This is a genomic window from Oceanisphaera marina (assembly GCF_014643915.1).
Classification (GTDB): Bacteria; Pseudomonadota; Gammaproteobacteria; order Enterobacterales; family Aeromonadaceae; genus Oceanimonas; species Oceanimonas marina.
Genome location: NZ_BMKE01000002.1, coordinates 1 through 57,671 on the forward strand (window position 1 = coordinate 1; position 57,671 = coordinate 57,671).

The 57,671-nt window shown below is 54.0% G+C and carries 42 protein-coding genes and 2 pseudogenes (1 of these 44 running past the window's edge); 12 read left to right on the forward strand and 32 right to left on the reverse strand.

Features of this window, described 5'->3' with window-relative positions; translation table 11 throughout:
• The 11 genes from IEW52_RS01365 to IEW52_RS01415 all read right to left on the reverse strand — a co-directional run.
• Nucleotides 1–2,215, reverse strand: a 2,215-nt coding sequence (locus tag IEW52_RS01365; RefSeq protein ID WP_188628281.1) for a retention module-containing protein, incomplete at its 3' end; no start/stop codon positions are given.
• 219 nt (nucleotides 2,216–2,434) lie between these two features.
• Entirely contained in the window at nucleotides 2,435–3,514 is a 1,080-nt protein-coding gene (fbaA, locus tag IEW52_RS01370) for a class II fructose-bisphosphate aldolase (RefSeq protein ID WP_188628282.1), read from the reverse strand.
• 68 nt (nucleotides 3,515–3,582) lie between these two features.
• Nucleotides 3,583–4,746, reverse strand: a complete 1,164-nt coding sequence (locus IEW52_RS01375; protein WP_188628283.1) for a phosphoglycerate kinase — start codon at nucleotides 4,744–4,746, stop codon at nucleotides 3,583–3,585.
• A gap of 35 nt (nucleotides 4,747–4,781) precedes the next feature.
• Entirely contained in the window at nucleotides 4,782–5,801 is a 1,020-nt protein-coding gene (gene epd / locus IEW52_RS01380) for an erythrose-4-phosphate dehydrogenase (RefSeq protein ID WP_188628284.1), read from the reverse strand.
• Between the two features lie 173 nt (nucleotides 5,802–5,974).
• Entirely contained in the window at nucleotides 5,975–6,136 is a 162-nt protein-coding gene (locus tag IEW52_RS01385; RefSeq protein ID WP_188628285.1) for a hypothetical protein, read from the reverse strand.
• A 118-nt stretch (nucleotides 6,137–6,254) separates the two neighbouring features.
• Nucleotides 6,255–7,628 (reverse strand): MFS transporter, encoded by a 1,374-nt coding sequence (locus IEW52_RS01390; protein WP_188628286.1) that lies wholly within the window; start codon nucleotides 7,626–7,628, stop codon nucleotides 6,255–6,257.
• A gap of 211 nt (nucleotides 7,629–7,839) precedes the next feature.
• Nucleotides 7,840–10,017 carry a malate synthase G gene (locus tag IEW52_RS01395; protein ID WP_188628287.1) on the reverse strand — a complete coding sequence of 726 codons (2,178 nt, stop codon included), beginning with the start codon at nucleotides 10,015–10,017 and terminating at the stop codon, nucleotides 7,840–7,842.
• A 346-nt stretch (nucleotides 10,018–10,363) separates the two neighbouring features.
• Nucleotides 10,364–11,071: a phosphate signaling complex protein PhoU gene (phoU, locus tag IEW52_RS01400; protein WP_188628288.1), complete on the reverse strand. Its 708-nt coding sequence runs from the start codon at nucleotides 11,069–11,071 to the stop codon at nucleotides 10,364–10,366.
• A gap of 10 nt (nucleotides 11,072–11,081) precedes the next feature.
• A complete protein-coding gene (pstB, locus tag IEW52_RS01405; RefSeq protein ID WP_188628289.1) occupies nucleotides 11,082–11,915 on the reverse strand; it encodes a phosphate ABC transporter ATP-binding protein PstB in 834 nt (277 codons plus the stop codon).
• A 115-nt stretch (nucleotides 11,916–12,030) separates the two neighbouring features.
• Entirely contained in the window at nucleotides 12,031–13,680 is a 1,650-nt protein-coding gene (gene pstA / locus IEW52_RS01410; RefSeq protein ID WP_188628290.1) for a phosphate ABC transporter permease PstA, read from the reverse strand.
• Nucleotides 13,681–13,694: 14 nt separating this feature from the next.
• On the reverse strand, nucleotides 13,695–15,944 hold the full coding sequence (locus tag IEW52_RS01415) for an ABC transporter permease subunit (protein WP_188628291.1): 2,250 nt from the start codon (nucleotides 15,942–15,944) through the stop codon (nucleotides 13,695–13,697).
• Nucleotides 15,945–16,167: 223 nt separating this feature from the next.
• Here IEW52_RS01415 and IEW52_RS01420 point away from each other — a divergent pair, with 223 nt between their 5' ends.
• Entirely contained in the window at nucleotides 16,168–16,422 is a 255-nt protein-coding gene (locus IEW52_RS01420) for a YfhL family 4Fe-4S dicluster ferredoxin (RefSeq protein ID WP_188628292.1), read from the forward strand.
• Nucleotides 16,423–16,435: 13 nt separating this feature from the next.
• Here the strand turns inward: IEW52_RS01420 and IEW52_RS01425 are convergent, their stop codons facing one another.
• Together IEW52_RS01425 and IEW52_RS01430 are read right to left on the reverse strand one after the other, a co-directional pair.
• Nucleotides 16,436–17,614 (reverse strand): MFS transporter, encoded by a 1,179-nt coding sequence (locus IEW52_RS01425; RefSeq protein WP_188628293.1) that lies wholly within the window; start codon nucleotides 17,612–17,614, stop codon nucleotides 16,436–16,438.
• 127 nt (nucleotides 17,615–17,741) lie between these two features.
• Nucleotides 17,742–18,236, reverse strand: coding sequence for an acyloxyacyl hydrolase (locus IEW52_RS01430; protein ID WP_188628294.1), 495 nt, complete (start codon nucleotides 18,234–18,236; stop codon nucleotides 17,742–17,744).
• Nucleotides 18,237–18,459: 223 nt separating this feature from the next.
• Here IEW52_RS01430 and suhB point away from each other — a divergent pair, with 223 nt between their 5' ends.
• Nucleotides 18,460–19,263, forward strand: a complete 804-nt coding sequence (suhB, locus tag IEW52_RS01435) for an inositol-1-monophosphatase (RefSeq protein WP_188628295.1) — start codon at nucleotides 18,460–18,462, stop codon at nucleotides 19,261–19,263.
• Between the two features lie 747 nt (nucleotides 19,264–20,010).
• On the opposite strand, the gene IEW52_RS01440 is transcribed toward suhB, so the two are convergent.
• The 5 genes and pseudogenes from IEW52_RS01440 to IEW52_RS01455 all read right to left on the reverse strand — a co-directional run bounded on the left by IEW52_RS01440 (nucleotide 20,011) and on the right by IEW52_RS01455 (nucleotide 26,854).
• Nucleotides 20,011–21,783 carry a DEAD/DEAH box helicase gene (locus tag IEW52_RS01440; protein ID WP_188628296.1) on the reverse strand — a complete coding sequence of 591 codons (1,773 nt, stop codon included), beginning with the start codon at nucleotides 21,781–21,783 and terminating at the stop codon, nucleotides 20,011–20,013.
• A 123-nt stretch (nucleotides 21,784–21,906) separates the two neighbouring features.
• A pseudogene (locus tag IEW52_RS15900) lies at nucleotides 21,907–22,027 on the reverse strand (esterase); the annotation flags it as partial.
• 435 nt (nucleotides 22,028–22,462) lie between these two features.
• A complete protein-coding gene (locus tag IEW52_RS01445; RefSeq protein WP_188628297.1) occupies nucleotides 22,463–22,702 on the reverse strand; it encodes a GlsB/YeaQ/YmgE family stress response membrane protein in 240 nt (79 codons plus the stop codon).
• Nucleotides 22,703–22,810: 108 nt separating this feature from the next.
• Nucleotides 22,811–25,873 (reverse strand): D-2-hydroxyglutarate dehydrogenase YdiJ, encoded by a 3,063-nt coding sequence (ydiJ, locus tag IEW52_RS01450; RefSeq protein WP_188628298.1) that lies wholly within the window; start codon nucleotides 25,871–25,873, stop codon nucleotides 22,811–22,813.
• Between the two features lie 141 nt (nucleotides 25,874–26,014).
• Nucleotides 26,015–26,854, reverse strand: a complete 840-nt coding sequence (locus IEW52_RS01455) for a helix-turn-helix transcriptional regulator (RefSeq protein WP_188628299.1) — start codon at nucleotides 26,852–26,854, stop codon at nucleotides 26,015–26,017.
• A 323-nt stretch (nucleotides 26,855–27,177) separates the two neighbouring features.
• Between IEW52_RS01455 and tyrS the strand changes: the two genes are divergently transcribed.
• A complete protein-coding gene (gene tyrS / locus IEW52_RS01460) occupies nucleotides 27,178–28,509 on the forward strand; it encodes a tyrosine--tRNA ligase (RefSeq protein WP_188628300.1) in 1,332 nt (443 codons plus the stop codon).
• On the opposite strand, the gene rluF is transcribed toward tyrS, so the two are convergent.
• The 3 genes and pseudogenes from rluF to IEW52_RS01475 form a co-directional block, all read right to left on the reverse strand.
• The gene (rluF, locus tag IEW52_RS01465; RefSeq protein ID WP_188628301.1) at nucleotides 28,506–29,516 is read right to left on the reverse strand and encodes a 23S rRNA pseudouridine(2604) synthase RluF; all 1,011 of its coding nucleotides are present in this window, start codon (nucleotides 29,514–29,516) and stop codon (nucleotides 28,506–28,508) included. The genes tyrS and rluF overlap by 4 nt on opposite strands.
• A gap of 132 nt (nucleotides 29,517–29,648) precedes the next feature.
• Entirely contained in the window at nucleotides 29,649–30,113 is a 465-nt protein-coding gene (locus IEW52_RS01470) for a methyltransferase family protein (RefSeq protein WP_188628302.1), read from the reverse strand.
• Nucleotides 30,114–30,343: 230 nt separating this feature from the next.
• Nucleotides 30,344–32,017, reverse strand: a pseudogene (locus IEW52_RS01475) (SulP family inorganic anion transporter); the annotation flags it as partial.
• A 283-nt stretch (nucleotides 32,018–32,300) separates the two neighbouring features.
• Here IEW52_RS01475 and IEW52_RS01480 point away from each other — a divergent pair.
• Together IEW52_RS01480 and IEW52_RS01485 are read left to right on the forward strand one after the other, a co-directional pair.
• Entirely contained in the window at nucleotides 32,301–33,302 is a 1,002-nt protein-coding gene (locus tag IEW52_RS01480) for a response regulator (RefSeq protein ID WP_188628303.1), read from the forward strand.
• Between the two features lie 3 nt (nucleotides 33,303–33,305).
• Nucleotides 33,306–34,289, forward strand: a complete 984-nt coding sequence (locus IEW52_RS01485; RefSeq protein ID WP_188628304.1) for a GGDEF domain-containing protein — start codon at nucleotides 33,306–33,308, stop codon at nucleotides 34,287–34,289.
• A 50-nt stretch (nucleotides 34,290–34,339) separates the two neighbouring features.
• Here IEW52_RS01485 and fabV read toward each other — a convergent pair whose 3' ends face one another.
• On the reverse strand, nucleotides 34,340–35,539 hold the full coding sequence (gene fabV, locus IEW52_RS01490) for an enoyl-ACP reductase FabV (protein WP_188628305.1): 1,200 nt from the start codon (nucleotides 35,537–35,539) through the stop codon (nucleotides 34,340–34,342).
• Nucleotides 35,540–35,727: 188 nt separating this feature from the next.
• Between fabV and radD the strand changes: the two genes are divergently transcribed.
• The 4 genes from radD (at nucleotide 35,728) to IEW52_RS01510 (ending at nucleotide 40,929) form a co-directional block, all read left to right on the forward strand.
• Nucleotides 35,728–37,476, forward strand: coding sequence for a DNA repair helicase RadD (gene radD / locus IEW52_RS01495; protein ID WP_188628306.1), 1,749 nt, complete (start codon nucleotides 35,728–35,730; stop codon nucleotides 37,474–37,476).
• 12 nt (nucleotides 37,477–37,488) lie between these two features.
• Nucleotides 37,489–38,928: a D-alanyl-D-alanine carboxypeptidase/D-alanyl-D-alanine endopeptidase gene (gene dacB / locus IEW52_RS01500; RefSeq protein ID WP_188628307.1), complete on the forward strand. Its 1,440-nt coding sequence runs from the start codon at nucleotides 37,489–37,491 to the stop codon at nucleotides 38,926–38,928.
• A gap of 78 nt (nucleotides 38,929–39,006) precedes the next feature.
• A complete protein-coding gene (locus tag IEW52_RS01505; RefSeq protein ID WP_188628308.1) occupies nucleotides 39,007–39,270 on the forward strand; it encodes a GrxA family glutaredoxin in 264 nt (87 codons plus the stop codon).
• Between the two features lie 444 nt (nucleotides 39,271–39,714).
• Nucleotides 39,715–40,929: a pyridoxal phosphate-dependent aminotransferase gene (locus tag IEW52_RS01510; protein WP_188628309.1), complete on the forward strand. Its 1,215-nt coding sequence runs from the start codon at nucleotides 39,715–39,717 to the stop codon at nucleotides 40,927–40,929.
• An 81-nt stretch (nucleotides 40,930–41,010) separates the two neighbouring features.
• On the opposite strand, the gene cls is transcribed toward IEW52_RS01510, so the two are convergent.
• Nucleotides 41,011–42,468 carry a cardiolipin synthase gene (gene cls, locus IEW52_RS01515; RefSeq protein ID WP_188628310.1) on the reverse strand — a complete coding sequence of 486 codons (1,458 nt, stop codon included), beginning with the start codon at nucleotides 42,466–42,468 and terminating at the stop codon, nucleotides 41,011–41,013.
• Nucleotides 42,469–42,550: 82 nt separating this feature from the next.
• On the opposite strand from cls, the gene IEW52_RS01520 reads away from it, so the two are divergent.
• On the forward strand, nucleotides 42,551–43,096 hold the full coding sequence (locus IEW52_RS01520; protein ID WP_188628311.1) for a YceB family lipoprotein: 546 nt from the start codon (nucleotides 42,551–42,553) through the stop codon (nucleotides 43,094–43,096).
• Nucleotides 43,097–43,164: 68 nt separating this feature from the next.
• Here IEW52_RS01520 and IEW52_RS01525 read toward each other — a convergent pair whose 3' ends face one another.
• Complete coding sequence (locus tag IEW52_RS01525) at nucleotides 43,165–44,910, reverse strand: putative bifunctional diguanylate cyclase/phosphodiesterase (protein ID WP_188628312.1); 1,746 nt, start codon at nucleotides 44,908–44,910, stop codon at nucleotides 43,165–43,167.
• Nucleotides 44,911–45,088: 178 nt separating this feature from the next.
• Complete coding sequence (gene purL / locus IEW52_RS01530; RefSeq protein WP_188628313.1) at nucleotides 45,089–48,979, reverse strand: phosphoribosylformylglycinamidine synthase; 3,891 nt, start codon at nucleotides 48,977–48,979, stop codon at nucleotides 45,089–45,091.
• Between the two features lie 223 nt (nucleotides 48,980–49,202).
• Here purL and mltF point away from each other — a divergent pair, with 223 nt between their 5' ends.
• Entirely contained in the window at nucleotides 49,203–50,615 is a 1,413-nt protein-coding gene (gene mltF, locus IEW52_RS01535; RefSeq protein ID WP_188628314.1) for a membrane-bound lytic murein transglycosylase MltF, read from the forward strand.
• 99 nt (nucleotides 50,616–50,714) lie between these two features.
• The gene (locus IEW52_RS01540) at nucleotides 50,715–50,870 is read left to right on the forward strand and encodes a hypothetical protein (protein WP_188628315.1); all 156 of its coding nucleotides are present in this window, start codon (nucleotides 50,715–50,717) and stop codon (nucleotides 50,868–50,870) included.
• A gap of 119 nt (nucleotides 50,871–50,989) precedes the next feature.
• On the opposite strand, the gene IEW52_RS01545 is transcribed toward IEW52_RS01540, so the two are convergent.
• The 7 genes from IEW52_RS01545 to IEW52_RS01575 form a co-directional block, all read right to left on the reverse strand.
• A complete protein-coding gene (locus IEW52_RS01545) occupies nucleotides 50,990–51,430 on the reverse strand; it encodes a universal stress protein (RefSeq protein WP_188628316.1) in 441 nt (146 codons plus the stop codon).
• A gap of 143 nt (nucleotides 51,431–51,573) precedes the next feature.
• The gene (gene der, locus IEW52_RS01550) at nucleotides 51,574–53,103 is read right to left on the reverse strand and encodes a ribosome biogenesis GTPase Der (RefSeq protein ID WP_188628317.1); all 1,530 of its coding nucleotides are present in this window, start codon (nucleotides 53,101–53,103) and stop codon (nucleotides 51,574–51,576) included.
• A gap of 72 nt (nucleotides 53,104–53,175) precedes the next feature.
• Nucleotides 53,176–54,345 (reverse strand): outer membrane protein assembly factor BamB, encoded by a 1,170-nt coding sequence (gene bamB, locus IEW52_RS01555; protein WP_188628318.1) that lies wholly within the window; start codon nucleotides 54,343–54,345, stop codon nucleotides 53,176–53,178.
• 2 nt (nucleotides 54,346–54,347) lie between these two features.
• Nucleotides 54,348–54,992: a YfgM family protein gene (locus tag IEW52_RS01560; protein ID WP_188628319.1), complete on the reverse strand. Its 645-nt coding sequence runs from the start codon at nucleotides 54,990–54,992 to the stop codon at nucleotides 54,348–54,350.
• Complete coding sequence (gene hisS, locus IEW52_RS01565) at nucleotides 54,982–56,265, reverse strand: histidine--tRNA ligase (protein WP_188628320.1); 1,284 nt, start codon at nucleotides 56,263–56,265, stop codon at nucleotides 54,982–54,984. The genes IEW52_RS01560 and hisS overlap by 11 nt, the downstream gene beginning before the upstream one ends.
• Before the next feature lie 75 nt (nucleotides 56,266–56,340).
• Nucleotides 56,341–57,459 carry a flavodoxin-dependent (E)-4-hydroxy-3-methylbut-2-enyl-diphosphate synthase gene (ispG, locus tag IEW52_RS01570; protein ID WP_188628321.1) on the reverse strand — a complete coding sequence of 373 codons (1,119 nt, stop codon included), beginning with the start codon at nucleotides 57,457–57,459 and terminating at the stop codon, nucleotides 56,341–56,343.
• A gap of 18 nt (nucleotides 57,460–57,477) precedes the next feature.
• On the reverse strand, nucleotides 57,478–57,671 hold the 3' portion of the coding sequence (locus tag IEW52_RS01575) for a RodZ domain-containing protein (RefSeq protein ID WP_188628322.1). Its footprint extends 733 nt past the window's final position; 194 of the gene's 927 nt are visible here — the last part of the coding sequence; the start codon falls outside the window, past its right edge; it ends in the stop codon at nucleotides 57,478–57,480.

A 57,671-nucleotide genomic window follows, 5' to 3' on the forward strand; every position in this document is an offset into this window, starting at 1 on the left:
ACGGCGTGGAGCTGACCGCGGTGCCCGCCACATAATCGGTACCAAAGGTAAGGGTCGCCCCGTTGTCCAGGGTGATCACCAATTCCGTCTGCGGCGTCTGATCCAGGCTGCCGGTGAGGGTCGCCTGGCCGGTGCCTTCCTGCACGGTGACGTCATTCAACGTCAGTGTGGTGGTGTCGAGGGTGTCGGCGATCTGCGCGGTGACCGTGGCCCCCGTCACATCGGTGGCTTCAAAATTGCCGCCGTTAATGCTGGTGACCGTGGCCGTTAGGCTACCGGCATCCAAATATACATCCGAGTCCTGTGTGGCAATCACCAGGCTGCCGGCGCCGCTCGCATCCACGTTCACCGTATAAGTCGCACCCGCTACCATCACGGTCAGGCTGGCCGTTGTGCCCGCCTGGGGCGGATGGCTCAACTGGAAGTTAAAGGTCACGGCCGCATCATCTTCGGTCACGTTGCTGGTGGTCACGGCCACGGTGGTGGGGTCGAGGCTGTCGCGCACCGTCACCGTCGCGGTGTCGCTGGTCACCAGCTGCTCGAAGTTACCGCCACGGGTGCTGTCTACCGCCACGGTGAAGCTGCTGCCATCGACGTACACGTCTTCGCCATTATTAATCGCGAACGGCGTGGAGCTGACCGCGGTGCCCGCCACATAATCGGTACCAAAGGTAATGGTCGCCCCGTTGTCCAGGGTGATCACCAATTCCGTCTGCGGCGTCTGATCCAAGCTGCCGGTGAGGGTCGCCTGGCCGGTGCCTTCCTGCACGGTGACGTCATTCAACGTCAGTGTGGTGGTGTCCAGGGTGTCTTCCACAGTCACTGTGGCGCCGTTGCTCACCAGCTGTTCGAAGTCATGATCGCCCTGATCGATGACCGTGACCGTGAGCTGCTCGCCGTCGAGATAGACGTCGTCGTCCTGGATGGCAAAAGCGCTGGAGGTAGCCGCTGTGGCCCCGGCGGCAAAGCTCAGGGTGGCGCCGTTGCTCAGGGTCACGGTAAAGGCACTGCCCGCCGGCTGGCTCAATGTGCCGGTCAGGGTCGCGGTGGTGCTGCCTTCGGCAACCGTGATGTTCCCCAGCGACAAGCTGGTGACATCAGCATCATCAGTAATGGTGGTGCTGGTGGTGGCCGAAGTATCCAGACTCTCAAAGTTACCGCCCTCGCTCTGGATAATACTGATATCCAGCAGCTCGTCCCCCTGCAGATAGGCCTCATCGGCCCGGCTGTCGACGCTCACCTGGCCACTCAGCTCGCCGGCCAGAATGGTGATCTGCTGGCCGTTGCTCAGGGTCAGGGTCAAGTCGCTTTGTGGCGCATTGTTCACGGTGGCGGTCACGGTGATCGCCTGGCCTTCGCTGACCTGCGCCGGGGCACTCAGGGTCACGGTGGTGACGTCGGCATCGTCGACCACGGTGGTGCTGGTGGTGGCGCTGGTGTCTACATTGTTGTAATTACCGCCAGAGGTTCCACTAATGCTCACCGCTACATTTTGATTGCCTTGGCTGTAGGTATCATCGGGGCGGCTTTCGAAACTGACGCTACCTGAAGTCGCGCCAGCGGGAATAATAATCTGCTGGCCATTGCTTAGATTAATGGTCAAGTCGGTTTGCGGAGCCAGATCGACAGAAGCAGTAATTGTGATCTGCCCGCCTTCTGTCACCTGAGTTGGCGCAAACAGGGTAATGGTGGCGCTACGAGGGACGTCATTGAACTGGTTGGCAACAAGCTGCTCATTACTGTCTGCGGGAGGAAAGGCAACCGCGGTATCATAGCCCGCTTCGGCAATCCTGTCGTCACCGGTACGCGCGATTTGCACAAAACCGCCGTTGCCACTGCCATCAGCATTACCGGCCTGATTAGCTCCCGTCGATGCCGGACCAGCGGCAGCTGCTTCAAAGGCCTCGGTAGGATCCTGACCTTCTAAAATAGCGGTTTGTAAGGCCGCAACCTCATCACTATTGTTCGCTAAAATTGCAGGCGCTTTGCTTGTTTCTAATGCCTCGGCCGGTATTTCGGTCAAACTGTCAGGGCCCAGCACCAGGTTGAAATCGGTGCCGGCAACCACCACCTCGCCCCCGGCTTCAGTCATGATAATGGTACCGGGAGAAAGCATATCACCTTGCTGCAACGCTACTTTCTCGCCATTAGCACGTAAAATGAATGCGTTTCCGACTAATGCTGTAACAGTTGCGGCTTGTTGTATTTGTTCCATCACTTTCTCCCGTTACCATTTTTATTTGTTATTGCTGACACTTCCATCATATCAGAGGCAATTGAAGCCATCCATAAACATTAATCGAAGTAATCACCTAGCTTAGAGCAATAACTCTCCTATTTTTTAGGATCAATCAATTATCTACGAATAAAAAAAATACCGGCTTATCGCCGGTATTGAATCAGTCCATTATGCTTTCACTATATAACTGCCTGGTTACAGCACATTATTCGCATTTAGCTCACTGAATGCCTGCTCCAATCGCGCAATCATGCTGTTCTGACCTTCACGCAGCCATACGCGAGGGTCGTAGTATTTTTTGTTTGGCTTATCGTCACCATCAGGGTTGCCAATCTGACCTTGCAGATAATCCTGTTTGGCTTTGTAGTAATCCATCACCCCGGCCCAGGTTGCCCACTGGGTATCGGTATCGATGTTCATCTTGATCACGCCATAACCGATAGACTCTTTTATCTCTTGCGCCGATGAGCCTGAGCCTCCGTGGAATACGAAGTTCAGCGACTTGGCTGGCAAGTCGAATTTTTCAGACACATATTTCTGGGAGTTATCGAGAATTTTCGGCGTCAGTTTAACGTTGCCTGGCTTGTACACGCCGTGCACGTTGCCAAACGAGGCTGCTATGGTGAATTTATCGCTAATGGCGTTCAGCTTTTCATAGGCATAGGCCACGTCTTCTGGTTGGGTATACAACAAAGAGCTGTCCATGCCGGTGTTGTCTACGCCGTCTTCTTCACCACCGGTGCAGCCCAACTCAATTTCCAGCGTCATACCGATCTTGCTCATGCGAGCCAGATACTGGGCACAGATCTCGATGTTTTCTTCCAGGCTTTCTTCCGACAGATCAATCATGTGCGAGCTGAACAGCGGCTTGCCGGTTTCGGCAAAGTGTTTTTCACCGGCATCCAGTAACCCATCAATCCAGGGCAGCAACTTTTTGGCAGCATGATCGGTGTGCAGAATAACCGGCACGCCGTAGGCTTCGGCCAGGGCATGCACATGGCGAGCACCCGAGATAGCGCCTAGAATTGCCGCCTGATGACCTTCCAGCTTCAAGCCTTTGCCAGCAAAAAACGCGGCACCGCCGTTGGAAAACTGTATCACTACCGGCGCTTTTACCTTGGCGGCCACTTCCATCACGGCATTGACCGAATCGGTGCCCACCACGTTAACGGCAGGCAATGCAAATTGCTGCTCTTTGGCAATGGCGAAGATTTTCTGCATATCGTCGCCACTGACCACACCCGGCTTTACTACATCTAAAATTTTCTGAGACATACCTTGCTCCTATCTAAAATACAGTCGGCCGACAACCTGTGCCAGCCGAGAACAATCGATACTATTGTTTACTGCTTGGCTCTTTGCTCAAGCATGGCCACCGCGGGCAGGGTTTTACCTTCAACAAACTCAAGGAAGGCACCGCCGCCGGTCGAAATATAAGAGATCTGATCTTTAATGCCGAACAGGTCTATTGCTGCCAGCGTATCGCCGCCGCCGGCGATGGAAAAAGCGTCACTCTCGGCAATGGCTCTGGCAACGATATCGGTGCCTCGGCGGAAGTTTTCAAACTCGAACACGCCAACAGGGCCATTCCAGATGATGGTTTTGGCGTTTTTCAATATCTCGGCCAGCTGCTCGGCAGACTGATCACCCAGGTCAAGAATCTGCTCGTTGTCATTAACCTCAGACACGTCTTTAACGGTCGCAACGGCAGTATCGGAAAACTCGGTAGCGGTGCGTACATCGGTGGGCAGCGGAATATCACATTTGGCCATCAGTCGCTTGGCTTCGGGGATCAAATCGGCTTCATACAATGACTTGCCTACATTGTGCCCTGCCGCGGCCACAAAGGTATTGGAAATACCGCCGCCCACCACCAGTTGATCGGCAATGCCGGACAAGGATTCCAGCACGGTCAACTTGGTAGACACTTTAGAGCCACCCACCACCGCCACCAAGGGGCGTGCCGGGTTATCCAGAGCCTTGGCCAGTGCTTCCAGCTCGGCAGACAACAGCGGGCCGGCGCAGGCTGTGGGGGCAAACCTGGCCACGCCATGGGTTGACGCCTGGGCACGGTGCGCCGTGCCAAAGGCATCCATCACGAACACATCACACAAGGCGGCATACTGACGAGACAGGGTTTCGTCATCTTTTTTCTCGCCGGGATTAAAGCGTACGTTTTCCAATACCACCAGCTCGTTGGCAGACAGCTCAACGCCATGCAAATAGTCATTCGCCAGACGTACCGGCACCGATAAGGCCTTTTGCAGATAATCGACCACCGGCTGCAATGAAAACTCTTCGGCAAATTCGCCTTCAGTCGGGCGACCCAGATGCGAGGTCACCATCACCTTGGCGCCCTGAGCCAACGCTGCTTCAATGGTTGGCAGCGAGGCCAGGATTCGTGCGTCTGAGCTGACAGCACCGTTTTTTACCGGTACGTTCAAATCAGCCCGGATCAGCACTCGCTTACCAGACAAATCGAGTTCATTCATTTTGATGACTGACATTAAAGAGTCCTCTATAGAGCAGTAATAAATAATATTTAATCGATAATAGACGGCTTGAACCAAGCCAGGCTGGTGTCGAGCATACGATTGGCGAATCCCCATTCGTTATCGCACCACATCAGCATCTTGATCAGGTTGGCATCGCTTACTCGTGTCTGGGTACCATCAATAATGGAAGAGTGAGGATCATGGTTGAAATCCACCGAGACCAGCGGCGCTTCGGTATATCCCAGAATGCCTTTGAGCGGACCCAGTGCGGCGTCGCGCAGTATCTGGTTAACCGCCTCAACCGTGGCCTTGTTTTCTACCAGCACACTCAAGTCCATGGCGGTCACGTTGATGGTAGGTACCCGTACCGAAATGGCCTCGAACTTGCCGGCAAAATGAGGAAGTATACGTTCAACCCCTTTGGCCAACTTGGTATCTACCGGAATAATGGACTGGCTGGCGGCACGGGTGCGACGCAAATCGGTATGGTAAGCATCAATCACCTGCTGATCATTCATTGCCGAATGGATGGTGGTGATGTTACCGCATTTGATATTGAATGCCTGATGCAGGGTTTCAATGACGGGCACCACGCAGTTAGTGGTGCAGGAGGCGTTGGACACTATGGTCTCGGCGCCGGTCAGTTGCTGATGATTCACGCCATAAACAATGGTGGCGTCCAGATCATTGTCACCGGGATGGGAAAACAGCACTTTTTTGGCACCCGCCCTTAAATGCCGGTTTGCGTCTTCGCGGCTCGACAACACGCCGGTACATTCCAGTACCAAATCAACATCCAGCTCGGCCCAAGGCAGCCGGGATGGATCGGGCTCATGGCACAAACGGATCAGATCATCGGCAATATCGAAGGCGCCGGGCAGCAGCGTCACTTCCTGGCCAAACCGCCCATGACTGGAGTCATAGCGAGTCAGATGTGCCATTGCTTCAGGATCGGCCAGTTCATTAATGGCAACAATCTTCATATGGCGATGCAGATCACGTTCGTAAAAAGCCCGTAAGACACTGCGTCCTATGCGACCGTAACCGTTGATGGCGACTCGAATCATTTACTCTTATCCCTGCTAGACCCAAAGGCAGCCTCCCTCATTTCTCCTGGGGCGCTTATTCAGGCTCAAGTCTAACGGGGATTGAAAGTAAGGGGAATGGCTGGAGCCGTGATGGCGGCCTAAAAAAGCAGAACCCGGCCGCATCTGCGACCGGAAACAAACAATAAAGGCGTTTAAACGCCTTCGAGCTCGACTTCCTGTAGCTCGATTTCAGCCGGGACCTTGGCTTGTTGTTGCAACCAGCACAATAACTGGGCTGGGTAGCAATCGTCTGCCGTCGACAGACAAAGCGTTGTTGATGACGAAGTGGCGTTCAGCTGCGATACATAATCCATTATGTTGCCCTCTTTGACACTAACGACTGGTTGACCATGACAGGTTAACACCCGATGTTGAACCTTATATGACAGCCCAACAAGCTTGATCATAGGCAAGCCCGCGCACTCTTGCCACCTAGTGGGGAACCAGTACCGAGTCTTCTGCCGTTTCATCAAGCTCTGGCTCGGGTAAATCCAGCTCCATCTGGCAAGCCTGGGCTTCGGCTATTTCCTCTGCTTCCATATAGGGAAAGACCTCTTCCATGGGGACATCCACAAACTCTTCGTTACGCGGGTCGAGCTCGGTAATCACGCCTGCCGTTTCTACCGGGCTGGGAATGTATTGCGCCTGATCGGCCACTTTGACCATTTGAGAACCCTGACGCCAGAACAAGGTATAACTGCCCAGCAACAGTGCGATGCCTGCACAGCCATAATACAGTCCCTGGGCGCCAAACCAGGTCATCATGCTGGAGCTGAACAGGGGGCCAAGGGCACTACCCAGCCCATAGCTCAACAGCAGCGTGGTACTGGCTGCCACTATATGATGTGCTTCCATACGGTCGTTGGTAATGGCCACCGCCACCGGATAAATGGCCGCCACCATGCCCATATACAGCGCCGAAAAGCCAATCAGTAGCCCAAGATGATACGAGCCGATAAACACCACGCCCAGCGCACTGAGCGCCACCAGTACATTAATGCAGATCAGAATTTTACTGCGATCCAGTCGATCGCATAAGCGCCCCAAGGGCCAGGCAAAGATAATAAAGGTAAACACGGAAGCGGCCATGAAGTAGGACAATTGATCGACTTTCAGGCCCACCTGAATGGCATAAACGGGAGCCATGGCATAAAAGCTGCTAAGCAGCATGCCGCTGCACAAGGCGGCCAGCAGCCCCACGGGGGCATCCTTGATGATGGCTTTAACGCTGATGCGCTCGTTATGCTCTATGGTGGGTGCCTCCATGCGGCTTAGCGATAGCGGCACCAGAGCGGCGGTGAGTACAATCGCCCCCAGGGTAAAGGGCACAAAGGCGGCCGGATCGGTAAATCCGATCAGCAACTGCCCTGCCGTGGCGGCCAGATAGGTACAAATCTGATAAGAAAAAAACAGCGTGGCGCGGTTTTCATTGCTGGCCACGGCACTGAACCAGCTTTCGATCACGATAAAACAACCGGCTACCGCCACCCCACCCAAGGCGCGCAGCAAGGACCAAATCACAATACTGTCGGTAAGGGGGAAAATCAGCGTCGAACTGGCTAAAAAAGCACTGAATACGGCAAAGGCACGAATGTGCCCCACCCGCTTGATGATTCTCGGACCATACAAAGAGCCCAGCACAAAGCCAACGGAATAACACACCATTATGGTGCCGATCAGCGTCGGCTCTACCCCTTTAAGGCCAAGATTGACGCCCAGTAGCGTCATGACGAAGGTATTGCCGCCCATTAACAGAAAGACGCTGAAGATTAACGCAGAGAGCGAGATGACCAAACGTTTTAGCATGCAAGGCCCATTAATGATATGAGTGAAAAATCAATAGCTGCAGAGTGACAGCAAACACACGGGCGGAACAGATCTGAATATAAGATTTAGTGATAATCGTGAAGGGCATGACATTTTTGTTACAGGTAGTAACAAGATCTGGAAAAACGAGTTGGCAGAATAAAAAATCCCCGGACTGGCCGGGGATTTTGTTGCCTAGCAAGACAGGATATTAACCCTGAGCTTTAAGCTGTCGGCGATAAGCATGCAGCAATGGTTCGGTATAACCGCTAGGCTGGGTAGTGCCTTCGAATACCAAATCACAAGCCGCTTTAAATGCAATACCATCGAAGCCTGGCGCCATGTTGCGATACAGCGGATCCGCTGCATTCTGCTGGTCAACAATCGCCGCCATGCGCTTCATGGACTCCATCACCTGCTCTTCACTCAGAATGCCGTGACGCAACCAGTTGGCAATATGCTGAGCAGAAATACGCAAAGTAGCACGGTCTTCCATCAGGCCCACATCGTTGATGTCTGGCACCTTGGAACAACCTACGCCCTGATCGATCCAGCGCACTACATAACCCAGAATACCCTGCGCGTTATTATCCAGTTCGTTCTGGATTTCTTCCGCTGTCAGCTTGTCTTTTGCTTCTTGAGTCAGCAAAGGAATAGTCAACAGAGCATTCAGGCTTGCCGCTTGGCGAGATTTAAGCTCGTCCTGGCGATCTTTTACATTCACCTGATGGTAATGGGTAGCATGCAAGGTAGCCGCCGTGGGTGATGGAACCCAGGCGGTATTGGCACCGGCCAATGGATGCACAATCTTAGTTTCCAGCATGGTGGCCATTTGATCTGGAATCGCCCACATGCCTTTACCGATTTGTGCCTTGCCCTGCAAGCCAGCAGCCAGACCCACGTCTACGTTGTTATTCTCGTAGGCGCTGATCCAGGCTTGCTTGCGCATGTTGCCTTTACGCACAACCGGGCCTGCTTCCATGCTGGTGTGAATTTCATCACCGGTACGGTCGAGGAAGCCGGTGTTGATGAACACAACGCGCTCGCGTGCTTCGTAGATACAGGCTTTCAGGTTGGCGCTGGTACGACGCTCTTCATCCATAATACCCACTTTCAGAGTATTTTTGGCCAGGCCCAGTACTTGTTCGGTGCGAGCAAACAGCTCACAGGCAAAGGCCACTTCTTCAGGGCCGTGCATTTTCGGCTTAACGATATATACGCTGCCGGTGCGCGAGTTCTGGAACTCGCCGTTGCCTTTCAGGTCGTGAATGGCGATCAGGCAGGTGACCAGCGCATCGATAATACCTTCTGGTACCTCGTTACCGTCTTTGTCCAGTACCGCTTCGTTGGTCATCAGGTGACCCACGTTACGCACGAACAAGAGGCTGCGGCCATGCAGGTGAAAGCTGTCACCGTTAGGTGCCAGATATTCACGATCGGCATTCAGGCTGCGAACGATCTTTTTATCGCCTTTTTGTACCGTCTCGGTCAAGGTGCCTTTCATCAGGCCCAGCCAGTTGCGGTACACGCCCACTTTATCTTCTGCATCTACAGCTGCAACAGAATCTTCGCAGTCCATAATGGTAGACAGAGCCGCTTCTAACAGCAGGTCTTTAATGCCGGCTTTATCGCTGGCACCCACCTGGTTATCACGGTCGAATTGCAACTCGATGTGAATACCGTTGTTACGAACCAATACGGCACTTGGCGCCGTGATGTCACCGTTATAACCCACAAACTTGCTGGTGTCGGCCAGGGTAGTGACTTCACCATTTTCCAGGGTAATGTGCAGCTGACCGCTCACTATCTGGTAAGCAGTGGCATCGGCGTGGCTGCCGGTGGCCAGAGGAGCGGCCTGATCAAGCAGGTTACGTCCCCATGCTATTACCTTGGCGGCACGGCGCGGGTTGAAAGCCTTGGTTTTTTCTGCGCCATCGGCATCGGATATAACATCGCTGCCGTAAAGTGCATCATACAGGCTGCCCCAACGAGCGTTAGCGGCATTGAGCGCATAACGAGCATTGTTGACAGGCACAACCAACTGAGGACCGGCAAGGGTAGCCAGCTCTGCATCAACGTTGGTGGTGGTTACCGAGAAGTCTTCCACTGTCGGCAATAAATAGCCGATGTCAGTCAAAAACTGCTTGTAAGCCACAGCGTCAAACGCCTGGCCGGCGTTAGCCTGATGCCATTCGTCAATCTGATGCTGCAGCTGTTCCCGTTTTTCTAGCAGGGCGCGGTTTTTAGGAGCCAGATCGTTAACGATCTGTTCCATGCCTGCCCAAAATGCTGCTGGCTCAACGCCAGTGCCGGGGATGATTTCGTTTACTACCAGATCATGAAGAACGGTAGCGACTTTTAAAGTGCCGAGGTGAGTACGTTCCGTCATAGTTGCTTCTTCTATTCTAGTTGTCAGTAGTTATGTTTAAGACCGATCACTAACCCTAATCGCTTGGTCGCAATAGTTTACCCTGCGAAGGGAGGTAGAGGCAAAAGTGAATTGCTGCAAGCTGTCGGTCAATCGTTACAAATATTGCATAAAAATTCACTACCTTTATAAAAAACATTATAATTCAATCGGATAACAAAACAACTAGCAAAAAAACAAATTGACTACTAACTCAGCATTTCCGCCCGTTTTCAGCATTTTTCTCAACTCACGGCACCGGATTCAGCTGACGAATACAAGGTTTCAAATGAAAGTAAAAACGCTGAATGAATAACCCCCACCCCACTTAACGATCCAGCATGCTGTGAATGTCTTCGTCGCTACGATGACGAACGTCTTTACCCTTCACAAAATAAATAATGTATTCGCAAATATGCTGTACGCGATCACCGACTCGCTCAAGAGACCGCGCACACCAGAGCACATTTAGCACATGCGGAATAGATCGCGGATCTTCCATCATAAATGTCATCAATTCACGGATGATTGACTCATATTCCCGATCAACCTTGGCGTCTTCCTTATGCACTTCTATCGCCGCTTCCACGTCCATACGGGCAAAGGCATCCAGTACATCGTGCAGCATTTTCACCGCTCGGCGCCCCATGTTTTCCATCGAGACCAGCGGCGGCTGTTTCTTGTTGGCGTTATCCACCACCATCATGCCAATGCGCTTGGCGACATCACCGATGCGTTCCAGATCGGTAATGGTTTTGATGATGGCCAACACCAAACGCAGATCTGAGGCGGCAGGCTGGCGTTTGGCAATAATTCGGGTGCAGTCTTCGTCGATATCGACTTCCAGCGCATTCACCTGGCTGTCGTTAGCCACAATCAACTGTGCCAGATCCACATCCTGCTTATGGATGGCGGTAATGGCATCGGTCAGCTGCTGCTCGACCAGACCGCCCATCACCAGCACCTGATTCAAGACCTCTTCCAGCTCGGCATTAAACTGCCCGGAAATATGTTTTTTCAGATTATGATTATTCATAAAGAGATCCTTAGCCGTAGCGCCCGGTAATATAGTCTTCGGTTTTTTTCTTGCCCGGTGTGGTAAACAGGGTATTGGTATCCGTGTACTCAATCAGCTCGCCCATGTACATAAAGGCCGTATGATCCGATACCCGCGCCGCCTGCTGCATGTTGTGGGTGACAATCACCACGGTAAACTGCTCTTTCAGCGTGGTGATCAGCTCTTCGACCACCAGAGTAGAAATGGGGTCCAACGCCGAGGTAGGCTCATCAAGCAGCAGCACTTCGGGCTCAATGGCAATGGCGCGGGCAATCACCAGTCGTTGCTGCTGACCGCCAGAAAGACCAAAGGCATTTTCATGCAGTCTATCCTTGGCCTCATCCCACAGTGCGGCACCGCGCAAGGAGCGCTCGACCGCTTCATCCAGTCGACGGCGATCATTAATGCCCTGCAGTCGTAGACCGTAGACTACGTTTTCGTAAATTGTCTTGGGAAACGGATTGGGCCGCTGAAACACCATGCCCACCTGCCGGCGCAAGGCTGCCACATCGACGCCCTTGGCATAGATATTGTGGTCATGTAATCGTATTTCGCCCTCTATCCGGCAGTTATCCACCAGATCATTCATGCGATTGATACAGCGCAGCAGAGTCGACTTGCCACAACCGGACGGGCCGATAAAGGCGGTGACCTGCCCTTTGGCTATGTTCATATCTACGTTAAATAACGCCTGCTTGTCGCCATAGAATAAATTGAGATCACGAATTTGCAGCGCCGTTTGCTCGGCACTCAACGCGTCGGTATTCAGTATTTGGCTATCTTGCGTCATGTTCTGATCCATCTTCATCGCTACATTCATCATATTATTACCTCAAGCTGTTGGTGACGAGTGCCGGCTGCAGGAGACCCGCCAAAAGGGCGAGGGCAAATAAACAAAGCCGCTCCCCTGCACACTTTTGCAAACTGCCTCACCATGCTTATTGATCGAGAGAGCGGAATTTTTCCCGCAAGTGATTACGAATCCCGATGGCAGTCAGGTTCAGCCCCACTATCACGGTCACCAGCAAAAAGGAGGTGGCGTATACCAGCGGACGCGCTGCCTCTACGTTCGGGCTTTGAAAACCCACGTCGTAGATATGAAAGCCCAGGTGCATGAATTTCCGCTCCACATGCAGGTAAGGAAAGTTTCCGTCTACCGGCAAGTTGGGGGCCAGCTTGACCACCCCCACCAGCATCAGCGGCGCCACTTCGCCAGCAGCCCGGGCAATGGCCAGAATAAGCCCGGTCATGATCGCCGGGCTGGCCATGGGGATCACGATGCGCCACAAGGTTTCGGCTTTGGTGGCACCCAGCGCCAGCGAGCCCTGACGTACGGTACTGGGAATGCGAGACAGCCCTTCTTCGGTAGACACTATCACCACCGGCAAGGTCAGGATCGCCAGCGTCAATGCCGACCACAGCACCCCGGGCGAGCCAAAGGTCGGGGTGGGCAGCGACTCTGGATAAAACAACTGATCCAGCGAGCCACCCACCATATAGACGAAAAAGCCCAGCCCAAACACACCATAAACGATGGACGGCACCCCGGCCAGGTTGATGACCGCGATGCGGATCATCTTGGTCAGGCTGTTTTTACCCGCATATTCGTGCAGATATATTGCCGCTATCACGCCCAGAGGGGTCACGATAATGGCCATCAGGATCACCATGAACACGGTGCCGAAGATGGCAGGGAACACGCCGCCTTCGGTATTGGCCTCGCGCGGGTCACCACTGACAAACTTGCCGATTTCTGAAAACCAGTGCAGCGTTTTCGATACCAACCCCATGTCGTTGGGCCAGGCCACGTCCAGTACATCACCGAGCGACAGGGTCACTTCCTGGCCACGCATGTCCCGCACCACCACATTATCGCGGCGGGCTTCTTCACGCAGGCTAAACAGCTGCTTTTCCAGTACCTGATAATCGGCCCTGAGTTGCTGCTCCTCGGCCTGAATGCCGGCCAGTGCCTCCTCGGTCGCTTCACCGTCCAGTTCCAGTCGACGTTGCTTCAGCCGCAGCTTTTCCAGCTCGAAGTTGATGGTGCCAATCTCGCCCCGCTGCAGGGTCTTCATCTCGCTGTTCAGTTCAACTACCCGGTCGATACGCGCCTTGAGCTGCTCGCGCACCTCGCCACCCACCGACCTGTCGCCTTCCAGCACCCGTTCAACATAACCGTAAAAATTACCGTGAGTGGAACGTTCGAACACCGCAAGCTCGGCCGGCTCCTCGCGGGAAACAATGTCGGTTTCCAGCAACCAGCGAAAATCAAGCTGTACAAATTCCCGATTACCGGTTTTAACCAGATAACGGGTCAGGGTATCGGAAGTCACTCCTTCCAGTGTCAGACCCGCTCCCCGCAACTGCGCCACCGGCACCACTTCCCGATCATGAATTTCACCGATAACAGTCTGACGCTCACCTGCCGGCGAGCTGACCTGCCATTCGTATATGGCATGCGGCCAGAAAAACGTCAGGCCACGCCAACCAATCAACAACAGTAACCCCAGTACCGCCACCAGGCTGATACTGACCGCGCCACCTGTCATCCAGATCCAGGGCGCCCCCGATTTAAACCATTTCTTCATGAGTCGTCCCGCCCTTACATTGAACTGTATTTGTCACGCAGTCGCTGGCGAACAAACTCAGCGACCGTATTGACCATGAAGGTGAAAACAAACAGCACCAGCGCCGCCAGGAACAATACCCGGTAGTGTGAGCTGTTCACTTCGGCCTCCGGCATTTCCACCGCGATATTGGCCGACAAGGTCCGCATGCCGTTAAAGATGCTGAAATCCATCACCGGCGTGTTGCCGGTCGCCATCAGCACTATCATGGTTTCGCCCACGGCCCGACCCAGTCCCATCATCACCGCCGAAAAAATACCGGGGCTGGCGGTGAGCATCACCACGCGGGTCAGGGTCTGCCAGGTGGTGGCGCCCAGCGCCAGCGAGCCATTGGACAGGTGACGGGGAACCGAAAACACCGCATCCTCGGCAATGGAAAAGATGGTGGGAATTACCGCAAAGCCCATGGCGATGCCCACTACCAGCGAGTTGCGCTGATCGAAACCGATACCCAGCTCGTTGGTCAGAAAGCCACGAGCGTTACCGCCAAAAAACAGATTTTCCACCACGGGACTGAAGGCAAAGGACATCCAGCCCACCAGTATTACCAGCGGCAGCAACAGAATGCATTGCCAGCCCTCGGGTACCATACTACGGATGTTTTTGGGCAGGTGATGCCAGGCAAAGGCCATCAACAATATCGACAGCGGCATCATTACCAGCAAGATCACCATGCCCGGGAGATGGTTTTCTATCAGCGGCGCCAGCCAGAGACCTGCCAGAAAACCGAGGATCACCGTGGGCAGCGCTTCCATGATCTCCACGGTGGGCTTAACCACCTTGCGCAGACCCGGCGACATGAAATAGGCCGTATAGACGGCACCGGCAATGGCGAGCGGCACCGCAAACAACAGCGCATAGAAGGCGGCCTTGATGGTGCCGAATGAAATAGGAACCAGGCTCAGTTTCGACTCGAAATCGCTGCTGCCCGAGGTGGACTGCCACACATATTGCGGCTCGGGATACCCTTCGTACCATACCTTGGTCCACATGGCGCGCCAGGTCACTTCCGGGTGCTCGTTTTCCACGTGAAAAGTAGACAAGGTGTTGCCTTCCAGCAGCAGCAACATGGAATTGCGAGGCGACATGGCCAACGCCGAGACGTTGTCACCGGCCAGCTTTTTGGAAAACAGGCGCGAACCACCTGTGGTATGAAAAATGTCCAGACTGCCGTTGCGTGAAGCGGTGATAAATCCCTTGCGGTTCACTTCGGAGGTGATTTGCTCGATGGCGCCATTGGCCTCGAATTCTCGAATAAAGGTAAATTCACGCTTACCGTCACGGGTGACTTCAAACCACTGGGAGATTTTACCGTTGTCGTTGGCCACCAGAAGGGAATTCCCACCCGACAGCAGGCTTAACGAGGTAATGTTACCGCCCTGGACATTCATGGTCAGTACATTGCGCAACTGCACCTTGTTGATATTGCGCACATCAAACACATAAACCTCGTTGCCGCTACGGGCAAACAAAAAGCGCAAGTTGGGCGTCAGCAACAGCTGATCAACGTCGGCGGGTAGTCCCGGAATCTCGACCTGAGTCGGGCTAAGCTCTACTTCACCGGTCATGAAGTTCTCTTTGCCCGCAAACTTGGTAAGTACACCAGCACCGGATGCGGTCAAGGCCGCGGCCAAGAAATCATCTCCGCTGCGGGCCACACTCAGCTGGGTCAGGGCGCGTCGTTGTCCGTCTACCACCAGAGGTTGCTCGCCAAAAGGGAAGGCAACTTCGGGTTGTATGGTACGAATATTATCGGGGTAGCTGACGTTGAATTTGGGCGACAGCACCACGATAGCCCCATCACTCAAGCCATAGGCCACCATATTATCACTAATGCTGCGGGCAACACTGGTCACCTCGCCATCAATGTTGAAGCTGTAGATACGCTTGCCATTTTCCGGCACAGAGTAAAAGTTGACCTCGCCTTTATCGTTAAAGCGATACACCAGCTCGTTTTGCTCTTCAACGCCCAGCAGCACAGTGTTACCAATATCGAGACCCTGCTCGTTACCGGCAGTATTATCCAACAAGCTGAACTCGGGCCCGGGCTCAACACGCGCACTGTCAAAAATGGGCTTAACCACATAAAGCAGATAAAAGAAAATCAGTAATAGGGCCACCAGCACCAAAATGCCGCCCGTGGTCACGCCGATTTGCGCTATTCGGTCTTTCAACCAACGCTTGCGACTGCCCGACAACGCTATGGCTTGGGTTTGGGTTGACATGGGTCCACCTCGGTAAATATCCAGTGGCGCTTATTGTATGTCGAATAGATGACAACTTTGTGACAGACAATTAGCTTGTCTTTGATAACCACCGTTATGCAAGTAAGTAGATGTGTGAACAGAAATGGCAGGCAGTACAAATGCTGAGCTTAGTGCAAAGAGATGGTATTATCCGGCGCGGAATTGGCCGGTATAACGACTGTAAAAGTGGGTAATTTTTGCGATGGCACTACTAATTGAAAACAGCTGTATTAATTGTGATATGTGTGAGCCTGAATGCCCAAATGGAGCCATAAGTTATGGCCTCGAGGTGTATGAGATAGAGCCGGATTTATGCACCGAATGTGTGGGCCATTATGACAAGCCCACCTGTATCAGCGTGTGCCCCATCGACTGCATTATCGATCATCCCGAGCATCAAGAAACCCAGGAGCAGCTGTGGGACAAGTTTGTACTCTTGCACCATCAAGATAGCTAAAGCAGCAATAAAGCTACATTTCCGGTTCTGGCAGCGCCTTGTTATCGGGCAGCAGCAACCAGGCGGTCAAGCCGGCAAAAGACAACAGCAAGCCCCCCAGTATTATTTGATCCATCTGGGGCAACATTCCTTGCAGTAACAGGAAGATCCCTCCGCCCAGATTGGCACTGCCTCCCAGCAAGGCACCAGCGGTACCGCTGTGTTGTGCAAACGGCGCCACCGCCTTGGACGTGGCCACCGGAAACAGCATGCCTGCGCCGGCAAAATACACACCGCCCCCCACGACTAGGCCAGCCAGAGTTAGCTCAGGTTCAAAAGCAGACATCAGTATCAAAGCGGCGCCCAACAGTAATGCCGCCGTCGCCGTCCACTGCAGACGATAAATCGACCAGTCATCGGCTTTAATCGCGGCCAGCATGGCACCGGCAAAATACAAAGGCAGCGGCAAGATAAACAGGATGCTGATTTCCATACTGCTCAATTCACTTTGCTGACTCACCAGTACCGAAAATACCGCCTCATAGAGAATAACGCCGGCAAAGGCAGCCATCAGCATCCCCATTTGCCGACAGAAAGAGCTGCTGTGCAGCACGTGCTGATAAGCCGGTAACATGGGTTGGGTATGGCGAGACGCCAACGGCAGCGTTTCACTGAATTTACGCCAGATAATGGCCGTACTCAGTACCCCTACCACCAGCAAAAATACATACATGGACTGCCAGCCAAACTGCTGATTGAGGTAACCGCCAATCAAGGGCGCCAACAGAGGGGCCAGCATAATGCCCATGGACACATAGCCGTTATAGCGAATCAGGTCACTGCCGCTGAATTTATCGCGCATCAGGCTACGGCACAAACTGCCTGCCGCCGCCGTGCCGGCACCTTGAATAAAACTGCCTAATAGCAAAATATAAAATACCGGCCAGGCAACAATCAATGCCGAGCCCAGTACATAAATGCACAGCCCCAACAGGAGTAGGGGCCGGCGGCCAAAGCGATCGGAAAGCGGACCGTAAATAAACTGAAACAAACCGTAAGGAATCAGATAAAAGGCCATAACCAGCGGCAAACGATCGTTGGCAACCTGCAAAGCAATGGCCATATCATCCATGGCGGGAACATAAAGAGTCTGGGTCATCTGACCCGAGGCCACCATTAAAATGGTAAGCAATACCAACGACAGGCCCGACATGGTCGCGCGCTCCAAGCAATACCCGTATGGGGAAGTGTTAACTGGCGCGCATCATAATCAATAGCCGGATCTACTGGCAATAACATCACACCTGACCTTTTATAATGCCCAGGCCTAGTTTTTCTAATCAGAAGCGATAGCCGTAACTCAGATTCCAGCTGTTTATACCCTCGTTGGGCTGTTTGATTCCTCCGTTGGATAAATGTCGGGCTTCGGCTGCCAAAGAATGCCTTCCTTTCGCCAGTCCAATACCCGCCCGACTGCTGAATTGATATTCACTAGCAAGATCCCGCGGTCCAAGCCGGATGTCACTGATCCAGGCCGGCCCCACAGCTGCAAACACAAAGGGCTGAAAGTCTGTGAGCGGGTTAACAGAGTACTGCACCATGGGGAACAGGCTTATCTGTATCAGGTCATCTGCCCCATATTGCCAGTGAGCGATTTCACTCCCCACTCCATAAACCAACTGCCCTGCTCCAAGTGGTCGCCAGGGGTACAGCCAATTCAGGCCAACATGGTAGCCTTGTGTTCCATATCCAGCCCCGCCCCCGATTATCAAGGCTCGTTCTGCATACACTGATGGCGCCGATAGTAGAGCGATCAACAACATGAGTCTGTACATGGCGGCTCTCCTTTGCCATCGATATGACTCAATAAGGATAGTTGGTTTTTCTCTTTTAAAACCGGCTATTAGGGTAAAAAATCAAGGTGAATAACGGCTGTTTGGTTTATTTATACGGTCTGTTCGAAGTCGGTGGCTAACATTTAGTCCTTGCCTGAAACTGCTTCGCAGGTATAATACGCCGCTCAAATTTCGTTCTTTAACATCAAGTGGGTTCACTCATATGCATCCGATGCTGAATATCGCGATACGCGCTGCGCGTAACGCTGGCCAAGTTATCGTCAAAGGCTTTACCAATCCCGATAACCTGGAAACGCGCCAAAAAGGCCAGAACGATTTTGTTACCAACGTCGACCTCGACGCGGAAAACGCTATCGTTAATACCATTCGTAAGTCTTATCCGGAGCACACCATTATTGGTGAAGAATGTGGTGAACTGACTGGCAGCAATCCCGACTATCAGTGGATTGTTGACTCACTTGATGGCACGACCAACTTCATTAATGGTATTCCCCACTTCGCCGTGTCCATTGCACTGCGTGTTAAAGGTCGTACCGAACAGGCCGTTGTTTACGATCCTATTCGCGATGAGCTTTTCACCGCCAGCCGCGGTGCGGGTGCCCAGTTGAACGGCTATCGTATTCGTACCGGCAAAGCCAAAGATCTGAACGGCACTGTGCTGGCAACCGGTTTCCCCTTCAAGCAAAAACATCATGCCGATGCCTATCTGGCCATGTTTAAAGACATGTTCGTTCAGTGCGCCGATATTCGTCGCGCTGGCGCTGCCAGTCTGGATTTGGTCTATGTGGCTGCCGGTCGCGTAGACGGCTACTGGGAACTGGGCCTCAAGCCATGGGATTTTGCTGCAGGCAGCCTGATTGCACGTGAAGCCGGCGCCATTGTGACCGACTTCGTGGGCGGTCATAATTATGAGCGCAGCGGTAACCTGGTATGCGCCAATCCCAAGGTGCTGAAAACCATGCTGGCAACCATTCGTGAGCATCTGCCCGAGTCTTTGGCCCAGTAAGCTTTAGGCCAACGCCAAGCAATTGATAAACGCCGCACTCTTTGAGTGCGGCGTTTTTTTATGGCCGCAGCTACATACCCGCCCCCTGTAGTCGCTGCTTTCGCTGCTAAACCCTGCGCAGCAGGTTCTGATACCAATCTAAGTAAAAATATGATCTATTTTAAAGCTCGGAACGAAAGGCAACAGAATCACCTCCCGCGACACGCCATAAACCCATGGGGGCTCGGGAAATGCCTTCCTTGGCATTTCACGGTCGTGGGAGCCGAACTCTGTTGCCTCTCCTTAAGCACCGAGTTGTCTGCAGGGCGTTCCCACAGGCGACGCCGCAGCACAGGGGCGGATGAAGGGCTCTACTCAAGCGACCATCACATGACAGGACGTCATGTGCTGAGCGTGCAGGGGGCGAGCTAGCCTCGCCGAGACGAATTATTTCAGCCTGACCGAACATCCAGTGAATGTTCGCAGTAGGCTGAAATGGTGAGTGGCATTATTAAGGCGTGTCGATGGAGTAGCCCCTTCGTTCGACCTTTACAGGGTAGCTAAATAGATCAGTTAGTTTTCCAGATTGGTATGAGGCACAGAAGCGAAACAATACGGCAAGATATGAAGCATCGTTGTGAGGCTTAGCTTAGCTTCGTCACATCGAACAGCTAAAGCCATGCCTACTGCTCCCTCCTTGATACATCACATAAAAAAAGGCCTGTCGATTGCTCGACAGGCCTTTCTTACAATGCAATTAAGCGGGGATTAGCCGTTTAAACGCTTGTCGTTACGACGCGGTGAACGCGGCTTGCGGTCATCGTTAGGACGGAAGCTTGCACGACGTGGCAGAGGGCCACCTTCGTACTTGGCCAGGTTCAGAGGACGCTGACAAACGCGAACGTTTTGCAGTACTTTCTGAACTTCCGACGTCATGCCCTGTGGCAGGTCAACGGTAGAGAAGTCGTCATGGATCTGGATTTGACCAATGAAACGAGATTCCAAATCGGCTTCGTTGGCAATGGCACCCACCAGGTGACCCGGCTTAACGCCGTGTACACGACCCACATCAACCCGGAACGTTTCCATCACAACACTGTTGTCACGACCACCGGCAGCACGAGGTGCGCGGGGACGATCACTGCGCTCGGCACGGTCACGGCTTTCACGCACTTCTGGACGACGAGCGGCCATTGGGCGATCTTCCATGAACAAAGGACGGTCGCCTTGCAGCAAACGAGCCAGGCCCGCTGCCAACTGTGAGCTGTCCAGGCCTTCTTCTTCCAGTGACGCTATCATTTCAACGAACGGAGCCAGTGATTTTTCATCAGCTTCTACGCTAACACGCAGACGAGACTTGAAGCGCTCGGCGCGGATCTTGTTGATTTCGTCGGCAGACGGCATCTGCATTTCTTCAATCGGCTGACGAGTATGACGCTCCAGATTGTACAGACCGCGCTTCTCACGACCGGTAACAAACAGGATGGCATCACCTTCACGACCGGCACGACCGGTACGACCGATACGGTGTACGTATGACTCGTTGTCGTGCGGCATGTCGAAGTTTACAACATGACTGATACGCTCAACGTCCAGACCACGAGCCACAACATCGGTTGCAACCAGAATGTTCAGACGGCCATTTTTCAGACGCTCGATGACTTTTTCACGCAATTTCTGCGGAATATCACCGTGCAGCGCTTCACAGGCATGGCCTTCACGGCTCATCATGTCTGCCAAATCTTCGGCATCTTTACGAGTACGCACGAATACCAGCATCGCATCCATGTCTTCGGTTTCCACCAGGCGACACAGACCCTCATGCTTGTTCATGCCACGTACAAACCAGTAACGCTGACGGATGCTGGAGTTGGTACGGGTTTTGTTTTCAATGCGAACTTCTTTAGGATCTTTCAGGTACTTTTGCGCAACACGCTGAATAACTGGAGGCATGGTAGCCGAGAACAGTGCAATCTGGCGAGTCGCTGGAGTTTGTTCCAAAATCCATTCTACATCGTCGATGAAGCCCATGCGCAACATCTCATCGGCTTCATCCAGCACTAATGCTTTCAGGTTATCCAGCTTCAGAGTACCACGACGCATGTGGTCCATTACGCGACCAGGGGTACCAACAACAATGTCGACACCGCGCTTGAGAGAGCGAATTTGTGTATCGTATGCTTGGCCACCGTAGATGGACATGATACGAATGTCTTTGCGATATTTGGCGTAGCCTTCAAACGACTCGGCAACCTGGATGGCCAGTTCACGAGTAGGGGCTAATACCAGTACTTGAGGAGTTGCATTACCGCCGGTAATGGTGCTTAACAGCGGCAGTGCGAATGCAGCTGTTTTACCAGTACCGGTTTGTGCCAAACCTAAAACGTCACGGCCTTCAAGCAAAGTGGGAATAGCGGCAGCCTGAATAGCAGAAGGCGTCACATAACCGGCGTCGGTCAGTGCTTTTAAGACTTCAGGAGCCAAACCCAGTTCAGTAAAGGCAGGGGCGTTTTCAGCAGGTACAACAGAAGAATTTGTCATTTAACAGTTCCGAATAAATAGAATGTCGGCGGACTGATACAGTAAAAGGCCAGGGACAACCTATTCCCACGCAAGGTGAGGGTTTCCCTTTACAGAGTGTGTTTAACACTAAGATTCACAAGGCTAATCTGGCCATTTTTGTCTCAACACCGCCATGGTTAACTTTCTGGCTTAAAACCAGTCCGTCTTTCTCATCATGGATGTCGATCTGCCAGACTTGTGTCGTCGCGCCCAAATGGAGGGGACGTGCAACCCTGATGGGTTGCGTCGTTTGGCGCGGACGTGATGCGTCATGTTCCTAAAAAAACGCAATATAACCCGCTTCAACGCACATACTTTGGCAGCTACATAAACCCAGGGTCTTAACGAATTCAACTTTATTTCTCTGTTGAATCGCCATGTAGCATGCCGAATAGGCGGGTTATAACGATATTCAGCACTGTGTCATTGCTTGAAATATCGTGACCCACATCACAAAAGGTCATGCCCAACTGGGCTGAGGGCGCATTCTCTGCTAATCGGCAAAGAATGTCCAGCATTATTTAACACTCAGGAAGATGAAGGAGCGAAGAAACACGCCTGTGGCAGAACCAGCAGTCAGCGCTGCACCTTGCACATGGCCCGAGTTCATTAGACCTCGACACACACAGCACTTGTCTCCTTCAGGACCCACCTTGAGTTAACTTTTAATTTTTCTAACGATAACGATAAGCAGCACGGCACCGATAACCGACATGATTAACGAGCCGATCACGCCGGTGGCCGCCAGGCCCAGCAGACGAAAAACGATACCGCCCAAAAAACCGCCGACCAGACCGAGCAGTATATTCCCCAGCAGGCCAAAACCCTGTCCTTTCATTAACTTACCAGCAATCCAACCGGCCAGACCGCCGATGATCAAACCTAATATTAATCCCATGTATTCTCCTTGGTGTATTTATCAAGCTGGAAGTAGAGGCTAAAAGCAAGGCCTCGGGCCCTAACACTGTCAGCCACTCTGTTTGTTATTAACTTCCAGCTGTCAGCTTCAAGCTTTGTTTATCAAACCGAGCAATGCCTGCACCGGGTGCTTGATGCCCTGCCCTTCGATGCGTTTAACCTGACTACGACACGAAAAGCCGGTGGCCATGCATCGCTCCTGAGGAAGCTTGCGCATCGGCTCGGCCCAGCTCATGCCATATAACTGCTTTGAGCCTGCCACATGTTCGCGCTCGTGGCCATAGGTGCCTGCCATGCCGCAGCATCCTACCGGTATCGCTTCAAGGTTAGCGCCAAGGTGGCTGAAAATACGCCCCCAATCCTGATGAGTGGTGGGCAGCGCGGTTTTTTCACTGCAATGGGCAAACAGATACCAGGGTTCACCTTCCGGCGTTTGTGCAGGCAAGTGTGTTAATTGCTGCAATAGCCATTCCTGGGGTAGCAAGACCTCGAAATCGCCTCTGGCCTGGCCAAGCACGCTTTTGTATTCGTCGCGATAACACAGCACCAATGAAGGATCGACGCCCACCAGCGGAATATTCAGCCGTGCCAGCTGGTTTAAAAACTGTGCGCTGTCGGCAGCCATGGCGGCAAAACGACGCAAAAAACCTTTTACGTGCGCCGGTTTGCCATTGGGTTTGAACGGCAACACCACTGGGGTAAAGCCCAGCGTCGTTGCCAACTGCACCAGATCAAACACCACATTGGCATCATAAAAAGAGGTGAAGGGGTCTTGTACAATCAGCAATGTTTTGGCTTTTTGCTCATCGCTCAGCGCCGCTAACTCGGCCATGTCGAAGGCTCTGGCAGCGCCTTTTTCCAGCAGCTTGTTCAAACTGGGGTTACTGACCAGTGGCATGTCGACCATGCCCAGCAAGGAGCTGGCTCCCGCCTGTACCAGTTTGTTGCTCATCAATGGATTGACCAGCCCGGGTACCTTGGCCATCCAGGGCGTATACGATTCGACCCAGGACACCATGTAATCCTTGGGCGGACGCTGATAGCGCTGATGATACAGTTGTAAAAAGCGCGCCCGAAAGGTGGGTACATCCACTTTTATAGGGCATTGGCTAGAACAGGCCTTGCACGCCAGGCAGCCGTCCATGGCTTCTTTTACTTCATGGGAGAAGTCGTATTCGCCGCAATGCTTTTGCCAGCTGTATTTCACTCGCTCCACCAGGCCTTTAACACTGGCACTGCGACTCATGACTGCTGCTTCTTCGGCCATGGGATCGAAGCCCTGGGCCGAGAGCTGGCGTAACCATTCCCGTACCAAACCCGCTCTGCCTTTTGGAGAATGACGACGATCGGCGGTCAGCTTCATCGAGGGGCACATGGGGGACTTCACATCGAAATCGAAGCACAGGCCATTACCGTTACAGTCCATGGCCTGGGTGTAGCTGTCGCGTACGTTCACGGGGATCTGCCGATCATAAAAACCCCGTTTGGTCGCATCCACCGACACCAGTTGATCCAGGCTGTCGAGTGGCGTGCAGATTTTACCGGGGTTCAGCCGGTTGAAAGGATCAAAGGCGGATTTAATACGGCGCAGCTCGGTAAACAACACCTCACCGAAAAAGGTCGGGCTGTATTCGGAACGATAACCCTTGCCGTGTTCGCCCCACATCAGGCCACCGTATTTGGCGGTCAGCGTATTTACCTGATCGGAAATCTTGCGCAGCATGACTTCCTGCTCGGGATCCGTCATGTCCAGTGCCGGGCGAACATGCAGCACCCCGGCATCCACATGACCAAACATGCCGTATTGCAGCTGGTGTTCGTCCAGCAGCGCACGAAATTCAACAATATAATCAGCCAGATTCTCTGGCGGTACGGCGGTATCTTCCACGAAGGCAATCGGCTTTTTACGACCCTTGGTATTGCCCAGTAACCCGACCGCCTTTTTGCGCATCGCATAAATACGATTGAGTGACGCCAGATCGTCACATATCTGATAGCCGATAATACCGGCTTCGCCACGTTCAATCAGACCATCGAGCTGGGCGCACAGGGCCTCGACCTTTTCGCGCTGGGCTTCGCCGTCCTGATCCGCATATTCGACCATGTTGAGGCCGTCCATTATCTTGCCCGGCACGTCCTGAATGAGGTCACTTACCGAATGCCAGATAATGTCTTCGCGCGCCAGCCCCAGCACCTTGGAGTCAACCGTTTCGACCGACAATGCCTTGGCTTCCACCATCAGCGGTGCGTTACGCAACGCCGATTGAAAGCTGTCGTATTTCACATTAACCAGGGTGCGATAAGTGGGGATGGGGGTTAAATCAAGCCAGGCTTCGGCAATAAACGCCAGCGAGCCCTCGGAGCCGCACAGAATACGGGTGAGATCCAGGGTATGAGTGGCCTTGTCATACACGTGCTTGAGATCGTAACCGGTTAAAAAACGGTTCAACTTGGGAAAGCGTTTTTCTATTTCACCGGCATGATCATTGACGCTGTGGTACACACAGCGGTACAGCTCACCTTCGCGACTGTCTTCTTCCAGCTTGGCATCCAGCGCTTCGCCACTGACCGGGCCGGTTTCAATAATGGTACCGTCGACCAGTACCGCCGTGACACCCAGCACGTGATCCGAGGTTTTACCGTATACCAGAGAGCCCTGCCCCGAAGCATCGGTATTGATCATGCCGCCCAGGGTGGCACGATTACTGGTAGAGAGATCCGGAGAAAAGAACAGATTATGGGGAGCCACCAGCTGGTTGAGTCGGTCTTTGACCATCCCCGTTTGCACCCGCACTCGTCGTTCATCAGCGTTCATCATCAGCAGCTGATTAAGATGGCGCGACAAATCGACCACTATGTTGTCGTTCAACGACTGACCGTTGGTACCGGTACCGCCCCCTCTGGGAGCGAATTTCACGTCTTGATAAGCGGTCTTGGTTGCCAGGGTCAGCATGATGGCCAAGTCCTGGGTTGAGCGCGGAAACACCACCGCCTGGGGAAGGCTTTGATATACGCTGTTATCGGTGGCAACGGCTAGTCGGCTGGCATAGCTGCGTTCAATATCGCCGCGAAAGCCACTGTCGGCCAATGCGTCGAGAAATGCAAAATAGGTGGGAGTTATCTGCTGTTGCAGATTTATCCTTGGGATCATAACGGCTGTTCCCTGTCATTATAGTAAGGTGCGCCCAGAGTGGCGGCCAGTATACAACAAAGAAAACCCGAGGTGTGAGAGGGTAAACATGAGGAAAAAGCAGGAAGCCGTCAGCATGCAGCAAAGAAGCCGGTATTGGTTTTAGCTGCCAGCTTTTGGCTCTCGGCTTTGGTTACAGGTGATCAGGTGATTGAGAAAGCGGGCAAACAGCGCGGCCTGACTGTCGATATGCAATTTGCCGTAAAGGTGCTTGCGGTGGTTTTTAACCGTGCCGACTCCAATGCCCAACTGCTGCGCGATAGTCTCATTATCTCGGCCCTGTATCAGCAAGACCGCCACCTGTTGTTCGCGGCGAGTCAGACGCGCCAGTCCAAAACTGGCCAGTGCCATATCGACCTGAGAGCGCATTCGGTTCTGCTCTGGCGGCGCCGGATCGGGTGGCGATAGCGCCATCACTTCACAGCCCAAAGGCCAGTGCTGCCGACACAAGGCCCCCAGCACAGGGAGCAAATGGCGTAATCGCGTCTGTTCGTTCGCGCTAAATGGCAGGGCCGCCATCCGGCCCAGAAACAGCGTTAACCATTGCCCTTTGTGCAGTGATACCACCAGCCCCAGCTCTTCCTGCCAGCCGGTTGCCTGATAAAAACCGGCCATATAATCGGGCCCCATGCCCAGCTCTGCCACCAGGGTTCGCAGGGAGTAGACACCTTCGCTCAGGCCCAAGCCAAGGGCGCGATAAAAGGGATCGTCGGCATATATGCCGTTCAAATATTGCTGAAACAGCAAGTCACGCCTGTGTTGCAGATTATCAAATAAATACACCGCCGGCCCGCCACTGCGATAATTCAGCACCAGGGTGCAGTCGCTGCTTACCTGGGTGGCGACCAGGGCTGCCAGCTGACGAACAAACGCGGCCGTTCCCATGGCGCCAATGGTCCTGGTCAGCGCCTGCTGGTATTCGTGGTGATTAACTATGACCATGGTTGACCCTATTTGATGGGAAGAAACAATGCCTGGCGCCAAGTAAAACCAAAAACGAGATCCTGACGTTCGTCAGGATGACAGCTAAAATCCTGCATCATCCTTCTGCCGTCATGCCGGGCTGGTCACGGTATCTGCTTTTTTTGTACTAAAACCAAATCCTGACTTTCATCAGGAATACGGTCGGTTTGACCCTGAGCTGACCGCTTACGGCTGATCGCTTTCTATTCGCGCTATTATCGCAAACTATCCCAAAAAGGACATAGGCACCCGGGTATCGACTGGGTCAGGATGACGCTTTGTTTATAAATGAAGAGTCCACCATGCCTGAAGTTGATCCACAGCCCGTCAAGCATTCAAATTTCACTCCCTCTTGCAGCACCAATGACTTGTTGCACGAGCTGAACCAGCGTGGACTGATAGCCCAGCAGTCTGACGCCGTAGCCCTTGGAGAGCATCTTAATCAAGAGCCCAGAGTCATTTATTGTGGCTTTGATCCTACCGCAGGTAGCCTGCACATCGGGCATCTGGTGCCGTTATTGATGTTGCGTCGTTTTAAAGAAGCGGGCCACAGCGTAGTGGCGTTGCTGGGGGGAGCCACCGGCATGATTGGCGACCCCAGCTTTAAAGCCAGTGAACGCAGCCTGAATGAGGCCGCCACAGTTAATGGCTGGGTGAGCGACTTGCAACGGCAAGTGGGTAACCTGCTGGATGCCAAGTCAAACCGCCAGCAGGTGCATCTGCTGAACAATGCCGATTGGATGAGCAAACTGGACCTGTTCACATTTTTGCGCGATATCGGCAAGCATTTTTCCGTTAATGCCATGATCGCCAAAGATTCGGTCAAGCAGCGGCTGGCGCGCCCGGATCAGGGGCTGTCATTTACCGAATTTGCCTATTCACTATTGCAGTCTTACGACTTTGCGGTACTCAACAAAGAGCACGCTTGCACAGTGCAAATTGGCGGCAACGATCAATGGGGAAACATTACCAGCGGCATCGATCTCACCCGCCGGCTGAATCGACAACAGGTGTTCGGCCTGACGTTGCCGCTGATCACCAAGGCCGACGGCACCAAGTTTGGCAAAACCGAAACCGGCACCATCTGGCTGGATGCAGCCAAAACATCGCCTTATGCGTTTTATCAGTTCTGGCTCAATACCGCCGATACCGACGTCTATCGTTTTTTGCGCTACTACAGCCTGCGTTCAGTCGCCGAGATTGAAGACATAGAACACCAGGATAGTAACCGTGCAGCCAAGCCTATCGCCCAGCGCCTGCTGGCCAGTGAACTGACCGAACGGGTGCATGGCAAGGCGGAATTGATGGCCGCCGAACGCATCAGTCAGGCGCTGTTTTGCGGGGACTTCAGCCAGTTGAGTCTTTCGGAGTTTGCCCAGCTGGAGCAGGACGGCATTCCCCTGACCCGCATTCAGGACTTTGAATCCCCCATGCTGAGTCGTTTGCTGGTAGAGACTGGCCTGGCAAGCTCGCTGCGTCAGGCCAGGGAGCTGATCGCCAACGGCGCCATTGCGGTCAATGGCGCCCAGATCAGCTCAGACACCCATGAACTGCCTCGGCTCCAACAGCATTATGTGATCCTGCGCCGCGGCAAAAAACACTTTCATCTGTTGAAATTTGGGAATCAACGCTAGCGCCCGGGCTTTTTACTGCGACCGGCCGAGCCATTTTTGTTGCCCGGCCTGGCAGCAGATGCGCCGTTCGAGCGTTTACCGCGATTGCTTTGCGGCAGCGATCCCTTGCTCGAGATTGGCCCCTTTCCCGCGCCATTACGTGATCCTTTACTGGCTGGTTTTTTATTACGATCCCCAACCGAGCCACGGCCAGTCACTGCCGCTTTAGCGCCGACGACGGGCAAGTCTTTAATACGGGGCCCCTGGCGGGCCGCTTTGGGTTGTTCCAGCACAGAGGCTTCTTCGGTTTTACTCGAATCGCCCACCATATGGTTAATCAGCGCCAGCTCTTGTGCCGTGACTTCACGCCACTGACCCGGCTTCAGGTTACCCAGATCAATATTCATGATCCGCACCCGTTTCAGGCTGGTAACGCTAAAGCCCAGATATTCAGCCATGCGGCGGATCTGTCGGTTCAAGCCCTGGGTGAGAATGATATTGATGGTTTTGGGGCCTACTTTTTTCACCTTGCAGGGCTTGGTCACGGTATCGAGGATAGGCACACCGGCACTCATGCGTGCCACAAAGTCGTCGGTAATGGGTTTATCCATCGACACTATGTATTCTTTTTCGTGGGCGTTGCCCGCCCGGAGGATCTTGTTGACGATATCGCCGTCGTTGGTCAGCAAAATCAGCCCGCTCGAGGGCTTGTCCAGCCTGCCGATAGGGAAAATCCGCGCCTTGTAGTTAACCGCGTCAACGATATTGCCGGCAATGGCGCTATCTGTGGTGCAGGTAATGCCTATCGGCTTGTTATACACCAGATACACGGCCTGGGGCTTGGCGCGCAACGGCTTGCCGTTTACCTGTACATTGTCGGCCTGGGTGACTTTGACGCCCATACCGGCTACTTCACCATTCACTTTCACTCGGCCTTGCTCAATCAGCCGGTCGGCTTCTCGACGCGAGCAAATACCGGTTTCACTGATAAATTTATTCAGGCGGGTAGCGCCACTGTCTTGGTTCATAGGGCCAGAACTCTCTCCCGACGGCTTCGCCAAGCGGCAACCTTGCACCAGCTTGAACAGGCCAGATAATGAAAAGCGCCAGTGTAGAGAGGCAGGCAAACGGCCGCAAGTCCTAATCGGTCATGATAATGCCTATAGCCAGCGCCGAGCCTTGCGGCAGTATTCCTGATAATCGCTGCCAAACTTGACGGCCAGTGCCCGCTCTTCCGCCGCTATCTGCATCTTGTTCATGTAACCGATAAAGACCAGCAGCCAGATAAGAGCCACCCCATTGCCCAGCCAAACTGCCCAGGCCAGCAGCAACAAGAAGTCGCCAACATAAATGGGGTTACGGGAATAGCGAAAAATGCCCTCGGTAACCAACTGACGAGTCTGCTCCGGCACAAACGGCAAAATGGTAGTGTTTGCCCGGCGTAACTGCCACGCCGCCAGCACCATGAGTACCAGCCCAAACACTACCAGCAACCACACCAGTCCCTGCTGGCCGGCAAAGCGTACCGACCAATGCGCCAGGCGCTGCTCGGACAGCCACATCAAAGTGGCAATAATGGCCACGATGGCGGGCGGCGGCAACCACAGACTCGGTTTGAGTTTCATTATGACTTTGCTCGCTATTTCAGGGTATCTGGCGTCTCGGCACTGTCATCAACAGAGGCTGGTGAGGCCATGATATCAGGCACGGTCTCGCCTAACTGATTGTTGCCGTGACTATCGTTGTCGTGACTCTTCAGATCTGCAGGCTCGTTGACACCCGGCTGTGAAAATCGATACTCAAACGGTGACGCCTTGCCTTTGTTCTCGGCCTCATCCTCATGGGCCCAGTGATGACGCGTCATGCGCAGGGCCTGATAAAGATCCGGATACACCAGAATCCCCTCATCGCCGACCCGAATGCCCGCCTGTTTCAGCCAATGGGTCATCTGGCCCCGCCGCCCCGCCATCACCATGTGTACGCCATGCCGTTTCAATTCTTTAAACAGCTCTCCCACCATGCTCATCACACTGATGTCTTGATGGGTAAAACAAGAAACCGCATCAATAATCAAACAGGTGGGCGGGGACGATTCCCTCGCCAGTAGCAGCAATACCCGTCGCTTGAAATAACCGGCATTAAAATAGGTCAGTGGTGAGTTAAACCGATAAATCAGCACCCCGGTAATGGCTTTGACTTCTTCATTGTGGCCAAGGGTATGCACCACCCCTTCGTCGTTCATGCCCATCAGCTGATCCGTGGGCCGCATGACATTACGCAAAAACTGAAACAGCCCCAGCAGCACCGCCAGGGTAATCCCCGGGATCACCCCCATCAGCAGTACGCTGGCAAAGGTTATCCAGGCGAGCCAGAAGGCGGAGCGATCCGAATGACGCAAGGCCCACAAGCCTTTGAAGTCGGTCAGCGACAAAGAGGCCATGATCAACACCACGCCGAGCGCTGCGGTAGGAATATATTGCAGCGGCGCCGTTAAAAAGAAAGTGACGATTGCAATCGCCAGCGCAGCCACAATGGACACCAGCTGGCTCTTGCCACCATTGGCATCGTTAACGGCGGTGCGTGAGTCGGCGCCACTGATGGCAAATCCCTGAGACACGGCAGAAGCCAGATTGGCAAATCCCAGGGCTCTAAACTCTTTATCGGCGTCAATATCGTAGCCGTTTTTAGCGGCAAAGCTGCGGGCGGTCAGCATCATGGACACAAAGCTCACCATGGCCAGGTTGAGGGCGGGCAGTACCAGCTCGCGAATCAGCCCAGGGGGAAACTCGGGGATCTGAAAATCGGGAAGACCCGAGTTCAAACTGCCCACCACGGCCACATTGAGCCGAACAGGATCCCCCAGCCACAAGACAAACGCCACTACCGTCAGCGCCAGCAACGAACTCGACCATTGGGGGCGAAGATATCGGCACAGCAACATGACAGCCAGGGTCAACAGGCTGAACCCCAAGGTAGTGAAGTGAATTTGTGGCCCATAGTCGGGAACCGCCAGCAAACGCTCGATCAGGCCGGACTGGGCAAAGGTAAAGCCGAACACGCTGGATAGCTGGCCCACAATAATGGTAATGGCTACCCCGTTCAGCAGGCCCATCAAGATAGGACGAGACAAGAAATCCGCCAACACCCCGAGTTTAAGGCGGCTGGCAATCAGACACCAAAAGCCGGTCATGGCGGTCATGGTCATGACCAACTGCCAGTGACGGACGGCATCGCCTGCCGCCAGCGGGGTGACCACGGCGGCAATCACGGCGCAGGTGGCGGCATCCGGGCCCACGATCAACTGGCGAGACGACCCAAACAAGGCGTAAACAATCATTGGCAAAATGCAAGAGTACAAGCCGACGATGGCGCCGACTCCGGTCAACTCCGCATACGCAATGGCCACCGGCAAGGCGACTGCCGCCACCGACATACCCGCGCGAATATCGGGCAACAGCCAGGATCGCTGGTAGCCCAGCAAGCTGACCAAACCCGGCATCCATCGTTCGAGAGAAAAAAAATTGTTCAATTTTTCAACCAATTAAAGTTAAGGTCTGTTCTTTATTATAGGTTGGCCCATCGCTAACCCGCCCGAGCATATCTCGTCATGCTCTGTCGCAACATTCAATTCAATCACTCATGCCGGGTTTCACCCACCGCCTTGCAAATAGCAATTAATACGCAACAAAATGCAAAAGAGTGCCATTTGTTTCCTGTTAACTGGCCACAACTTGTGGTTGAATTGATTCATTAGGTAAAGGACTCTAACTTGGCCTTTTATCGTTCAGTACTCATACAGGCGCTCTGATAACATGGCGATTCAAGTTTTAATTTGTGACGACTCCGCCTTTGCACGAAAACAATTGGCCAATGCCCTCCCCTCGCATTGGGGGATGCAGATCCGGTTTGCCCGTAATGGTCACGAAGCACTGGAAATCGTGCGCCAACAAGGGGCAGATTTGCTGTTGCTCGATCTCAATATGCCTGAGCTTGACGGCTATGAGGTACTGAAAACCATACAAGGTGAAGCGCTACAGATCATCACGGTGGTGATCTCCGGTGACATCCAGCTTCAGGCTCGACAAACCGTAATGGCATTGGGCGCCATCGGTTTTATCAAAAAGCCCATTGCAGCCATTGAGCTCAAGCAACTCCTCGCCGAATATGGGTTTTATCGCGCCGATGACCATAGCACTCCTCCGGCGGTCAGGGACGATTCATCCACGTCTATCTCACTGTTCGAGCACTTGCAGGAAATGGCAAATATTGCCATGGGCCAGGCGACCAGTCTGCTGGCTCAGTTACTGGGCGTATTTATTCATCAACCCATTCCCAAAGTGGCATTCATTGCGCGCAGCGAACTCAATATGGCGATTTGTGTCAGTGATAGCAACCATCAATATTCTAGGGTCTGTCAGGGGTTTGTAGGAGCCGGAGTGTCGGGCGAAGCCTTGTTGTTGTTTTCCGATAGCTGCAGCAAGCAAATGGCCAAACTGCTGCATTATGACGATCTCAACAGTTCCGCGCCCGAGATGGAAGTATTGCTGGATATGTCCAATATTTTGTTTGGTGCCTTTATCAAGGGGCTCGGCGAACAGCTCGATATTTCATTCGGCCTTGGTCAACCCGGCATGCTGGGCCAGCATCAGCCCCCTGATGAATTGCTTGAGCATCATCAACCGGCACAAGAGCTGTTGTGCATTGAAATCCCCTATGAGCTGGAACAGCAGCATATTAACTGTAACCTGCTGGTATTGCTGACCGCAGACTCGGTCAAACGGCTGGAACAACGACTGATGTATTTAACGGAGTAAGTGATGTCTATTTCCAAGCAGGATGCGCATGCCTTTCATTTTTTGATCGATATGCTGGAGTCGGTAGAAATCGGCCTGGTGGTGCTGGATTTGGATTATAATGTACAGCTATGGAACGGCTTTATGGAAAACCATAGCGGCATGACCTCAACGGCGGTGCGAGATAAAAATCTGTTCAGCCTGTTTCCCGAGCTTCCTCAAGCCTGGCTCAAACGCAAGATTGATACGGTGATCACGCTAAACACCCGCGCCTTTACCTCCTGGGAACTGCGCCCTTACCTGTTCCGATTTGGCAACAGCCGCCCTATCACCGGCACCGCACCTCATATGTATCAGAACATGACCATCAGCCCGCTGGCCCGGCCAGATGGCAGCATAAAACAGGTCTGCCTGATGCTGTACGATGTGACCGATGTAGCCTGCAGTCGTTTAGCGCTGGAGAAAGCCAATTCACAACTGGGATTGTTAAGTAGAACGGACAACCTGACCGAGCTGCTCAATCGTGGAGCCTGGGAAGGTTCGCTCAATGACGAATTTAAACGTTATCAACGCTACGGTCACTCCGTCAGCCTGATCATGCTGGACATAGATAACTTCAAAATCATCAATGATCAATATGGCCATCCTGTTGGCGATGATGTCATTCGCCATCTGGCCAGCTTAATTCGCGCCAGCCTGCGCCATACCGATTATCCGGGACGTTACGGAGGCGAGGAGTTTGGCATTATATTACCGGAAACCGATATTGAAGGTGCTCGGTTGATTGCCGAAAGGTTGCGCCAGAATATTGCTCATGCCGTAGTGAGCAGCAACGAGTTGATCATACGCTATACGGTCAGCCTGGGGGTAGCCTCATTAACCAAAGAAACGCCCCATGCCAGCGACTGGTTACGCCAGGCAGATGATGCGCTTTATGCCGCCAAGCATGCCGGCAAGAACCAGGTGGTCTGTACTCCTCCCTTCTCTGCACCTGCCGTACAGGATTAAAAAAGCCCGGCTGAGAAACTCAACCGGGCTGTTACTGACACAGAATTCGATTACGCCAGTTCAATCACCTCGAAATCAACCTGCGGATCAACATCGGCTTCGTAGTCTACGCCGGTCAGGCCAAAACCAAACAGGCGCAAGAATTCGTCTTTATAGCCCTGGTAGTCGGTTAACTGGTAAATGTTGTCGTCCTGCACCTGGGCCCAGATTTCGCGACAGGCATTTTGCACTTCATCACGCAGTTCCCAGTCATCCAGACGCAGACGATTCTGCTCGTCCACCTGAACCGCATCACCGCTGTACAGGCGCTCGGTAAACAGACGCTGGATCTGTTCGATACAGCCTTCGTGAATACCCTGTTCTTTCATTACCTTGAACGCCATGGAAATATACAAGGGCATCACCGGAATGGCGGCAGAAGCCTGTGTCACCACCGACTTGAGCACGGCTACATGGGCATTCCCACCTTTGGTCTTCAGCTTGGTATCGATGGCATGGGCGGCGCGATCCAGGTCTTCCTTGGCTTTGCCCAGGGTTCCGTGCCAGTAGATAGGCCAGGTTAAATCGGTACCAATGTAAGAGTAGGCAACCGACTTGGCACCGTCGGCCAGCACGCCGGCATCACTCAGCGCATTCATCCACAATTCCCAGTCCTGACCACCCATCACCTGAATGGTGTCGGCAATTTCCTGCTCGTTGGCTGGCTCAACCACGGCTTCAACCAGCACATCTTTGTTGGTATCCAGCGCGGTCGATTTGTACGCTTCACCAATCGGCTTGAGGGCAGAACGCACCACTTCACCGGTTTCAGGCATCTTGCGCACCGGCGACGCCAGGGAATAAACGACCAGATCAATTTGCCCCAGGTCCTGTTTGATCAGCTCAATCACCTGTTCGCGGCATGCGTTGGAGAAAGCGTCGCCGTTGATGCTCTTGGCATACAGACCTTCTTCCTTGGCTGCTTTATCGAAGGCAGCAGCATTATACCAGCCGGCAGATCCGGTTTTTTTCTCGGTCGCCGGCTTTTCAAAGAACACACCTATGGTGGCCGCGTCGCTGCCAAAGGCGGCATTAATACGAGATGCCAGGCCATAACCGGTAGATGCACCGATCACCAGGACCTTTTTAGGACCCTGCTTGAGCTGGCCCTTGGCTTTAACGTAAGCAATTTGCTCACGCACATTCGCCTCACAACCAACGGGATGGGTAGTGGTACAGATAAAGCCACGAACCTTGGGTTTGATGATCATAAAGATGTTTGCCTCGGTTATTCTTAAATAAACGCTAAAGATACCCTATTCTAAAGCAAAAGTGAGAGTAGACCAAAACAGGAAGCCTGACGCACGTCAGGATAACGGCACAGAGGCCACTGTTTGATATTCTCTGTGTTTATTATCACACTACCCACCTGTTGGCTTACTGCGTTCAAGGACACCTGATGTTTACCCTTCGCCCCTATCAGCAAGAGGCGGTCAATCGCACCCTGGAGTACTTTCGTCGCCACCATGATCCGGCGGTGTTGGTGCTGCCAACCGGAGCCGGCAAAAGCCTGGTAATTGCCGAACTGGCCCGCCTGGCTCGGGGACGAGTATTGGTACTGGCGCACGTGAAAGAGCTGGTGGAACAAAACCATGCCAAGTATCAGAGCTATGGTCAGCAGGCAGCCATTTTTTCTGCCGGCCTGGGCCAGAAAGAGGCCCATACCCAGGTGGTGTTTGGCTCGGTACAATCGGTAGCCCGCAATCTGGCCGCCTTCGCCAACTTCAGCCTGGTGGTGATTGACGAATGCCACCGAGTGTCCGACGACGAAAACAGCCAATATTTGCAGGTCATTCATCATCTGCGCCAGTCCAACGAACGCCTCAAGGTACTGGGGCTGACCGCCACCCCGTATCGACTGGGGCTGGGCTGGATTTATCAGACTCATTATCACGGCATGATCCGCAGCCATGGGCCGCGTTTTTTCAAGCAGTGTATTTTTGAATTGCCGCTGCGGCTGATGATCAAGCAGGGCTATTTATGTCCACCGCAGTTAATCGACGCCCCCGTCGTGCACTACGATTTTTCGCGGTTGTACGAGCAGGGATTGTTTAGCGAGCAGGCACTGGAAAAAGAACTGGCTCGCCAGCCCAGAGTCACCCCGCACATAGTGCAACAAATTCAGGATTATGCCGCCGAGCGCGTTGGGGTGATGGTGTTTGCCAGCACGGTGCGCCACGCCAGCGAAGTGGCCGACCTGCTGCCGGTAGGGCAAACGGCGCTGATCACCGGTGACACGCCGGCCCCGGAGCGGGATGACATTATTCGCCGCTTCAAGGCGCGCGAGCTCAAGTTTCTGGTTAATGTATCGGTGCTGACCACCGGCTTCGATGCTCCCCATGTTGATGTTATCGCGCTGCTGCGCCCCACTCAGTCTGTGGCCCTGTATCAGCAGATTATTGGCCGCGGCCTGCGATTGAGCCCGGATAAAACCGACTGCCTGGTGCTGGATTATGCGGGCAACAACATGGATATTTTTGCTCCCGACGTGGGTGAGCCCCGCCCCCATCCCGATACCACCCAGGTACAGGTATTGTGCCCCGCCTGCGGCTTTGCCAATATTTTCTGGGGAAAAACCGATGCCCAGGGGCAGGTGCTGGAACATTTTGGTCGTCGCTGCCAGGGCCTGTTTGAAAGTGACGACGATGATGCTCTGGGTGAGCCCTGTGGCTATCGCTTTCGTTTCAAGTCTTGCCCGCAATGTCTGGCCGAAAATGATATTGCCGCCAGAGAATGTCACGACTGCGGCCACTTGCTGGTCGACCCGGATAAAAAACTGAAAGAAGCGCTGGCACTGAAAGATGCCCTGGTGCTGCGTTGCGCCGGCCTGAGTTTGAGCGAAGCCGGCGGCAAGTTTGGCCCCGCGCTCAAGGTCACCTATTACGACGAAGATGGCACCGAGCTGCAGCAATGGTATGCTTTCGATCAGAAAGGGAAAAAGGGACGCTTCTTTCTGGAGTTTGTGCGTCCTCACTGGCCCGCTCCGGGGCTGGAGCCCACGTTTGACTCGCTGGCCGAGGTAGTGGCCAGCGCCGAGCGTTTTCGCCACCCTGATTTTGTGATTGCCCGTCAGCACAAACGCCGCTGGCAGATAAAAGAAACCCTGTTCGATTATCAGGGCCGGTTTCGTACCGCCCATTCATTATAGATAAAGAGTGTTATGAATCGTTATATTGTTGGCCTTGCCGCCCTTGCTATCCATTTTTCCGTTGCTGCCAATGCACCGGTCGAGAAGCCCCCGGCCAATGGTCAGGCGGCATGGCTGTTGGCCGACGCCACCACGGGACAAATAGAGTCCAGCCACAATGCACAACTGTTGTTAAAACCCGCCTCAACCCAGAAGTTGATCACCACCCTGGCCGGCGCTCTGGCGCTGGGGCCGGACTGGCGCTATCAGACTCAGGTGCGCTATCGCGGTCAGCTGCAAGGCGACACACTGGTGGGCGACTTGCTGATCGACTTTGTGGGTGACCCCTCGCTCACCCGGGAGCAGCTGCACGCACTGCTCAAACGCGCGGGCGTGCGCAGCGTCAGTGGCAATGTACTGCTTAATCAGCAGCGCTTTAGTGGCTACGATCGCGGCGATGGCTGGTCGTGGAACGACTTGAGTGTGTGTTATACCTCTCCGGTATCGGCCTTGATTCTGGATAGAAACTGCGTGCAGGGCGCCTTGTATGCCCGCCCGGGGCAAGCCGCACGCGCCACCGTACCTGCGCATCAGCCGGTCACCATCAGCGCCAAGGTGGATGTGCTGAGCCGTGGCGAACAAAAACAGCAGTTTTGTTCGCTGGAAGTGGACATGAGCCCACCCAACCAATATCGCCTGACCGGCTGTATTGGCCCGCGCAAAGAGCCCTGGCCTCTGCGTTTTGCCATTCAGGATGTCGCCGCCTGGGGAGAAGACCTGACCCGCTGGGCACTCAAGCAGGCCGGCATTCGCATCTCGGGGGGCATTAATGCCAGCCATATTGAAGCGGCCAACTGGCAGACCCTTGCCACCCATGACTCTGCGCCTCTGATCGAGCTGAGCCGCAAGATTCTGGAGCACTCGGATAACCTGTATGCCGACAGCCTGCTGCGCACCCTGGGTGCCGAGCATTTCAAGCAACCGGGCAGTTTTCGCAATGGCACTCAGGCAGTGCGTGACATTCTACTGCAAGAGGCCAATATCGACCTCGGACCGTCCTGGCTGGCCGACGGCTCGGGCTTATCGGCACACAATTTAGTGCGAGGGCAAGACTTGCTGGCCGTACTACTGGTGATGGCACAAGACCCCAGAGCCAACTGGCTGATGGGATTGCTGCCCGTAAGTGGTGAAACCGGCACCTTGCGCTATCGGCGCAGCGTGCAAAACCCGGCTCTCAAGGGCAAGATCATGGCTAAAACCGGTACCATAGCCCACGTACAAAACCTGGCGGGTTTTATTGATACCGATGCCGGACAACGCAAGGCCTTTGTGTTGCTGCAAAATGGCTTGTCGATAAGCCCCCAGCATGAAAAAAATATCGCCGCAGGTCAGGGGGAATGGCCCGCCCGACGCTTCGAGCGTGAATGGCTGGAAGCGGCCGTCTTTCAACAGCCAATAGTTAAAACCAATTAATCAGCAAAGTATTAACGATTTTTATTCTTCAGGCGCCGTCTTTATACTGCGCCTTGTAAACCAATCAGGAGAGAGCATATGTTTGCAGTGATTTTTGGCCGCCCCGGCTGCCCGTTTTGTGTTCGAGCCAAAGAGCTGGCAGAAAAATTGACCGAAGAACGCGACGACTTCAACTTCCGCTATGTGGATATTCATGCCGAGGGCATTTCCAAGGAAGATCTGGAAAAAACCGTCGGCAAGCCGGTAGAAACCGTGCCACAGATTTTTCTCGATCAGGCGCATATTGGCGGCTACACCGAGTTTGAAGCCCATGCCAAGGCGCATTTAGGCCTGTTCCAGTAAATCGGTAAGGTGTGAAGGGTAAAGGGTGAAGCGAAAGACAAACAGCACAGCCCTTTACCTGCCCTGCCGGTCTGGTTGCTGTGCTTACAGAGCCCCTCGGTATATTGTTGCGTTTTATAGCCCAATACCTGGCCCCTGATATTCACCAAAATAACAGCAAAACAGGTTTAGCTCGATTAGGTTAAGCTTTCGAGTCTGCGCCGTCCTCTTCACTATTCAACCTTCACTGCTTACCGTTTGTTTTATTTTTTTCTTCACAATCCGCTGCTTACCCCTTTTCATCTTGTTCACAAAGTCTCATCATGGACGCTATCACTAGTCTTTACTGGCCAGTGGCTCCCAAATGGCGTTATTGCTGCGGTGCGGGCGTTGAGTATGCCCCGCAGAGTGCTTGCCGTTCGGTGACTGCCCAGGCTGGAGCTTATTCCGAGGCCGTTTGCACCCATGTATTCCCTAGATAAATCACACAAGCTGGACAACGTCTGTTATGACATCCGCGGTCCGGTTCACAAAGAAGCCCGCCGCCTGGAAGACGAAGGCCACCGCATTCTCAAGCTCAATATTGGCAACCCGGCCAGCTTCGGCTTTGATGCGCCTGAAGAGCTGCTCAAAGATGCCATAGTGAACATGCCCACCAGCCAGGGATACTGTGAGTCCAAGGGGCTGTTCTCGGCCCGCAAGGCCATCATGCAGTATTACCAGCAGAAGGGCCTGCGCACTACGGATCTGGAAGATATCTACATTGGTAATGGTGTGTCTGAGCTGATCGTGATGGCGATGCAGGCTCTGCTCAACAACGGCGACGAAATTCTGGTGCCGTCACCGGATTACCCGTTATGGACGGCTGCCGTGACGCTGTCGGGCGGCAAGGCGGTGCATTACCGGTGTGACGAGCAGGCAGACTGGTATCCGGATCTGGATGATATCAAGTCCAAAATCAGCCCTCGCACCAAGGGCATAGTGCTGATCAACCCCAATAACCCTACCGGTGCAGTATATGGCAGCGAGTTCTTGCTCGAGGTCATTGAAATTGCGCGGCAAAACAAGCTGATTATCTTTGCCGACGAAATCTACGACAAGATACTGTATGACGATGTGGCCCACCATTCGGTCTGCACCCTGTGCGACGATGTACTGGTAGCCACCTTTAACGGTCTGTCCAAGAGTTATAGAGCTGCGGGCTTTCGCCAGGGCTGGATGATGATCAGCGGGCCCAAACACCAGGCCCGGGGATATATCGAAGGGCTGGAAATGCTGTCGTCCATGCGACTGTGCGCCAACGTGCCCATGCAGCATTGCATTCAGGCGGCGCTGGGTGGATATCAAAGCATTAACGAGCTGGTGTTGCCCGGTGGCCGATTGCGCCAGCAGCGGGATCTGGCCTGGCAGCTGCTGAACGATATTCCCGGCGTGTCGTGTGTTAAACCCAAAGGCGCCATTTATCTGTTCCCGCGTCTGGACCCCAAAGTGTACAACATCAAAGACGACCAGAAGATGGTGTACGATCTATTGCTGCAAGAGAAAATGCTGATCGTACAAGGCACAGGTTTTAACTGGCCGACGCCGGATCACTTCCGTCTGGTCACCCTGCCAAGGGTGGAAGAGCTGGAAGATGCCATCGGCCGTCTGGCACGCTTCCTCAAGCATTACAGACAGTAAAACGGTGACTGGGGAGCAGGGATTAGGGACTCGATAATCCCTATTCCCTACTCCCTATTCCCTATTCCCCAGTCTCGGCTCTTACAGCAAGGGGCTCAACAGGTAGAAGAGGTTTTCCAGCACCCGCTGGCGTACCGGGCGCTGTCGCCATTCCAGCCACGAAATCGGCTTGGCATCACTCAAATAACCATCGGCCAGTTGCAATAATTCTCCCATGGCCTGACCATCGTCAATCAGCAGCGTCATCTCAAAATTCAACCACAGGCTGCGTTTGTCCAGGTTAACCGTCCCCACCAGTGCAAACTGATGATCGACCAGCACGCACTTGGTGTGCAGCAGTCCACCACCGTACAGATGAATTTCTACCCCCGCGTGCAGCAGTTCATCAAAAAAGGCATTACAGGCATAGTTGACCATGCGCGAGTCATTTTTCGCCGGCAATACCAGTTGTATCTCAACGCCCCGATCCGCTGCCGAGCACAGCGCCGCTACCAGCGGATCGTCGGGCACGAAATAAGGCGTAATCAATACCAACCGGCGCCGGGCCTGATAAATGGCGGTCAACAGACTCTGCTGAATGGCATCGCCGCCCATAAAGGGGCCCGAAGGTAATAATTGCAGCTTAAGCTGATTATCGAGACAGCTGATGGGGTGATATTCAAGCTGCTCCAGCAAACGCTCTCCGGTTTCCATTTCCCAATCCCAGACAAACAACGACCAGAAAATCGGCACTATGGGGCCGCGAATCCGCAGCATTATGTCTACCCACTGCCCCACTCCGGCGTTTTGCTTGAAGCAGGCCGGATCGACCAGATTCATGGAGCCGGTATAGGCAACGTCATCATCGATCACCACCAGCTTGCGGTGCATTCGCAAATCCTGACGCTCGAATAATATGCGAAACGCCCCCACCGGCAGCACTTCTATCACTTTGACGCCCGCTTCTCGCAGCCGCATTGGCCAATGGCTGCGAAAGAAATCGGCGCTGCCGACCGAGTCCAGCAACACCCGACAATCCACGCCGCGCCGTGCCGCCGCCATCAAGTCAAAGGCGATATCATCGGCTCGTCCGCCGGCATACCAGATATAAAATTCCAGATAACACGAGCTGCGCGCCGCGCGAATATCCTCTTGCAGCGCCGCCAGAATCTCATCTGGATGCTGCAACAGGCTCATACCATTACCGCTCAGCATCGGCATATTAAGCCGTGCCTTTACCAATTCATAAATAGGCCGGGCCGGTTCACTGACTTCAAACTGCTGGCCAGGAAAGCGCGCGACCAGTACATTGATCCAGTCGGCGTAAGGTCGATACATGGCCTTGGCTCTATCGGCCCGCTTACGACCCAATCGAATCTCACCAAACAAAATATAGGTCGCCACGCCGACGATGGGAATGGCATAAATCAGCGCCAGCCAGGCCAGAGAAACGCCCACCGGGCGACGTTTCATGATAACCCTGAAGGTTACCCCCAGCACCAGACTGGCGTGAATGGCAAATAACAGCCAACCGAGCAGTGTAGAAAGATAATCACTCAAAAATGCCTTGCTCCTCTAAAGCGGGACGGTGCAGACTAGACCCTAGATAAGGTACATAAAATTGATGAATGGATACAGGCCGATGAAAATTATAATGTTTTTAATCGCGTTTAGCATGAGCGTGCAGGCAACGGCACAAAGCCTGACCCTGACCGAACAGCAACTCAATCAGGAACTTGGCCAGCAGCTGGGCAAGGAGTTCCCTCTTGGTCTGGGCCAGTGGCTGTCGGCGGCAGTACAAATGCAGGATGTAAAAGTAGAGCTGGGTCGCCAGACCCCAGACAAAGCCAGAGTACTGGGCCAGGCCTTGATTTCCGTTAATCAGGGGCAGCAACGTTACCATTGGGACATTACGGGCGACTTCAGCGCCCGTCCTCGCTATGACGGCGAACAGGGAGCCTTGTTTCTCGACGAATTTGAACTGTTGAACTACAGCCTCAATGAAGCACAAAGCTCACCACAAGCGCGCTTCATGCTCCCCATTCTGCTGCAGGCACTCACCGGCTATTTGTCGCAATATCCGGTTTACACTCTGGATGAAAAAGATCCCTTGCAGCGCCAGCTTAAAGACAAGGTGGTGAGCCTGGACATAGCGCCAGGGCAAATATCACTGCGCGGCATAGAGTAATAACGCGTAATGGGGACGCGGACGGCAAAACAGCCTGAAGCACAGCTGCTGGTTCAGTGTTTTTCCCTTCACGCTTTCCCCTCTTGCCACAAGTGCGCTTGCAACTCACTGGCCTTCATCGGCGGCGCCAACAGTCGCCCTTGAACCCCATAACAGGCATATTGACGCAAAAACTGCCACTGCTCTTCGGTTTCAACGCCGCAGGCCACCACCTTGATATTCAGCGCTTCAGACAATAATAACAGCGCTCGCACAACAGACTGCTCGAACAAGCCGCCTTGTCCACCTAACAGGCTGCGATCCAGTTTGATGCCGTCGATAGGCAGTTGATTGAACTTGCTGAAATTGAAGCGTCCCGTCCCCACATTGTTCAGATAGATTTTAACTCCCGCCTCTCTTAGCTTGCCCAGTATCTCGCTGAGTGATTCGCTACGACGCATTAAATAGTCACTACACAGTTCCAGTATGAAGTCGCTCGGGTCCACGCCTTGTTGCTGCAACAAGGCTAATAACGGCTCTACCCTCAGCTGCTCCAGCTCCAATCCGCTGAGATTAATGCTGATACATCCCTGCCAGTGCCAGTGTTGCTGCCACTCACGCAATTGCCGCGCCGCTTCAATAAATACCCATTCAGCCAAATGATATAAAGCGCCTGCCGCACTGGCCGCCGACAGAAACTGATCCGGGTACAAGATGCCCAGCTCGGGATGTTGCCAGCGCAATAAGGCCTCGACGCTCAGCAGCTGTTTACCACCGGTTGCCAACACCGGTTGGTATTGTAGAAAAAGCTGATGTTCTTCAATGGCCTGATTGAAGTCTGCCGTTAATCGTTGCTGGGTTTGCAACTCGGCATACTGCACCTGATCGAACAGGCAGATTTTATTGCGACTGTAGCGTTTGGCCTGATACATGGCGGTGTCGGCATAACGCAGCAGACTTTCAATGTCTTCACCGTGCTCGGGATAAAAACTGATGCCGATACTGGCACCCACACTCAACTCGTAACTGCCGATCTGCACCGGAATTTTAAGCTGGGTCAGCAAGTGTTCGGCCTTGTCCAGCAAGCTGTCATGGGTCATGACGCCTCGCCAAATCATCACAAACTCATCGCCCCCGATACGTGCGACCAGCTCATTGGCATCGACCTGAGATGTTAGCCGCATAGCCAACTCTTTAAGTACCCTATCCCCCACGCCATGGCCGAAGTTGTCGTTGATAGGCTTGAAGCGGTCCAGGTCGATAAACAGCAACGCCAGTTGCTCGTTTTTTGCCAATGCCGGCTTTAATTTACCAAACCAGCTTAATAGAAAAGAACGATTGGCGGTGCCGGTCAGTGCATCGTGGTGGGCAAGAAAACTGAGTCGCTCCTGCGACTGTCGCAGCTGGCTGACGTCGTCCAGAATTCCTATGATGTTAGTCACCCTGTTCTGACTGTCTTTAACCAGATACAGCATCAGGCAGTGAGTAACCCGTTTTCCCTTGCGGTTATGATGTTGTACTTCACCCTGCCAGCTTTCTTGCTGCTGCAATCGCTGCCAAATATCCCGGTAGTAGCGCCGCCGGTGCAGGTCACCATTGATATTGGTGATATGTTGATCGCAAATCTGAGACTCATCGAGTTCGCTGAGAGCACAAAACGCCGGATTGACCTCCAGCACACGCCCGCGGGCATCCATAACCACTATACCTTCCCGGGTATGACGCATGATCTGCCGTATCAGGTTGAGTGAAGTGGCAGCAAGTTCCCTGAGACTATCGCTACTGGTCTGATGCCAGGAGGTAGGCACAGTCCATAACAAGTCAGTGTGATCCATATCCCTGATCTACTCGTTAAATGAATGATATCCGCGTGTTTCGTTCATGTTTATGGGTGTTATTGTGCGACCGTTTTCGCCGTATGCATTTCAAGCTGAGTTATAATATAGGCACAAGTAGAAAATAAAAAGCCCACATCACTGTGGGCTTTTTCATAATTAGATGCAAGTTGCAATTTTAACCGAGATTTTTCCGTGCATTACGGAAAATACGCATCCAGCCGCCGTCTTCACCCCAGCCGTCGGGGTGCCAGGAGTTGGCCACGGTGCGGAACACCCGCTCCGGGTGCGGCATCATGATGGTGACGCGTCCATCCTGGCTGCTCAGGCCGGTAATGCCGTTTGCCGAACCATTGGGGTTGAACGGATAACGCTCGGTTGCCTGACCGTGATGATCCACAAACCGCAGCGCTACTGTGCCACTGGCTTCAATGGCCTTGATATCCGCATTCAGGGTTTGCACCTGACCTTCGCCGTGAGAAACCGCAATCGGCAGACGAGAGCCAGCCATACCGGACAAGAACAGGCTGGGTGACTCCTGAACTTCTACCAGACTGAAACGGGCTTCAAAACGTTCGGAGCGGTTACGCACAAAGTTTGGCCAGTGTGCGGCACCCGGGATCAGGTCGCGCAGTTGCGACAGCATCTGGCAGCCATTACACACGCCAAGGGCAAAGCTGTCTTCCCGGGCAAAGAAGGCTTCAAACTGAGCCCGCAATGCCTCGTTGAACAGTACCGACTTGGCCCAGCCACCGCCGGCACCCAATACGTCCCCGTACGAGAAGCCACCACAGGCAACCATGCCGGCGAACTCGTCCAACCGATAACGGCCGCTTTGCAGATCGCTCATGTGTACGTCTACCGCCGCAAAACCGGCGCGGTCGAAAGCGGCCGCCATTTCTACATGGGAGTTAACGCCCTGCTCGCGCAGAATGGCCATGCGAGGATGCTCACCCTTGGCAATAAAGGGAGCGGCAATGTCTTCTTTGGGGTTGAAGCTGAGATCAACCGATAATCCGGGGTTGTTCGCTTCCAGCTTGGCCGCATATTCGGCCTCGGCACACTCGGGATTATCGCGCAGTGCCTGCATCTGGTAGCTGGTTTCAGACCACAAACGACGCAGCTCGGTACGAGATTCTGTGTACACCTCTTCGCCGGCAAAGAACAGGCGCAGTTGATCGTCCTGGTTTGGCTTGCCAATCACATGGCTGCAGGCCGACAGACCATGTCCCGCCAGACAGGTGAGCACCGCCTCTTTGTCTTCCTGGCGTACCTGCAGTACCGCACCCAGCTCTTCATTGAACAACACTGCCAGATGGTCGGCACCCAGCAGGTCGAGCTCGATATCCAGACCGGTATTGCCGGCAAACGCCATTTCCGCCAGGGTAGTGAACAAGCCACCATCGCCCTTGTCGTGATAGGCCAGCAATTTCTTGTCGGCTACCAGGGTCTGCATGGCATAGAAGAAATTCTTCAGCTGGGCTGGGTTGTCCAGATCGGCAGGCGTGTCACCCAGCTGGCGATATACCTGAGCCAGGGCAGAAGCACCGAGGCGATTTTTGCCATTGCCCAGATCCACCAGAATCAGGTTGGTGTCGCCCTGATCACAACGCAACCAGGGGGTTACGGTATCGCGAACATCTTCGACGCGGGCAAAGGCGGTGATCACCAATGACAGCGGTGCTGTCACGGCTTTATCTTCACCGTTTTCCTGCCAGCTGGTTTTCATCGACATCGAGTCTTTGCCCACCGGTATGGTCAGCTCCAGCTCGGGGCACAGCTCTTCGCCTACCGCCTTGACCGCTTCATACAGGCCGGCATCTTCGCCAGGGTGACCCGCAGCGGCCATCCAGTTGGCAGACAGCTTGATGTGCTTGAGTTCGCCAATGTGGGTACCGGCAATATTGGTAATGGCTTCGGCGACCGCCAGGCGTGCCGAGGCGGCATAATCCAGCAGTGCGACGGGCGTACGCTCGCCCATCGACATGGCCTCACCGGCGTAGCTGTCGAACGCGGCGGCGGTCACGGCACAGTCGGCAACCGGCACCTGCCAGGGGCCAACCATTTGATCCCGAGCTACCAGACCGGTCACGGTTCTGTCGCCTATGGTGATCAGGAAGCCTTTATCGGCCACAGTGGGCAGCGTCATCACGCGCTCGGCGGCATCTTTCAGATCGATACCATCCAGATTCAGTGCCGGACTTTGATGCTGCGACGTTGTGGCATCGCGCTGCATTTTCGGCGCCTTGCCCAGCAGCACTTCCAGCGGCATATCGATGGGTTGATTGTCGAAGTGGCTGTCGTTCAGGCTCAGATGCGGTTCGGCGGTGGCTTCACCGATAACGGCAAACGGTGCACGCTCCCGACGACAAATAGCTTCAAACTCCGCCAGGCGATCGTTGGCAACCGACATAACATAGCGTTCTTGCGACTCGTTACACCAGATTTGCAGCGGGCTCATGCCCGGCTCATCGTTGGGAATGTCGCGCAGATTGAAGCGGCCGCCTCGGCCACCGTCGCTCACCAGCTCCGGCATGGCGTTGGACAAGCCGCCCGCGCCCACATCGTGGATAAACTGGATAGGATTGTGGTCACCCATGGCCCAGCAGCGATCGATCACTTCCTGACAGCGACGCTCCATTTCCGGGTTGTCACGCTGTACCGAGGCAAAGTCCAGATCTTCGCTGGACTGACCCGAGGTCATGCTGGAAGCAGCACCGCCCCCCAGGCCGATGTTCATCGCCGGCCCGCCCAGTACAATCAGCTTGGCACCCACGGTAATCTCGCCTTTTTGCACGTGCTCGCCACGAATATTGCCCAGGCCACCAGCCAGCATGATGGGCTTGTGATAACCGCGTACTTCCTCGCCGTTAAAGCTGGAGACTTTCTCTTCAAAGGTGCGGAAATAACCCAGCAGAGCCGGACGACCAAATTCGTTGTTGAAGGCAGCGCCACCCAGAGGGCCATCGATCATGATGTCCAGGGCGCTGACGATACGTTCTGGCTTGCCGAAGTCATGTTCCCAGGGGCGCGGATACGCCGGAATTTTCAGGTTGGATACGCTGAAGCCGACCAGACCGGCTTTGGGCTTGGAGCCCCGTCCGGTGGCGCCTTCATCACGTATTTCGCCGCCGGAGCCGGTGGCGGCACCGGCGTAGGGTGAAATGGCAGTCGGATGGTTGTGGGTTTCCACCTTCATCAAGATATGAATATCTTCTTGATGGTAACGATATTCACCGGACTCGGGGCTGGCAAAGAAGCGCCCTGCGGCCGAGCCACTCATGACCGCTGCGTTGTCTTTATAGGCAGACAACACATGTTCCGGCACCTGTTCATGGGTGTTCTTGATCATCTTGAACAGCGACTTGCCCTGCTCTACCCCGTCTATGGTCCAGTCGGCATTGAAAATCTTGTGGCGACAATGCTCGGAGTTGGCCTGGGCGAACATATAGAGTTCGATGTCGTTGGGGTTACGACCCAACCCGGTAAATCCGTCATACAGATAATCAATTTCATCATCTGCCAGTGCCAGACCCAGGCGTTGGTTCGCCTCGGCGAGGGCCTCACGGCCTCCGGCCAGAATATCCACGGCGGTGACCGGCGCCGGCTCGGCTTCGGCAAACAGGCAGCTGGCGTCTTCTAGTTCGCCGAGCGTTATTTCAGTCATGCGATCGAACAGCATGGCCTTGATGGCATCAAGCTCGCTATCGGTTGGGGTGCGCTCGAAGCTCAAGTAGTAGCTAATGCCACGTTCGATGCGTTTTACCTGACTCAAGCCACAGTTGCGTGCTATATCCGTGGCCTTGGTTGACCAGGGCGACAGCGTACCCGGGCGCGGCGTAACCAGCACCAGCAGGCTGTCTTGAGGGGGCGTAATGCCCTGAACCGGGCTGTCGAGCAACTGGCTTAAAACATGTTTTCCATCGGCCTCGAGGTTGGCGTTCAGGGCGACAAAATGTACGTATTCGGTTGCAACGGCTACCAGCGGCAGATTCTGTTGCTGGGCCTGGCGAACCAGAGCCTGGGTTCTGAAACCAGATAAGGCGGGTGAGCCTCTCAGTATTTCCATAGTGGCAATTCTCAAAGCGTGAGTGAATGGGGGGTTGAGAAGTTGGCGGTATTATAGGTTTCCCCCTCTGCTCTGTCGACGCCCATTTAAATTAGCCATGGATACAGTGTCATTAGGGATTAGGGATTAGGGATTAGGGATTAGGGATTGTGATGTACGCCTGGCTGACGAATCCTTCTACATCTGTTATAAAACGGCGATGATATGAAATGAGGATCCGCTTTTGCGCCTGGTTATACTGCTACTCAAGCCTTTGTTGTTAATAAGCCTGCTGTCTGTCAGCGGCTGTGAATTTGACACAGAGCAACCAACCCGCATTGAGCAGATCAAAGCCGGCGGCGTGTTGCGCGTAGGTACCCTGTTTCACCCGCTCTATTATTTTTTGCGCGATGGTCAGGAAGAAGGGCTGGATTATGAACTGGCGCGCCAGTTTGCCGACTCGCTTGATGTAGAGCTGAACATGGTGCCCGCCTACAGTTTAAACGAGCTGTTCGCTCTACTGGATACCGGCAAGGTGGATATGCTGGCGGCCGGCATGACCAGTACCGAACAACGGCGACAACAGTATCGCTTTGGCCCGGGTTATTATCATATTGAACAAACACTGGTGTATCGCAAGGGAGCCACTCGCCCCAAAGGCCCTACGGACATAACGGGAAACCTGTGGGTACTTGCCGGCTCCAGTCAGGCCGAATGGCTGTATCAACTGCAGCAGGAGCTACCGGAATTGCACTGGGAAGCGCGCAGCGATACCGATGCGGAAGACTTGTTACGCCAGGTAGCAGAAGGCGAAGCCGATTACACTTTGGTGTCAGACATTCTACTGGCCAGAACCCAGCGTTATTATCCCAATATTGAAGCCGCGTTTACCCTGGGCGATCCACAACCCGTCGCCTGGATGCTGGCCAAAAATAACGATGATACCGTGCTGGCCAGCATGCTGGACTTTTTCAACCAACAATATGACAACGGTAACCTGGCCCGTTTGCATGAAAAGTATTTTGGCCATGTACAAAGCTTTGACTATGTTGATACCCGTACCTTTTTACAACGCATAGAGAAGGTACTACCACAATACCAACCGCTGTTTGAACGCCATGCGGGCGAGCTGGACTGGCGGCTGCTGGCGGCGGTCAGTTATCAGGAGTCACACTGGGATCCCCAAGCCCAGTCTTATACCGGAGTTCGCGGCATGATGATGTTGACCGAAGATACCGCCGCCCAGGTTGGGGTAAAGAACCGCCTGGATCCGGAGCAAAGCATTCGCGGTGGGGCTCAGTATCTGGCGTCGCTTATGGAGCGCCTGCCCGACACCATACCCGATGACGAACGCATCTGGTTTGCACTGGCAGCCTACAATATTGGCCTGGGTCATATGCTGGATGTACGCCGCCTGACCAAACTGCGCCAGCAAGATCCCAACTCCTGGGCCCAGGTGAAGGCCAATTTACCGCTGTTGCATCAGCCTCAATGGTACAAGCAAACCCGCTATGGTTACGCCAGAGGCCGCGAGACCCGGCAATTCGTCAATAACATTCGTCAGTATTATCAAAGCCTGTTATGGCGAGACAATACGTATACGGATACCGGCCTGGCCGCCCAGCATGAGAGCCAGTCGACAGATTCGGGCATTTAACACAAATGTCACTTTACCCGGGTCGCACAAGCTGATATTTACTGCGTCATCGCTGCTTTTTGCGGCCCAGACATCACCCTAGTGACAAAGGTACTTAATATGTTGAAACGAAGACGCACTTTATTAAAACAGCGCAAGGCCTCGGCCTGGTCTCCGCGCCGTAAAATTCTGATGCAGGATGTACGTCGTAAAATACTGCGCCGTAACAATGCGTATTTTTTGGCAGAACAGGCCACACTCGAACAGGCAAGCTAACATCGCCATAACCAAATCAGCAGCCCAAACCTGCCTTTTAAACGGCAATCGATTACGCGCTCAAGAAGGTACTTGACGCTATTATCCGGCAACAAGCACCTTGTACCCGTACAGAAACATTACCGTATAGTAATTACCCCGCACTTGGCGTTGTGACTCACCTTGTGCGATACACTGCCCATCATGAGTCCCGCCAGGTTACCCAAACCGCGACATCCCATGACGATAACATCCACACCGAGCCTTTCGGCCTGGTGAATAATACTACGGGCCGGCTCACCCTGAGCAATATGAGTGTGAACCTGGCTGACTCCCAACTCGCGCGCTTCAAGCTCGGCCCGAGCCAGTATTTTCTGGCCGGTGGTTTCCAGCTCTTTGCGGCTATCTTCAACGGCCACGGCTCCTATTCCCCAAATTAACGTTGCTTCGTGGGGTAAAGCTTCGGGCACATGCACCAGATGTACCTCGGCATCATCTTGCCGAGCCAGGTGACATGCCAGTATCAGCGCTTTTTTACCCTGCTTGGAACCATCGACCGCAACCAGTAGCGACTTGTACATACTCCCTCCATGTTCACAGTATTGCAGTGCACAGCGCACCGCCTCTGTTATCCATATTAGTCTATTAAGCCGGGTAGGCTTCGGGCAGCCAGGCATGGGAAAAATGAAATAAAAAACGCCGGCTGGGCCGGCGTTTGAAGGTATTACTTTTTCTTGTTGAAGCGCATCATACGCTTGCGCTTGCGCATCTGCGTTTCTGTCAGCTTGTTCTTGATGCCTTCATACGGGTTATCCCCTTCGTTGAACTCCACACGAATGGGCGTTCCCATTATTTTCAGAGCACGGCGGAAATAGTTGATCAGGTACCGCTTATAGGATTCAGGCAAGTCTTTCACCTGATTACCATGCACTATGATCCGCGGCGGATTATAGCCACCCGCATGGGCATACTTCAGCTTGACCCGGCGGCCCCGTACCAGAGGCGGCTGGTGATCGTCCTGAGCCATCATCATGATTCGGGTCAGCATGGAGGTATTTACCCGCTTGGTGGCCGACTCGTAAGCCTCGGTGACCGAGCCAAACAGATTGCCTACGCCACTGCCATGCAAAGCGGAAATAAAGTGCAGACGTGCAAAGTCGATAAAGCCCAAACGACGATCCAGCTCGCGCTTGATGTCATCTTTAACATCTTCGTTCAGGCCGTCCCACTTGTTGACGGCCAGCACGATACTGCGCCCCGCATTCAGCACGAAGCCCAGCAGACTCAGATCCTGGTCGGAAATCCCTTCCCGGGCATCCAGCACCAGTACCACGACGTTGGCGTCTTCGATGGCTTTCAGGGTTTTGATAACCGAAAACTTTTCAACGGTTTCATGTACCCGGCCACGGCGGCGTACACCGGCGGTATCAATCAGGATATAGTCCTGTTCGTCGCGGCGCATGGGAATATAAATGGAATCGCGGGTGGTACCCGGCATGTCGTACACCACCACCCTGTCTTCACCCAGAATACGGTTGGTCAGCGTGGATTTACCTACGTTGGGCCGCCCGACAATCGCCAGCTTAATCGGCAAGTCCTTGAACTGCTGAGCGTCTTCTTCGTCAGCCTGATCCATGGCTTCAAGAGCGTCTTGCAGTTGATCCCCATCCAGATGATCAAAATCAAACTCATCCGAATCAGGGTCTTCGCCTAAAGCAGCCTCTGCATCGGCAGCCAGTTTTTCCTGCTCGGCGGCCTGCTCAGCAAGCTGAGGTGCCAGTGCGGTTTCCAGCAGGCTGAGTACGCCCCGACCATGGGTGGCGGCAATGGGATATACCTCACCCAGTCCCAGCTGATAAAACTCGCTGACTGCCGAGTCGGGATCGATGCCGTCGGTTTTGTTCACCACCAGTAAGGTATCTTTCTGGCAACGGCGCAAGTGGGCAGCAATGGCTTCATCGGCCGAGCTTAAACCGGCTCTGCCGTCTACCATAAACAGCACCACATCGGCTTCGTCGATGGCCGCCAGTGATTGCGCCGCCATTTTCAGCTCTATGCCTTCTTCGGTGCCATCGATACCGCCGGTGTCGACCACGATGAATTCCAGCTCGCCAATTTTGGCCTGGCCATATTTACGATCCCGGGTCAGGCCGGGAAAGTTGGCAACCAGGGCATCTCGGGTTCGGGTCAAGCGGTTGAATAGTGTGGATTTGCCCACATTGGGGCGGCCCACCAGAGCCACTACTGGCATCATAAAATCAGTCTCCAAAAAACAATAACGGCTCCTGATCGTGGATCAGGAGCCGGTGGTGTACTTATGCCGGGATCAAGGCTGGCCTATGGCCACCAGATCGCCGCTACGGCTTTGCACATAAAGCGTATCGTCAACCACCAAAGGCGCTATATACAGCCCTTTGCTGTCGATGCGCTGCATGGATTCAAGTACGCCGCTCTGGCGGTTGAACCAATACAGGTACCCCTGTGCATCACCTGCCACCAGATAATCACCGAACACCGCCGACGCGGTTAGCTGACGATTTTCCAGCTCGGTATTCGACCATACTTCCATACCACTGCGTGCATCCACCGCAAACAGATGGCTGCGGCTATCGCTGATATAGAGCAGGCGTCCGTCGGTACTCAGATCCTGAGAGCCCTGGTACTGGCGCTTCCACAATTCTTGCCCCGAAATCAACTGATGAGCAGTTAGCTGACCATTATAAGCGATAGTGAAGAGAATATCGCCCAAAATCACCGGTTTGGCGGCCACATCCACCATGCGCTCCAGCTCGGTAGCCCCACGCGGGTTGGCAATACGAGTGTCACGCACCGGCTGGCCATTTTCCAGAAGCGCCACTCCCAGGCGCCCATCGGCCCGGCCATACAGCACGGCTCCACCTACGGTAACCGGCGTGGCCATGCTGCGCAGCGTCAGGCTGGGCTGCTCGTTACGCAGCTGCCACTGCTGCTCGCCGCTGGTGGCATCCAGAGCAACCAGGTTACCGGCGCTGGTATGTACCACAACCTTGCCTTCATCGACGGCAGGGGCAGCCAGCACTTCACCGGGGACTTCCCTGGTCCACAGCAGCTCACCGTCCGACTGGGAAACCGCATACACAATGCCGTTTTCGGATCCGAAATACAGGTTGCCGTAAGCTGCGGTCAAGCCACCGGAAATACGGGGGCTGCGCTGATTGTCATTGATATCCAGTTTATCCAGGCGCTGATCCCACTGACGCTTGCCGCTAATACGATCATAGGCGGCCAGCACACCGTCGCGGGATGCGGCAAAAATACGCTCGCCATCCACAACCGGAGCCAGCTGAGAGTAGAAGTCACCCACGCCATTGCCCACCGAAGTCGACCAGCGTTCTTTGGTGTTCAGTGTATTGTCTACATCAGGCAGCGGGCTCACCTGTATCACATCTTGCTGGCTGGAGCAGGCCCCCAGGCCCAGGGCCAATACCAGGGGTAATAACGTCCATTGTTTGCGCATACTCATGCCTCCTTGCCCACGTCGGTGGTAATGGCCATATTGTCCAGTTTCAGTCGCAGGCTGGGGTTATCGGTCAAGCCACCCGCATCTCGGGCGGCACGATAGGCGTCTTTCGCATCATCCTGCTTGTCTTGGGCCATATACAAATCACCCTGTATTTCGCTGCGCTGGGCGGCAAAGGCATCGGCACTGATATTGTTCAAGTGAGTTTGCGCTTCGTCGAATTTGTCTTGCGCCAGCAACACCCGGGCCAGGCGCAGGCGAATAGTATCGCTCAGCGCCATGTCTTGGGTACCATCAAGTGCCAGCTCCAGTTGCTGTTGCGCCAGAGGGAGCTGGTTGGCTTTTACCGCTTCGCCCGCCAACAGTAATGCAGCCAGCTCACCGTAATTATTGCCTTTGTTCTGCTCAACGAAAGCGGCGGCTTCATCAAAGGCCTCGGGCCCCTGGTTCGCCAGCCTGGTACGAATTTCAACAAAACTATCGGCACCGGCGGCGCGGGTCTCTATCTGATGATTCTGGTAATAACGCCAGCCAAACAAGCCCCCCAGGCCGATCACGGCTCCCAGCAGGATCGACTTGCCATACTCGGACCACCACCGCTTGAGGGTTTCCAGTTGCTGTTCTTCCGTGCTATTAAAGTCCACTCAGATCACCTTTCAGCTGTTCAATCATGTCATTAACCGCCAGGGTCTGTTGTTCGCCCTGACCACGTAAATACTTAACCGTCACTTCGCCGCGCGCGACTTCGTCTTCACCCAAAATCAGCGCTATGCCGGCGCCGCTCTTGTCTGCCCGCTTCAACTGCTTCTTGAAGTTGCCGCCGCCACAATGACTCATGACTCTCAGACCAGTGACCTGATCACGCAGCTGCTCGGCAAGGGCAAACCCGGCCACCAGGCTGGCGTCGCCCATCATGGCAATGTACACATCCGCCAATGCGGGCTGTGTTTCTACCAAATTCAGGGTTTCCAGCAGCAACACCAGTCGCTCCATGCCCATGGCAAATCCGACGGCAGGCGTGGCCTGGCCACCCAGTTGTTCAACCAGACCGTCGTAACGACCGCCGCCACACACGGTTCCCTGAGCGCCCAGACTCTCGGTGACCCACTCGAAAACCGTCAGGTTGTAGTAATCCAGACCGCGTACCAGGCGTGGATTGACTTCAAAGGCAATACCTGCGGCGCTCAGCAAGGCGGTCAGACCGGCAAAGTGCGCCTGGGTCTGTTCGCCAAAGTAATCGCTCAGTATTGGAGCATCTTGCAGCAACGCCTGTACCTGCGGGTTTTTACTGTCGAGTACACGCAGGGGGTTGGTATACAGGCGACGCTGGCTGTCTTCATCCAGCTGATCGTGATACTGCTCCAGATAGGCAATCAAAGCCTGGCGATACTCGGCGCGTTCTGCTGGCTGGCCCAGGCTGTTAAGCTGCAAGGTAAGATGTTCACTCACCCCCAGCTGCTTCCACAGCCGTGCAGTCAGCATGATCAGCTCGGCGTCGATGTCCGGTCCCTGCAGGCCAAATACTTCTACACCAAACTGATGAAACTGGCGATAACGCCCTTTTTGCGGACGTTCGTAACGAAACATGGGACCCATGTACCACATGCGGCGTTCCTGGTTATACAGCAGGCCATGTTCGATACCGGCACGCACACAACCCGCTGTGCCTTCGGGGCGCAGGGTCATGCTGTCGCCATTGCGGTCGTCAAAGGTATACATTTCCTTTTCAACCACATCGGTCACTTCACCGATGGCACGCTTGAACAGGCCGGTGGTTTCCATGATGGGCATCCGTATTTCGGCATAGCCATAGCTGCGCATCAAATCACGTAGTACCGCTTCTGCTTTTTGCCAGGCGGGCGTTTGTTCCGGCTGGCAGTCGTTCATTCCACGAATTGCTTGAATCTGTTTGGCCACGAAAATATCTCTATGTTTACGGCTTGAATGGGGTGAAACAGGCGCCTTGCCTGCTGGGAGCGGTCTCGCCTTGATTCAATCTTTATCTTGTACCGGAATACGGCCCTTGGGATCCATCATGGCTACCTTGGCGCGAATGCGACTTTCCAGGGCATCAACCAGCGTCAGGTTATCCAGCCGCCCCACGCGCTCGCCACCGTCATACAGGGCACTCTTGCGCTGGGCACCGGCTAATCCCAGATCGGAAATCAATGCCTCGCCCGGGCCATTCACCACACAGCCGATAATGGATACGTCCATGGGGACGACTATGTCTTCCAACCGGCTTTCCAGTTCATTGACCGTATTGATCACATCAAATTCCTGACGCGAGCAGGACGGACAGGCAATAAAGTTGATGCCGCGGGAGCGAATGCGCAACGACTTGAGAATATCGAAGCCCACCTTGATTTCTTCCACCGGATCGGCAGCCAGCGAAATACGCAGAGTGTCACCAATGCCTTCGGCCAGCAGCATCCCCAGACCAATGGCCGATTTAACGGCACCGGCGCGAAAGCCGCCTGCTTCGGTAATCCCCAGATGCAGAGGCTGTTCAATCTGGCGAGCCAGCTCACGATAAGCACCGACCGCCAGAAAAACATCGGAAGCCTTGACGCTGACCTTGAACTGGTCAAAGTTAAGCCGGTCAAGAATATCGACGTGACGCAAGGCCGACTCCACCAGAGCAGCCGGCGTGGGTTCACCGTATTTCTCCTGCAGATCTTTTTCCAGCGAGCCGCCATTAACACCAATGCGAATCGGAATGCCCTTGTCACGAGCACAATCCACCACGGCGCGCACTCTGTCTTCCCGGCCTATATTGCCCGGATTGATACGCAGACAATCGGCGCCGTATTCGGCCACCTGCAAGGCAATACGATAATCAAAGTGAATGTCGGCGATCAGCGGCATGCTGGTACCGGCGCGAATAAGCTTGAAGGCTTCCGCCGCTTCCATGGTAGGAACCGAGATCCGTACTATGTCGGCGCCCACTTTTTCTACCGCGCGGATCTGGGCCAGCGTCGCCTCGACATCGGTCGTCAGCGTATTGGTCATGGTCTGCACGCTGATGGGGGCATCGCCTCCCACCAGCACGGAACCAACACGGATTTGCTTGGATTGACGACGAACGATGGGAGAGTCATGTAAGGACATTGTGTACTCTTGCTTTAATCAGGATTTTGGAACTGTCAGTCGGGCTGCCCGACCGGCGCTAAAGGAGGATAAATCCACCTTTTGGTTCATATATTCAACGTTGGCGGCACCCGGTACCCCCAACACCAGGCGAAACGGAGGCTCACCCTCGAGAGACAGCGATTGCTGGGCTTTCTTTACGCCTTCGCTGAGCACCTGTCCACGACTGTCGG

Excerpts from the sequence above, each read along its gene's own strand:
- IEW52_RS01395 (WP_188628287.1), bottom strand. The coding sequence starts at position 10,017 with ATGACGGAACGTACTCACCTCGGCACTTTAAAAGTCGCTACCGTTCTT.
- IEW52_RS01425 (WP_188628293.1), bottom strand. The coding sequence starts at position 17,614 with ATGTCGGGCCTGTCGTTGGTATTGCTTACCATTTTAATGGTGGCCTCG.
- epd (WP_188628284.1), bottom strand. The coding sequence starts at position 5,801 with ATGATTCGAGTCGCCATCAACGGTTACGGTCGCATAGGACGCAGTGTC.
- rluF (WP_188628301.1), bottom strand. The coding sequence starts at position 29,516 with ATGAACCAAGACAGTGGCGCTACCCGCCTGAATAAATTTATCAGTGAA.
- IEW52_RS01520 (WP_188628311.1), top strand. The coding sequence starts at position 42,551 with ATGAAAATTATAATGTTTTTAATCGCGTTTAGCATGAGCGTGCAGGCA.
- radD (WP_188628306.1), top strand. The coding sequence starts at position 35,728 with ATGTTTACCCTTCGCCCCTATCAGCAAGAGGCGGTCAATCGCACCCTG.
- IEW52_RS01510 (WP_188628309.1), top strand. The coding sequence starts at position 39,715 with ATGTATTCCCTAGATAAATCACACAAGCTGGACAACGTCTGTTATGAC.
- suhB (WP_188628295.1), top strand. The coding sequence starts at position 18,460 with ATGCATCCGATGCTGAATATCGCGATACGCGCTGCGCGTAACGCTGGC.
- IEW52_RS01480 (WP_188628303.1), top strand. The coding sequence starts at position 32,301 with ATGGCGATTCAAGTTTTAATTTGTGACGACTCCGCCTTTGCACGAAAA.
- IEW52_RS01455 (WP_188628299.1), bottom strand. The coding sequence starts at position 26,854 with ATGGTCATAGTTAATCACCACGAATACCAGCAGGCGCTGACCAGGACC.
- IEW52_RS01525 (WP_188628312.1), bottom strand. The coding sequence starts at position 44,910 with ATGGATCACACTGACTTGTTATGGACTGTGCCTACCTCCTGGCATCAG.
- tyrS (WP_188628300.1), top strand. The coding sequence starts at position 27,178 with ATGCCTGAAGTTGATCCACAGCCCGTCAAGCATTCAAATTTCACTCCC.
- IEW52_RS01385 (WP_188628285.1), bottom strand. The coding sequence starts at position 6,136 with ATGGATTATGTATCGCAGCTGAACGCCACTTCGTCATCAACAACGCTT.
- IEW52_RS01545 (WP_188628316.1), bottom strand. The coding sequence starts at position 51,430 with ATGTACAAGTCGCTACTGGTTGCGGTCGATGGTTCCAAGCAGGGTAAA.
- IEW52_RS01375 (WP_188628283.1), bottom strand. The coding sequence starts at position 4,746 with ATGTCAGTCATCAAAATGAATGAACTCGATTTGTCTGGTAAGCGAGTG.
- IEW52_RS01445 (WP_188628297.1), bottom strand. The coding sequence starts at position 22,702 with ATGGGATTAATATTAGGTTTGATCATCGGCGGTCTGGCCGGTTGGATT.
- bamB (WP_188628318.1), bottom strand. The coding sequence starts at position 54,345 with ATGCGCAAACAATGGACGTTATTACCCCTGGTATTGGCCCTGGGCCTG.
- IEW52_RS01430 (WP_188628294.1), bottom strand. The coding sequence starts at position 18,236 with ATGTACAGACTCATGTTGTTGATCGCTCTACTATCGGCGCCATCAGTG.
- IEW52_RS01415 (WP_188628291.1), bottom strand. The coding sequence starts at position 15,944 with ATGTCAACCCAAACCCAAGCCATAGCGTTGTCGGGCAGTCGCAAGCGT.
- pstA (WP_188628290.1), bottom strand. The coding sequence starts at position 13,680 with ATGAAGAAATGGTTTAAATCGGGGGCGCCCTGGATCTGGATGACAGGT.
- pstB (WP_188628289.1), bottom strand. The coding sequence starts at position 11,915 with ATGATGAATGTAGCGATGAAGATGGATCAGAACATGACGCAAGATAGC.
- phoU (WP_188628288.1), bottom strand. The coding sequence starts at position 11,071 with ATGAATAATCATAATCTGAAAAAACATATTTCCGGGCAGTTTAATGCC.
- der (WP_188628317.1), bottom strand. The coding sequence starts at position 53,103 with ATGATGCCAGTAGTGGCTCTGGTGGGCCGCCCCAATGTGGGCAAATCC.
- IEW52_RS01540 (WP_188628315.1), top strand. The coding sequence starts at position 50,715 with ATGTTGAAACGAAGACGCACTTTATTAAAACAGCGCAAGGCCTCGGCC.
- ydiJ (WP_188628298.1), bottom strand. The coding sequence starts at position 25,873 with ATGATCCCAAGGATAAATCTGCAACAGCAGATAACTCCCACCTATTTT.
- fbaA (WP_188628282.1), bottom strand. The coding sequence starts at position 3,514 with ATGTCTCAGAAAATTTTAGATGTAGTAAAGCCGGGTGTGGTCAGTGGC.
- IEW52_RS01440 (WP_188628296.1), bottom strand. The coding sequence starts at position 21,783 with ATGACAAATTCTTCTGTTGTACCTGCTGAAAACGCCCCTGCCTTTACT.
- IEW52_RS01505 (WP_188628308.1), top strand. The coding sequence starts at position 39,007 with ATGTTTGCAGTGATTTTTGGCCGCCCCGGCTGCCCGTTTTGTGTTCGA.
- ispG (WP_188628321.1), bottom strand. The coding sequence starts at position 57,459 with ATGTCCTTACATGACTCTCCCATCGTTCGTCGTCAATCCAAGCAAATC.
- IEW52_RS01485 (WP_188628304.1), top strand. The coding sequence starts at position 33,306 with ATGTCTATTTCCAAGCAGGATGCGCATGCCTTTCATTTTTTGATCGAT.
- IEW52_RS01420 (WP_188628292.1), top strand. The coding sequence starts at position 16,168 with ATGGCACTACTAATTGAAAACAGCTGTATTAATTGTGATATGTGTGAG.
- fabV (WP_188628305.1), bottom strand. The coding sequence starts at position 35,539 with ATGATCATCAAACCCAAGGTTCGTGGCTTTATCTGTACCACTACCCAT.
- dacB (WP_188628307.1), top strand. The coding sequence starts at position 37,489 with ATGAATCGTTATATTGTTGGCCTTGCCGCCCTTGCTATCCATTTTTCC.
- purL (WP_188628313.1), bottom strand. The coding sequence starts at position 48,979 with ATGGAAATACTGAGAGGCTCACCCGCCTTATCTGGTTTCAGAACCCAG.
- IEW52_RS01390 (WP_188628286.1), bottom strand. The coding sequence starts at position 7,628 with ATGCTAAAACGTTTGGTCATCTCGCTCTCTGCGTTAATCTTCAGCGTC.
- IEW52_RS01470 (WP_188628302.1), bottom strand. The coding sequence starts at position 30,113 with ATGAAACTCAAACCGAGTCTGTGGTTGCCGCCGCCCGCCATCGTGGCC.